The organism is Nonomuraea sp. NPDC049637, from assembly GCF_040675235.1.
Classification (GTDB): domain Bacteria; phylum Actinomycetota; class Actinomycetes; order Streptosporangiales; family Streptosporangiaceae; genus Nonomuraea.
The window spans coordinates 163,660-216,339 of record NZ_JBFAOM010000006.1 but is presented as its reverse complement, the minus strand read 5'-3'; the positions used below and the strand labels follow the sequence as shown (position 1 = coordinate 216,339).

Below are 52,680 nucleotides of genomic sequence, written 5' to 3'. Positions count from 1 at the left end.
ACATCCCCGAAAGCATAGGCACCTCGCCCCAGAACGGCGCACACATTTCAGTGTCCGGCATCAGTGCCATACCTTTCCCACCGCCGCCCCCGGCTCACGCCGGGGCGCGCGAGGGACGGGAGCCCCTCGCGCGCCCGACGGGCTGCAGGGGTCAGCGGCCCTGGTTGGCCACCGCTTCGATGGCGGCCTTGGCGGCCTCCGGGTCGAGGTAGCGCCCGCCCCGCACCTGCGGCTTGAAGTCGGCGTCCAGCTCATAGGCCAGCGGGATCCCCGTGGGGATGTTGAGCCCGGCGATGTCGTCGTCGCTGATGCCGTCGAGGTGCTTGACCAGGGCCCTCAGCGAGTTGCCGTGCGCGGTCACCAGGACCGTGCGCCCGGCGGCCAGGTCGGGGACGATCTCGTCGTACCAGTACGGGAGCATGCGGTCGACGACGTCCTTCAGGCACTCCGTGCGCGGCATGAGCTCCGGCGGCAGGAGGGCGTAACGGGGGTCGCCGGCCTGGGAGTACTCGTCGTCGTCGGCGATGGGCGGCGGCGGCACGTCGTACGAGCGGCGCCAGAGCATGAACTGCTCGTCGCCGAACTCCTCACGCGTCTGGGCCTTGTTCTTGCCCTGCAGGGCCCCGTAGTGGCGTTCGTTCAGCCGCCAGCTGCGCTTGACCGGGAGCCAGAGCAGGTCGGCCTCGCCCAGGGCGAGCTGGGCCGTCTGGATGGCCCTGGTCAGGAGGCTGGTGTGCAGGACGTCGGGCCGCAGACCGGCCTCCTGCAGGAGCCGCCCGCCGCGCCGGGCCTCGTCCTCGCCCTTGGCCGACAGGCTGACGTCCACCCAACCGGTGAACAGGCCCTTCGCGTTCCAGTCGCTCTCACCGTGCCGTAGCAGCACCAAAGTCGCCATGCGGCCAATCCTATGGCCGCCGCCCGCGGCGCCGTCAGGTCACTGCCCGGGGTCGGCGAAGCGGGCGAAAGCCTGCAGGTTGGCCAGGGATTCGCCGCGTTTGGCACGCCATTCCCACTCCCGCCTGATGGAGGAGGCGAAGCCAAGCTCCAGCGCCCGGTCGAACCAGTCGTCGGCGTACGTCAGCACGCAGCCGAGCAGCCGGTCGACCTCCTCCTCGCTGACGGCGGCCAGCGGCACCCGGCCGACGAGGTAGACGTCGCCGACGGGGTCGAGGGAGAAGTGCACGCCGTACATGGCGCCGTTCTTGCCGAGGAGCCAGCGGTAGAACTCCTCGTGGTTCTCGTCCGGCCGGCGGCAGAAGAACGCCTCGACGTGCAGCACCCGCTCGCCGACGATCAGCCAGGTCATCGTGGCGAGCTTGTGCTGTCCGGGCAGCCTGACCAGGAACGCCCCGGGCCGCGGCTCGTCGTAGGTGACGTCCGCGGCCTTGAGCGCGGCTTCGACGACATCGCGCATGGGATACAGCTTAGGAGCGCGCGACGCCGGGCCGGCAAGCCGCTAGAAGTTGAGCGCCACAGGCACCTTGTGCAGATTCGAGACGGCGCCCGCGTACACCTCCATGAGCCGGCCCGCCGTCGCCTGCCAGCCGAATGCGGCCGCGTGCGTACGCGCCCCCCGCGACAACTGCTCACGCCATTCCGGCAGGGTGACCAGGCGGTGCAGGACGCGGGCCCATTCGTCGGGGTCGTGCCCGTCCACCAGCACGCCGGAGACCCCGTCGTCGACGGCGGTGCGCAGCCCGCCCACGGCGGCCGCGGCGACCGGCGTCCCGCAGGCCTGCGACTCCAGGGCCACGAGCCCGAACGACTCGCTGTAGGACGGCACGACGGTCACGTCCGCCGCCCGGTACCAGTCGGCCAGTTCCTCCTGCGGGGCCGGTGGCACGAGCCGGACGACGTCCGAGATGCCCAGCTCACCGGCCAGTTCGGTGAGGATGGACGGCCGGGCCAGCCCGTTGCCCGACGGCCCGCCGACGCAGGCGACGACCAGCCGGCCGCGCAGCGAGGGGTCGTCGATGAGCATGCGCGAGGCCGCGCGCAGCAGCACGTCGGGGGCCTTGAGCGGCTGGATGCGGCCCACGAACAGCAGCACGCGGGCGTCCTGCGGCAGGCCGAGCCGCTGCCGGGCGGCGCCCTGCGAGGCGGGCTGGAAGACGGTGAGGTTGACGCCGGGGTTCACGACGGCCACGCGCTGCCGGGCGGCGCCGTACAGGTCGATGAGCTCGCGGGCCTCGTCGGCGGTGTTGGCCACGAGGCGGTCGGCGATCTCCACGACCTGTTCCTCGCCCACCACGCGGGCCTGCGGCTCCGGCTTGTCGTCCTGGGCGAGCAGCAGGTTCTTGACCTTGGCCATGGTGTGCATGGTGTGCACGAGCGGCACGCCCCAGCGCTCCTTGGCCAGCCAGCCGACCTGCCCGGACAGCCAGTAATGGGAGTGGATGACGTCGTAGTGGCCCGGTTCGTACATGGCCTCGGTGCGCAGCACCTCCGACAGGAAGGCGCACAGCTGCCCGGGCAGGTCCGCGCGGTCCATCTCCTCGTACGGCCCGGCCGTCAGGTGACGTACCAGGACGCCTGGGGCGAGTTCGGCCACGGGCGGCTGGTCGCGGGCGGTGGCCCTGGTGAAGATCTCCACCTCCACGCCGAGTTGCGCCAGTCTCCTGGCCGACTCGACGATGTACACGTTCATCCCACCGGCGTCGCCCGTGCCGGGCTGGTCCAATGGCGATGTGTGCATGCTGATGGTCGCGACCCGGCTGACCCGTCGTCGCCTCACTCGACATCACCTCCAAGCGGAATACAACTATCCGAATTTTTTCGACATTCCCTGCCGCGGTTCGCACCGCGTCCGCCCTGGCAGGATGAGGGGCATGCAGAGAACGGCAGTGGTGACCGGCGCGAGCGGCGGCATCGGCGAGGCGACCGCGCGGCGGCTCGCCGCTGAAGGTTATGTGGTGGTGGCGGGCGCGCGGCGCCGCGACCGGCTGGACAAGCTGGCCGCGGAGGTGCCCTCGATCAGGCCGGTGACGCTCGACGTGACCTCTCAGGAGTCGGTTGACGCGCTGGTGGGCTCGCTCGACCGCTGCGACGTGCTGGTCAACAACGCCGGTGGCGCGCTCGGCATGGAATCGGTCACGGACGCCCTTCTGGACGACTGGCAGCAGATGTACGACACGAACGTACTCGGCTCCCTACGCATGACCCAGGCGCTGATCCCCAAACTCGTGGAGTCGGGCGACGGCGTGCTGGTGATGCTGACCTCGACCGCCGCCCTGGTCTCGTACGAGGGCGGCGGCGGCTACTGCGCGGCCAAGCACGCCCAGTCCGCGATGGCCGAGACCCTCCGCCTGGAGCTGGTCGGGCAGCCGGTCCGGGTGGTCGAGATCGCGCCGGGCATGGTCAGGAGCGAGGGCTTCGCGGTCACCCGCTTCCGCGGCGACGAGGCCGCCGCCGCCCGCGTGTACGAGGGCGTCCCCGACCCGCTGACCTCCGACGACGTGGCCGACGCCATCGCCTGGTGCGTGACGCGCCCGTCGCACGTCAACATCGACCGCCTGGTGATCAGGCCGCGCGCCCAGGCCGCCCAGCACAAGGTGCACCGCGTCAGCGGCGGCTGAGCCGGATGGCCAGACCGGTCGGCGCGATCACCCGCGGCACGACGTGGCACAACCGGCTGCGCCGGGTCGACCGCTGGACGGCCGCCGTGCACGGCCCGGCCCTGCGCGCCGCCGTCCGCCCGCTCGTCGTCGACCTCGGCTACGGCGCCTCGCACACGACCACGCTCGAGCTGTTCACCCGGCTGCGCGCGGTCGCGCCCGACGTCGAGGTGGTCGGCATCGAGATCGACCCGGCCAGGGTGGCCCTGGCCAAGCCGTACGAGCGGGAGGGGCTGAGCTTCGTGCTCGGCGGCTTCGAGCTGCCCGTCCCGCGCCCGCCGACGCTGGTCCGCGCCTTCAACGTGCTGCGCCAGTACGGCGAGGCGGAGGCGTGGCACTACTGGGACGTGCTGTGCGGCAAGCTGGCCCCCGGCGGCGTGCTGGTCGAGGGCACCTGTTCCGAGACCGGGCGGCGGGCGGTCTGGGTGGGCCTGTCCCCCGACGGCCCGCGCACGCTGACGTTCTCCGCCCGGTTCGACGCCTTCGAACGGCCTTCCGACCTGGCCGACCGGCTGCCGAAGACCCTCATCCACCGGAACGTCCCGGGTGAGCGCATCCATGCGTTCCTGCGCGACTTCGACCACGCGTGGGCGGTCAGCGCCCCTTACGGGGTGCACGGGCTGCGGCAGCGCTGGCTGGCGTCCGTGCGGCTGCTGGCCGGGCGGTGGCCGGTGGCGGTGCGCCCGCCGCTCGGCGGCCCAGCCCGATGGCGGCTCGGCGAGCTGACGCTGCCCTGGTCGGCGGTGGACCCGCGCTGACGGGATCCGGGCTGACGGGATCCCGGCTGACGGGATCCGGGCTATCGGGAGACCTGGGCGAGGAACACCTCGTAGGCGGCGGTGTCGAAGAGCACGAACCTGACCTCCTCGACCGACGTCACGGCCGCGCGCACGGCGGCGACGGCGATGCGGGCGGCGTCGTCGAGCGGCCAGCCGTAGACGCCCGTGGAGATCGCGGGGAAGGCCACCGTCCGCGCGCCGAGCTCGTCCGCCACCCGCAGCGACTCCCGGTGGCAGGAGGCCAGCAGCTCGGAGCGGTCCTGCGACCTGGAGTAGACGGGCCCCACGGTGTGGATCACCCAGCGGGCCGGCAGCAGCCCGGCGGTGGTGGCGACGGCCTGTCCGGTCGGCAGGCCCTTGCCGTAGTGCCCGGCGCGCAGCCGTCTGCACTCCTCCAGGATCTCCGGCCCGCCGCGGCGGTGGATGGCGCCGTCGACGCCCCCGCCGCCGAGCAGCGAGGAGTTGGCCGCGTTCACGATCGCGTCGGCCCGCTGCTCGGTGATGTCGCCCTGCACCAACGTGACATTCATCTCACCGAGCCTGCCAGGCGGGCTTCCGCGCCGCCACTTGCCGCTCCCGGATGCCAGCTCGACGCTTTGTAGAGCTACCCTGAAGGACGTGAAGGGTCTTGGCGAGCTTGAGCGCAGCATCATGGACATCCTCTGGGCGGAGCACAACCCGCTGACCGCCCGCGAGGTCGGCAGGCTCATTGCCGATCGCGACCTCGCCCCCACGACGGTGATGACCGTACTCGACCGCCTCACGCGCAAGGGCTTCCTGGAGCGCACCAGGGACGGCCGCGCGTGGCGTTACGAACCGGCCGCGAGCCGTGACGCCTACATCGCCGAGCTTATGCTTGAGGCGTTGGACCTGACGGGCGACCGATCGGCCGCCCTGACCCGCTTCGCCCAGGCCGTGTCGGGCCCGGAGGCGGAGATCCTGCGGAGAGCCCTCACGGAGCTGGAGGAAGAGTGATCACGGCAGCGGTGCTAGCGGCGCTCGCCACGGCGTGCGCGCTCGGCTCCTGGCGTTTCACGACGGCCCGGTGGACCTCCCGTGCCCCGAGGCTCGCCATCATCGTCTGGCAGTCCCTGGGCGTGGCCTGGGGCCTGGCCACCACCGGCGCCATGCTGGCCTACGCGGTCCAGCCCTACAACGTGGGCGTGCTGCCCGGGCTGATCGCCTTCGCCCGCGGCAGGACGCCGGTCGAGGCGTGGGACCCGCTGCACGTCCTGGCCATGATCGCCGGTCTCACGTCGCTGGCGGTGCTGGTCGTGGTGCTGCTGACGGCCGGCGTGCAGGCGTTGCGCGCGCGGCGGCGGCATCGCGTGCTGCTCGCGCTCATCTCCCGCGACGATCCGGGCGTGCCGGGGGTGCGGGTGCTCGACCATCCCAGCGCGGCGGCGTACTGCGTGCCGGGGTTGCGCTCGCAGGTCGTGGTCAGCGCGGGCGCGCTCGAGCTGCTGTCGCAGGACGAGATGGCGGCCGTGCTGGCGCACGAGGCCGCTCACGTGCGCGAGCGGCACGACCTGGTGCTGCTGCCGTTCGCCGCGCTGCGCCGGGCGCTGCCCTGGTCGAAGGTGGTGGCCGACGCGCAGGCGCAGGTGGAGCTGCTGATCGAGATGGCCGCCGACGACCGCGCCCGCCGCTACTGCTCGCCCCGCAGGCTGGCGACGGCGCTGCTGCGGTTCGGTACGGCCGGCGCCATGCCGACCCCGCAGGGCATGCTCGGCGTGCACGCGCACAACGTCATGGCCAGGGTGGACCGCCTGATCAAGCCAGGGCCGGAATTGTCAGCATTTGTCCGGTACGGCTACCTCGCCCTCTCTGTGAGCTTGCTCACCACCACCCCCTTCCTGTGGGTCTACCAGCTCTAACCGCTTGCAGGTGTTAGCCGTTCCGTTTGCAATTGCAAGCACGGGACGGCAGACTGTGGGTATGGCACTACCGAAGGTCGGCTCGATCGGCGAATACATCCGCGAGCAACGGCAACAGGCGAAGATCTCGCTGCGCCAGCTCGCGCAGGCGGCAGGGGTCTCCAACCCCTACCTGAGCCAGATCGAGCGCGGGCTGCGCAAGCCGAGCGCGGAGATTCTCAACCAGATCGCCAAGGGTCTGCGCATCTCCTCGCAGGCGCTCTACGTGCAGGCCGGCCTCATCGAGGACCGGGAGCCGCCGAGCGACGTGATCACCGCGGTCAACGCCGACACGCTGCTCACCGAGCGGCAGCGCCAGGTGCTGATCGACATCTACGAATCGTTCCGCAAGGAGAACCGCACCGAGGGCGAGCAGACCTCCCAGAACGCCCGCCCTCAGCACGACTCCACCGCGGACGACGAGCCATCGCTGCCCGAGGAGTATCTCGCCGCGCTTGAGCCCTACGCGGCCTCCCCCGGCAACGGGACCGTCACCCAGGAAACCAAGGAAGGTTAACCCATGACGCTTGCCACCGAGGTCAAGAAGCTCACCGACTCCAAGCCCTTCTACGCCTTCGCCGGCGCCGGCGACTTCGCCGTCGAGAAGCTGCGCGAGCTGCCCGAGCAGCTGCGTCAGCTCCAGTCCCGCCGCTCGGAGCTGGCCCGGGACCTGCCGGAGAAGACCCGCGCGTACGCCGACAAGGCCGAGGGCTTCGTCCGCGAGTTCCCGGACAAGGCCCGCGAGTACGCCGACCAGCTGAGCAACAAGGCCACCGAGGTCTACGAGGAGTTCGCCACCCGTGGCCGCAAGGTCGTCAGCAAGACGACCGGCGAGGCCGCCCTTGAGCTGGAGGAGGTGTCGGAGGCCGCAGAGCCGCCCGTCGCCGAGCCCGTCAAGAAGACCACGCGTACGCCTCGGGCCAAGGCCTGAGTGAGCGAGCGGGCCCGCCTCCCCGGAGGCGGGCCCGTTTCTGTTCCGGTGCCCGCTTGTCGGGGACGCCTATTAGGCTGGGGCCGATTTCATCGCGGCGTTGGGTGGAGCCAGCAACATGAATATGATCAACGGCGTTTTCAACTTCCTCTTCCTGGTGCTCGCCGCCGTCATCTTCGGCATGTCGGTCTACGCGCTGGTGCACGCGGCGCGCGTGCCGACCAACGCGTTCGTCTCGGCGGGCAAGCTGCAGAAGAAGATCTGGGTGCTCATCCTCGCGCTGGCGACCCTGCTGTCCGGCGGCGGCGCGCTGGGCTACTTCAACGACTTCATGCTGATCGGCGGCTTCCGGTTCATCGGCCTCAACGGGCTCGGCCTGTTCTCCATCCTGGCCGTCATCGCCGCCACGATCTACATCGTCGACGTCAAGCCCGCCGTCAAGGGCATGGGCCGCGGCAACAGCGGCCCCTACGGCCCCTGGTAGGCCGGACCGGCCCCGATCAGGCCAGCTCCGCCGCCAGCCAGGCGGCGATGCGCTCGTGCCCGGCGAACGTGGGATGCACGCCGTCGGGCAGCACCGTCTCCGACGGCCTGCCGGTCACCCATTTCCGGCGCATCGGGTCCAGGAACGGCACGCCCGCGGCGTCCGCCACCTCCGCCAGGGCGTCGCGCACCCGGTAGGCCTTGGCCGGGGTGTCCTCCAGCCAGATCGGGCCGACCATCACGACCTTGGTGACCGGCCAGCGGCGGCGCACCTCGGCGAGCAGGGCGGCCGCGGCCTCGCGCACCTGCCCGGTGCTCCAGCGCTGGTCGTTGTGGCCGCCGGAGATCACCAGCACGTCGGGGGCCGGCCGCCAGGCCAGCTCCTCCTCGAACGACCGCCGGAACGTGCGGCCCACCTTGCCCTCGTTGAGGTAGCCGGTGCCACCCGCGCCGGCGATGACCGGCTGCCAGCCGAGCAGCCGCGCCGACTCCGAGGCGTAGGTCCGCCAGGGCGGCACCGGGCCGGATCCGACCGTGAAGCTGTCGCCCACGAACATCATCACCGGAACCGCCGGACGGACCGGCGGAACGGCCTCCGGCACCCGCTGCGGCGGCGTCCGGGCCACCGCACTCGTACATGCTGAAATTCCAGCAAATATCCCCATTATTGCGATGACCGGGGCGATTCTTCCTCGAAGCGTCAGGCCACGCATAATCACCCCGGGGCACTAGGCTGCCGATATGACCGCCGACCTCCACGGGCGCACGCAGCGGCTCGAACTGTCCGACCAGAGCCTGCGAGATTTCGAAGCCGTCGTGCTGGACGCGACGCCTGAGGGGATCGTGCTGAGCAGGTCGGCATTCTATCCAGGCGGGGGCGGCCAGCCCGCCGATCACGGAGTTCTGGTCTGGCAGGGCGTGGAGACGCGCATCGTCGGGGTGCGCAAAGGCGACGATCTCTACCTGATCCCCGCCGAGGGCGACCCGATCCCGCCCGCCGGCACGGTGGTCGAGGCCGCCGTGGCCGACGCCCGGCGTTCGGCGCTCATGCGTACCCACTCGGGGCTGCACGTGTTGTGCGGCGTGGTGTTCAGGGACTACGGCTGCCTGGTCACCGGCGGCAACATGGACGAGCTGAGCGCCCGCATGGACTTCGACCTGCCCGAGGTGCCGCCCGGCTTCAAGCAGGCCGTCGAGGACGCGTGCAACGCCGAGATCGCCGCCGACCGCCGCATCGACGTGCGCGTGCTGCCGCGGCGGGAGGCGTTCGAGATCCCCGACATCATCCGCACGGCAAGCAACCTGGTGCCCGAGGCCGTCCAGGACGTGCGCATCGTCGACATCGTGGGCCTCGACACGCAGGCCGACGGCGGCACCCACGTGGCCTCGACCAAGCAGATCGGCCGCATCAAGGTGGCCAAGATCGAGAGCAAGGGCCGCGGCTTCCGCCGGCTGCGCATCGCGATCTCCGACTAGCGCCCCTCGACCAGCCCGGCGAGCCCGTCGAGCAGCGCGTCGAGACCGAAGGCGAACAGCCGGTCGAGGTCGAGATCGAACTCGCCGCCCAGCTCCTCGATGACGCCGGTGAAGGCGGTCAGCCGCCCCGACTGCGCCAGCGCCTGGAGCTCCCCCTCCCGGCTGCTCATCCACTCGTCGGCGGTCAGCCCGGTCGCGGCCTGGGCCCGCTGCTCCATCTCGATGTTGGCGGCCAGGCCCTGGACGAAGCTGAACAGCAGGGTGTGCACGTGCATCTTGCCGACCGGGTCGAGGGGCGAGCCCTCCAGCGTGCGCATGACCCACTCGGTGTGGGCGATCAGGCTGGCCGAGGGCAGCGGCCTGGTCAGTGACGTGACCCTGGCCATCCACGGGTGGGTGCGGTAGCCCGCCCACTGCACCCGCGCGGCGGTCTCCAGCCTGGCCCGCCATCCGTCGGGCGGCGGGTCGGGCAGCGGGAACTCCCTGATCACGTGGTCGATCATGAGCATGACCAGGTCGTCCTTGCCGCCGACGTGCCGGTAGAGGGACATGGTGGCCACGCCCAGCCGGCCCGCGACGCCGCGCATGGTCAGCTCGGCGAGCCCGTCGGCGTCGGCGATCTCGACGGCCGCGGCCACGATGCGGTCGCGGGTCAGGTCGTCGCCGGACGGGACGGGGGCCCGCCGCGCCCTGCCGCCGCGGGTCTCGGCCACGATCGTGCCGACGCGCGGCTCGGCGACCACCACGCCGTCCTGGGCCAGGACCGTGAGCGCCTTGGCGGCCGTGGCCAGCGCGACCTCCCAGTCGCGGGCGAGCTGCCTGGTGGAGGGCACCCGGTCGCCGGGGCGGAGCCGGCCGTCGGCGATGCGGCGCCTGATGTCCTCGACGATGCGCGCGTAGGGCGGAGCGGTCATCACTACCCCTTCTCTGTACTAGTACAGATCTTACCAGTGAAACCTTGTGAGCTGCTGTATGTACGACGTACATTCAGCTTCGCGTACAACGTCAACACAAGGAGCGGGTCATGAGAGTTCTGGTTTCAGGAGCGAGCGTCGGCGGTCCCGTCCTGGCTCACTGGCTGCGGCGGCGCGGCTTCGAGGTCACGCTGGTCGAGCGCGCGCCGCGCCCGCGCAAGGGCGGCCAGGCCGTCGACCTGCGCGGCGCCGCCCTGGTCGTGGCCGACCGCATGGGCGTCCTGGAGCAGGTCAGGGCCGCGCGGACGACCATGCGCGGCATGTCCATGGTCGACGGCGACGGCAACGAGATCATGCGCAGCACCGAGGAGACGATCAGCGGCGGCCGGCTCGACAGCCCGGACGTCGAGATCGCCCGCGACGACCTCACCGCGATCGTCGGCGCCGTCACCGACGCCCCCTGCCGCTACGGCGACTCCATCGCCACCCTCGCCCAGGACGCCGGCGGCGTGGACGTGACCTTCGACAGCGGCGTCCGGGACCGCTACGACTACGTGATCGGCACCGACGGCCTGCACTCCAACGTCAGGCGGCTGGCGTTCGGCCCGGAGGAGCGCTTCCTCAAGCACCTCGGCATGTACGTCTCCATCTACACCGCCGACAACTTCCTCGGCCTGGACCACTGGCAGCTCTGGCACCGCGCGGGCGAGGCCGGGTTCGGCCTGTTCAGCGACCGCGAGCCGGCGGTGATGAAGGTGAACATGGGCTTCGCCGCGGGCCCGATCGACTACGACCACCGCGACGTCGAGCAGCAGAAGCGCCTGGTCCAGGAGCACTGCTCGGGGCTGCGCTGGGAGGCGCCCAAGCTGCTGGCGGCCATGTGGCAGGCCGACGACTTCTACTTCGACGCCATGGCCCAGGTCGAGATGGACCGCTGGTCGCAGGGCCGGGTCGCGCTGGTCGGCGACGCCGCCCACTGCCCCTCGCCGCTGTCGGGGCAGGGCACCAGCCTGGCCCTGGTGGGGGCGTACGTGCTGGCCGAGGAGCTGGGCCGGGCCCCCGAGGGGGCGTTCGACCGGTACGAGCGGCGCATGCGGCCCTACGTCGCCCTGAACCAGGCCCTGGCCCTGGAGAACCCGGGCATGGCCGCCGCGCCCGAGAGCGTACGCCGGGCGGCCGACGCCATCACCCTGGATTGACACCCGCAACCGCTACGATGTCCCGCCATGACGGGTTTCAGACTCACGTTGGCCGCCCTGGGAGCCACCGCGCTGACGTTGCTGGCCACCCCCGCCCTGGCGGAGGCCGGGATCACGGACCAGGTGACGATGACGCTCGCCAAGGACGGCACTCTCCACGTGGTCGAGAAGATCACCGGGGCGTCCGGCGGCCTCAAGCGCACCCTGCTCACCAAGACCCGCTACGACGACGACAACGACCGCGTCTACCGGGTCACCGACGTCAAGGGCGGCAAGCTCGACGGCGACGTCCTGACCGTGACCGGCCAGACCGTCGAGTACGACGTCAAGGGCGCGGTGACCACCTCCGGCGGGGCCGAGGAGCTGCGCTGGTTCGCCGTCAGCGGCTGGAACGTCCCCGTCACCAAGGCGACCGTCCAGGTCAGCGGGCCCGGCCAGGTGCAGAACCTGTCGTGCTTCGCCGGCGACCTGACCTCGGCGATCGGCTGCACCTCGGCCTCGATGGACCACAGCGCCACCCGGGCCGAGTTCGAGCAGGACAACCTCGCCGCCGGCCAGGCCCTGACGGTGGTCGTCGGCTTCCCCAAGGGGGCCAGCTCCGGGACGCCCATCCTGGAGCGGCGTTTCTCGCTGGCCTCGGCGTTCACCCTCGACCTGGTCACCGGCGGCGCGCTGGCCGGCCTGCTCGTGCTGCTGCTCGGCGGCGTCGGCCTGCTCTACTGGACGCGCGGCCGGGACGCCCGGGTCGCGGGCCACGAGAAGGGCGGAGTCGATCCCATCCAGAACGGGCACTTCACCCCGCCGGACGGCGTGCGTCCCGGCCAGATCGGCACGCTGGTGGACGAGCAGGCCGACGTGGTCGACGTGACCGCCACCATCGTCGACCTGGCCGTCCGCGGCTACCTGCGGATCGACGAGCAGCCCCGCCAGACCTACGACGCCCCCGACTGGCTGCTGGTGAGGCTGCCGAACGCGCCGGTCAACTCGCTGCTGACGTACGAGCGCGCCCTGTACGACGCGGTCTTCGACGGCCGCGACGCGGTGCTGCTCTCGCAGCTGTCCGGCTCGTTCGCCGGCCATCTGGGCAAGGTGCGCGACGCGCTCTACTCCGACGTGGTCGAGCAGGGCTGGTTCGCCCGCCGTCCCGACACCGAGCGCACCCGGTGGACGACGATCGGCGTCGTGCTGATCGTCCTGGGCCTGCTGGCCACGGTCGGGCTGGCCTGGTTCACCACGTACGGGCTGCTGGGGCTGGCCCTGGTCATCGCGGGCGGCGCGCTGGCCGTCGGCGGCCAGTACATGCCGGCCAAGACCGCCAAGGGTTCGGCCGCGCTCGCGCACACGATGGGCTTCCGCGAGTACCTGTTCTCCGGCGACCTCGGCGAGGTGCCCGAGCAGCACCGGGTGGAGCTGTTCTCGCGCTACCTGCCGTACGCGGTGATCTTCGACGGGGTCGAGCACTGGTCGCGGGTGGTGGCCTCGGTGACCGGCAACGGCCACCAGGCCGACAACCTCTACTGGTACCACGGTCCGGCGGAGTGGGACCTGTCCAAGTTCGCCGGGTCGATGCGCACGTTCACCACGACGACCTCGGGGGCCATCTCCGCCAGCCGCCAGTTCCGCACCCTCTAGACACTCCGGGTGGCGGCGGCTCAGGGCTCACCCCGCTAGCGGATCCGCAGCTCGCCGACCGGCCGGCCGCCGCCCAGCAGCGCCGGCCGGGCCAGCTCGGCCAGCTCGGGCGCGTCCAGGCCGAGCGATCGCAGGGCCGCCACGGTGACGGGCACCCGGGCCCGCTGCGAGCCGTCCTCGATCTTGATCGTGCCGGCTCGGCCGTCCTCGAACGCGAACGCGTCGAACGCCTCCGCGCCCGCCTTCAGCATCAGCCCGGGGATCGCCCGCATGAGCTTGGCCTCGGGCCGGTCGGTGCCGGACGTCCACTCGGGGTGGGCGCGCATGGCGTCGAAGATGCGCCGCTCGAACGAGCCCTCCGCGGCCAGCGGGAAGGCCCTGAACGCCTTGGTCACCCCGAGCATCGAGACGAAGAACAGCGGCGCGCCGCAGCCGTCCACGCCGGAGGCGGCCACCCGCTCGCCGGTCAGGTCCTCGACCGTCGCGCGGATCGCGCGCTGGAGCGGGTGCGCGGGCTCCAGGTACGTCGTGACCGGCCAGTCGTTGAGCACGCAGGTGGCCAGCATGGCGGCGTGCTTGCCGGAGCAGTTCATGTAGACCCGGCCGAACTCGGTCGAGGTGCGCTCGGCCGGGTGGTCCTCCGGACATTGCAGGGCGGATTCGTCCAGGCCCGCTCCGGTCAGGATCTTCCGTACGCCGTCCACGTGGAACGCCTCGCCTGAGTGCGAGGCGCAGGCCAGGGCCAGCAGCTCACCCTCCAGCTGGAGGCCGTTGCGCAGCATGCCGAGCGCCTGCAGCGGCTTCATCGACGATCGCGGCGAGGCCGGCACGTGCACCGCCCCCCGCGTCTCCACCGGGACGCCCTGCGCGTCCACGGTCAGCATGCGGGCCTGATGGGTGGACTCCACGAACCCAGACCGGACAACCTCGACAACAAGCGACATTACGCGCCCCCTTTCGGCATGAGTCTACGAACAGTTCTTTCTGCGCCAGAATGGGATGCCATGCGGGCAGTCGTACAACGAGTGAGCTCGGCCTCCGTCGAGGTCGAGGGGCAGACGGTCGGCGCGATCGACGAACCGGGGCTGCTCGTCCTGGTCGGCGTGACGCACACCGACACCCGGGCCGAGGCCGCCAAGCTCGCCGCCAAGTTGTGGGGCCTGCGCGTGCTGCACGGCGAGAAGTCGTGCTCCGACGTCTCCGCCCCGCTCCTGGTGATCAGCCAGTTCACCCTCTACGGCGACGCGCGCAAGGGCCGGCGCCCCACCTGGCAGGCCGCGGCCCCGGGGCCGGTCGCCGAGCCGCTGGTGCAGGCCGTGGTCGAGGAGCTGAGGGCGCTCGGCGCGCACGTGGAGACCGGCCGCTTCGGCGCCGACATGAAGGTCTCGCTGGTCAACGACGGGCCGATCACGCTCGTCCTCGACATCGACGCCTAGCGGGGTCAGCGGATCCGGCGGCGCAGCGAGGGGTCGATGCTGACGTTGCGGCCGGCGTCCGGCGGCACGACGACCTCCTGGGCGGCGGCCACGCCACCGGCCAGCAGCGGCGCGTCGACCGGGACCGTGCGCTTGACCACGGCCAGCGCGATCGGGCCCAGCTCGTGGTGGCGGGCGGCCGAGCCCACGACGCCGATCTCCTGACTCTCGAAGATCACCGGGTCGCCGTGCGCGGGCAGGGTGTCGACGCTGCCGTCGAGGTGCAGGAACACCAGGCGGCGCGGCGGGTGGCCCAGGTTGTGCACGCGCGCGACCGTCTCCTGGCCGCGGTAGCAGCCCTTGCTCAGGTGGACGGCCGAGCCGATCCAGCCCACCTCGTGCGGGATCGTCTTGTGGTCGGTCTCGAAGCCGAGCCGCGGCCGGTGGGCCTCGATGCGCAGCGCCTCGTACGCCCACAACCCCGCCAGGGGCCGGCCCAGATGATCGGCCAGCTCGGCCCGCGGCACCAGGAAGTCTTCGGTGGCCGTGGAGAGCACCGCCAGGTCGTCGGCCCGCGACACCTCCACGCGCAGCATGAACCGCATGCGGTCGAGATAGTCGACCAGGCTCTGCGCCGTGCCGGGCTCGACGTGCGCCAGCACGCTCTCGCCGTCGTCGACCAGCGTGAGGTGGTGCAGGACGCGGCCCTGGAGGTCGAGGTCGAGCGTCTGGGTCCACTGGCCGGGCGTCAGCGTGTCGAGCTTCTGCGAGGTCAGGTCGTTGAGCCATTTCAGCCGGTCGGCGCCGGAGATGCGGACCACCTCGCGGTTGCTGCGGTCGACGACCGCCTCACCCTTGGCCAGCGCGCGCTGCTCGGCGAACAGGTCGCCATAGTGCGCGGCTACGTCGGCGTCCGGCCCGTCGGCCGCGACGGCGCCGGGGAGATCGAGCAGAGGGCTACGCATGCATCCAAGGCTATCCGCCCCCGCGACGGCGCCCGACGCCGGTGCCGCGGGTCAGCGGCAGTTGCTGCAGCGGCCGAACACCGTCAGGTGATGGACGTCGGCCGCGAACCCCAGCTCCTCGTCGAGCCCCTTCACCAGCCCCTCGGCCAGCTCGGGACGCACCTCGAAGACCTCGTCGCAGCCCCGGCACACCAGGTGGACGTGGTCGGCCTCGGCCGCCAGGTGGTAGGTCGGCGCGCCGTGACCGAGGTGGGTGTGGGTGACCATGCCGAGCTCTTCGAGCAGTTCGAGCGTGCGGTAGACCGTGGAGATGTTGACCCCGCGCGCCGTCTCGCGCACCTTGGTGCAGATCTCCTCGGGCGTGGCGTGCTCCAGATCCTTGACCGCTTCGAGCACGAGCTGCCGCTGCGGGGTGACCCGGTAGCCCTTGGCGCGGAGTTCCTCGTGCCACTGCGTCTCGGTCATGCCCCCGAGTGTAAAGCGCACGATCGCCTGTTCGCGGCCGTCCGATAATTACTTGCCCCCGGCGCTCGCGACCGCATAGCTTCATGAGTACGCGGAAAGGAGGTGGTCCGAATAATGGATAGTCATAGTCGGGCTAGCGAGGTGGTTGTCCGCTAGCGCTGCGGACTGTTGTCTCGTGTCGCAAGCGAATCCGAGGCAACCACCGGGGCCCCTGGCAGCCGGAGGGCGGGATGACGCATCCCGACCATGGTCCATCCGGCCCGTCTGCTCGGCAGGCGGAGTGTTGCCCGGGGCCCTTCTTTGTTTTCTCCCCTCAGTGTCCCCCTCAGTGTTCCCCGTGGGGTTCGATCCCCAGTTCGGCGCAGGCCGCCCGGTAGAGGCGCACGACCGCCTTGCGCACCTGGGCGCGCTCGGTCAGCGTCTCGCCCCAGGGCACGCGCACCCGCTCGCCGCCGTCGACCGTGAACTCCATCGCCTCGGCGTCGACGTCGCTGGTCACCGCCGAGGTGGCCTGCGGCCGGCCGCCGAGCCCGCGCACGATGACCAGGGCGTCGCCGGTGTGGTCGTCGTTCATGTGGCGCTTGATCGCCTCGACGGCGTCGGGGGTGAACGGCGAGGTCATGCTCAGGACACCTTCTTCAGCTCGGCCGACATGTGGTCGGTGAGCGGGTGGCCCACGGCGGCCATCTCGTAGGCCCACATCAGGTTGCCGTTGACCAGGCCGTAAAGGCGGTGGCCCGCGGTGTACTCCTTGGCCGTGGAGGTGCGGGCCACGACGTCGGTGCGCAGCTCGATCTTGTGGAAGACGACCTCGCCGATGTAGATCTCGACGATGCCGGTGGGGTGCGCGAGCACCACCTCGATCTGCCGGTCGGGCTGCGGACGCCAGTAGCCGGACTCGGTGGCCAGCGGCCTGACCCGGTTGCCGTCGTTGTCGAGCAGCCAGGTGCGGCTGACGTAGGTCAGGAACGGCTTGCCGTTGTGGCCGAACTCGATCTCCTGGCCGAAGTTGAAGCTCTCGATCGTCGGATAGCCGCCCACGCCGGCGCCCTCCCAGCGGCCGAGCAGGAACGCGATCTGCTCCAGAGCGGGGTGCACCTCAGGTTCTTCCATGCTCACCAAGCCTAGCGCCGGTGACTAACCTTCTGGATCGGGGAGAGGTCTAGCCGGGGGGAGTCGCGATGCTGGATGCCTGGGCCGTGCCGCCGCACGTCGACGTGCTGTTCGTGGGCGCCCATCCGGACGACGAGTACCAGTCGTTGTCCACGTTCGGGCAGTGGCGCGAACGCCTGGGGCTGACCACCGGCGTCGTGACGATCACCCGCGGCGAGGGCGGCGGCAACGCCGCCGGGCCGGAGAAGGGCGCCGCGCTCGGCCGGATCAGGGAGGCCGAGGAGCGCGAGGCGGTCGCGCACGCGGGCATCCGCGACGTCTTCTACCTGGACAGACCGGACTTCTGGTACACGTTGTCGGCGCCCCTGACCGCCCGCGCGTGGGGTCCGGGCACCCTCCGGCGGCTGGTCGAGACGATCAGGGCGACCAGGCCCTCGACCGTGGTGACGATGGACCCGCGGCCCTTCAACCAGCACGGCGGGCACCAGCTCGCCGCCCGGCTGGCCGTCGAGGCGTTCCGGCTGGCCGCCGACCCCGCCGCGTTCCCCGGGACGGGCGCGCCCTGGCGGGCCACCCGGCTGCTGACCCAGAACTGGGGGCTGCGCGGCCCCGTGGGCCCCGGCTGCGCGACGGCCGGCATGCGCGACCCGGCCACCGGGCTGCCGCAGCTCGGCGTCTGGGCGGGCGCCTGGTCGCCGCGCCACCGCGTCACGTGGGCCCAGCGGGAGCGCGACGCCGAGCGCGCGTACCGCACGCAGGGGTTCGCCGCGCGGCCGGCGAAGGTGACCGGGCCGTTCGGCTGCGACTGGTTCTCGGTCGTCTTCGACGGCGGGCGGCCGGTGCCCGCTCCCGTCGTCGAGCAGGCGGGCCTGCGCCCTCTGTACGCCGAGTTCCGCGACTGGGCACGCGCGACCGGCCTGCCCTGGCTGGCCAATCGGGCACAGCCCGACTATCCCGAGCCGCCCGCCACCACCCTCCCGGTCGCCGGACGCGCCCCCAAGCTCGACGGCCTGGCCTCACCCGGCGAGTACGCGGGCCCCGCCCTGCCCCTCGCCCACTGGGAGGGCGAGCGCTGCCCGGCGGCCGACTGCGCCGCGACCGCCCGGCTGACCCGCCACGGCGCCGACCTCTACGTCCAGGTCGAGGTCACCGACGAGGCGCGCGGCGCCGCCCTCGACGAGTGCGAGCGCCACTGGCGCACCGACGCGGTCGAGATCGCCCTCGACCCGCGCGGCGACTCCGACGACACCTCGACCACGTTCAAGCTGGGCGTCCTGCCCTACACCGCCAAGGGCGGCCCGTGCGCGGCCCGGGACGCCGACGCCCGCCAGGGCCCCGCCCCGCGGGTGGGCGTGGCGTCCGCGGCCCACGACGGCGGGTACGGCGTCGAGGTACGCATCCCGTTCGCGCTGCTGCCCGCCCCGCCCACCGCGCTGAGAGCGAACGTGCTCGTCTACGACTCCGACACCGGGGACAGGACCGGGCAGACGCGCCTGGCCTGGTCGCCGTTCGGCAGCGCCCAGGCCGATCCGTACGTGTGGGGCCGCGTCGGTCGGGGTTAGGGTGACGCCATGGCACGATCTTTGGTGATCAAGGTGACCGCGGGGGCGGACGCCCCTGAGCGGTGCAACCAGGCATTCACGGTGGCGGCGGCCGCGCTCGCGAGCGGCGTGCCGGTCTCCCTCTGGCTGACCGGCGAGTCGTCCTGGTTCGCCCTGCCGGGGCGGGCCAAGGAGTTCTCCCTGCCGCACGCGGCGCCGCTGGCTGACCTGCTGGAAGCCGTCCTGGCGGCCGGCCGGGTGACCCTGTGCACGCAGTGCGCCGCCCGCCGCGACATCACGGTCGACGACGTGATCGAGGGCGTGCGCATCGCCGGCGCGCCGGCCTTCGTGGAGGAGGCGGTCAGCGAAGGCGCCCAGGCCCTGGTCTACTAGGCCCGTCAGCCGGACAGGACGGTGCTCAGCCGCTCCTGGCGCAGGGCCTCGTAGCGGGAGTCGTCGAGCGGCGTCAGCTCGCCCACGCGCCACGACAGCAGCAGGTCGGCCAGGGCCGGGTTGCGCGCCAGGGCCGGGCCGTGCAGGTACGTGCCCACCACGTGGCCCGCGTAGCAGCCCTCGAAGCCGTCGCCGTTGCCGACCCCGGCGACCGTCTTGGACAACGGCCGCACGCCAGGGCCGAGGTGCGTGACGCCCATGTGGTTCTCGAAGCCGGTCAGCGTGGGCAGGTTGAGCGCGGCGTCGACCTCGGCGACCAGCTCGCCCACGGCCCGGGCGGGGCCGCGCGAGCTGGCGATGTCGAGCAGGCCGATGCCGTCGACCGGCTGGCCCTCCTCGCCGCCGAACGTGCTGCCCATGATCTGGTAGCCGGCGCACACGGCCAGCATCGCCGCGCCCCGCGCGATGGCCCGCTGGAGCCCGCCGTCGCGGCGCAGGCGCTGGGCGGCCAGGATCTGCGGACGGTCTTCGCCGCCGCCGATCAGGTAGATGTCGCCGGTCTCCGGCACGGGGTCGGCCGAGCGGACGTAGACGGTCTCGACCTCGATGCCCCGGCGCTGCGCACGCTGCTCCAGGACGAGCACGTTGCCCTGGTCGCCGTAGGTGCTCAGCAGGTCGGGGTAGATCCAGACGATGCTGAGGGCGCTGTCAGACGGCACGTCCGAACTCCGATCGGATCTGCTGGAAGGCGGTGTAGTTGGCGATCACGTCGACCCGGCCGGGCGGCTGCATGGCCAGCGCCTCGGAGAAGGAGCTGCACAACGTGAACGGCACGTCGGCCACGTCGAGCCGGAGCGCGAGGTCGAGCCGCCGCTCACCGGTGACGAAGACCGGACGGCCGCGCAGGATGCGGTAGTCGACGTCCCACAACCACGAGGTGTCGCGGCCGTCGGGGCCCTGCGCGTTGACCGACAGGATGATCGGCAGCTGCGGGTCGGCGACGTCGAAGGCCTCCAGCCAGCCCGCCGGGTTCTTGGCCAGCAGCAGCCGTGCGTGGCGGCCCTCGCGCTCGACCGTGGTGTAGCGGCCGGCCACCGAGGTGACCTCGCGCAGCCGGGGCAGCGCCCGGTCGGCGGGCAGCCCGAACGCCTCGGCCACGGCCAGTGCCATCACCGCGTTGGAGCGGTTGGCCAGGCCGGGGAGCTGGATGTCGAGCAGCCAGCGCTGCCCGCGCGGGTCGATGGCGACGTCGTCGTCGAGCACCCACTGCGGCTCTGGACGATGGAAGGTGCACTCACGGCAGGACCAGTCGGCGTCCTTGCGGTCGAGGGGGCCGCCGCACTCGGGGCAGCACCAGGAGTCCTCCTTCCAGCGCTGCCCGCCGGCGACCCAGGTGACCTTGGCGGCCGTGGAGGCCCCCCAGGTGACGAGGGGGTCGTCGCAGTTGGCGATGACGTGGGTGGGCCTGCCCGACAGCGCCCTGCGCCACTTCTGGGCGAGCAGCCAGATCTCGGCCGCGCGGTCCATCTGGTCGCGGCTGAGGTTCATCAGGCAGACGACGCCGGCGCCGGTGGTGTCGAGCACCTCCGGCAGGTACTTCTCGTCGACCTCCAGCACGCCGTAAGGGGCGCCCTTGTGCTGGGAGAGCGCCGAGACGTGGCCCGCCGGCATGTTGGCGCCGAAGGCGTTGGTGGCGACCTCGCCCATCTCCAGCAGCGCGGAGGTGATCAACCTGGTCGTGGTGGTCTTGCCGTTGGTGGCGCTGACCAGGGCCAGCTTGCGGTCGCGGGCCAGCTTGCGCAGGAGGTCGGGCTCGAGCATCAGGCCCACCCTGCCGCCGATCACCGAGCCGTCACCGCGCCCGGTCATCCGCGAGAGCGTGGCGGCACTGCGTCCCAGGGCGCTGGCGAGCTGAGCCCGCAGAGGAAGCTGGGTCATGCACATGGATCCTAGTCGCCGTTGAGTCCTACTCTGGAGTTGCACACGAAAACGCGGCCCGGTTGGTAGCCCGGGCGAAGCATCACGTATCCGCCCTTCCAGGGATGTCCGGTGTGCCGGAAGCGGCCTGTCCAGGTCGCTTTCCCGGCATGTCTGGTGAAGGGCGGAGAAGATGGTCACGTTGTCGGTCTATTTGGACGGCCCGTTCTGGGTCGGGGTGCTGGAGGTCGCCGAGGGCGGGCGGCTGCGGGCGACCCGGTTCACCCTCGGGTCCGAGCCCACCGATCCCGAGCTGCACGCGTTCCTCATGCGCCATGGCGTTTCGCTGCTGGAGCAGGCCCATGCCGCGCCCGCCGTGGCCGGCGGGGAGCGCGAGCGGCGGGTCAACCCCAAGCGGGCGGCCAAGCTGGCGGCGCGGGCCGCCGCCCAGGTGTCCGTACGGAGCACGGCCGCGCAGGAGGCGATGCGGCTGGAGCTGGAGAGCCGCAAGCAGCAGGCCGCGCAGGGACGGCGGGAGCGGCGGCGCGAGCTGGCCGAGCACAAGCGCGAGGTGGCCCGCCGCAAACGCCTCGAACGCCGCCGCGACCGCTGACCCGCCCCCGGGCGAGCTCCAGGGAGCTCCAGGGTGCAGGGGGCGTCAGGCCGAGGGGGCGTCGACGAAGGCGATCTCCGGGGCGCCCCCGTGGTCGAACGGCAGGACGAACCGCTGCGGCCACGACAGCACCCCCTCCAGCCAGCCCGCGCCCATCGTCTGGCCGACGTGCCTGATCCTGGCCGACGCCTCGATGCCGATCGCCACGTTCGTGATGTCGCGCTGCACGCTCTCGTTCTCGTCGTCGCCCAGGATGACCCGCCAGGCCAGGGCCCGGTTGTGGTCCACCTCCATGGACAGCGGGTGGTGGCGCAGGGCCTTGGCGCGGTGGCCGAGCAGCTCGGCGTGCACCAGGTCGGCCGTGCCGTTGCCGTTGGACTGGCGGAACAGGGCGTACTCCATGGGCGGGGCCGGGCTGCGCAGGTTGGGGGCAGGCTGGCCGTACGGGAAGAGCCGGTCGACCTCGTGCAGCCAGCGCACCTGCGGGATCACCCACGACGCGCCCGGACGATCGCCGCCGGGCTCGGCCCCCGACAGCAGCCGCGCGGCGACCTCGGCGGCCTTCTCGGTGAGCAGCGCCGGGTCGAACCAGCTCCGCAACGACCAGGCCCGCCGCTGGACGGCGCGTTCGACCAGCGTGGCCAGCAGGCACTCGCGGCGGCGGGCGGGCAGCTCGCTCCAGGCGGCCGACAGGGCGCGCGGCACGCCGGGCAGCGGCCGGTTGCTGACGAAGGCGAGCACGACCGTGTCGCACCAGATGCGCAGCCAGGCCCAGTCGGGCCCGTCGGCGAGCACGTCGGCCTCCCTGAGCTCCACCAGGGTGCACGCCTGGCCGGTACGGCACTGCGCCCCGCACGCGGCCGACCTGCGCCCGCGGATGGGCGGCTGGGGGCCCGGCAGCGGCTTCTCCCGCGACTCGCCCAGCGGGACGCGCACCCGCAGCGGCCGGTCCATGCCGTCGGCGAAGACCGCGGCCGAGCCCGGCTGGAGCGAGACGACGTGCCTGGACTGCTCGTCGCTGAGGTTCATGGCCGCGCCGACGAGCTTCCTGTCGTCCTCGGCGGGCAGCCGGTGGACGACCTTCAGCGCGGTGTTCTTCACGACGTCGGAGACCAGCTTGGTCGGGATCTGCTCGGCCACCACGATGCCCTCGCCGTACGCCCTGATCTCGGCGAGCAGGCCGGCCAGCAGCTCGACGGCGTGCGTGGAGGCCCGGCCGTGGCCGCGGTCGCGCAGCAGCCGGTGGGCCTCCTCGATCACGATGACGTGCCGCAGCCCGGCCGACTTCTCCTTCCTGGCCCGCATGCGCAGGTGCTCGACGATCCGGATGATCAGCGTGCCCATGAGGAACGCCTTGTCCTCGTCGTTGGCGACGTCCTCGATGGCCAGGACGACGTTGCGTTCCAGCAGGCCGCCGATGTCGGCCGGGTGGCCGCCCTCGAAGAAGCGCCCGGCCGAGCCGACCCGCAACGACCGCAGCCGGAGCGAGATGAAGCCCTCGACGTCGGCCTGGACCTCGCGGCCGTAGCCGATCTCCTTGATGACGTCCATGGCGTGCTGCTGGAGCTGTTCGAGCGTCGGCACGCTGGGCGGGACGTTCGAGCCGGGCACGGCGCCGCCGGTCACGACGTCCCAGCCGGTGGCCTCGTAGACCCGTTGCAGGGACAGCGACATGATCTGCGGGAACGGCTCCTCGGCGTCGAAGGCGGCCATGAACAGCGCCCGAATCATGTCGATGTGCGCCTGGACGGGGTAGCCGGGCTCGGGTTCGAGCGGGTTGACGCTGAGCGGCACGCCCTCCGGGGCCGAGGGGTTGATCACCGTCACCGGGTCGGCGATGCGGCCGGCCATGGCCGCGTACTCGGACTTGGCCGGCTCGATGGCCAGCCACGGGATGCGCGCCTCGCTGAGCTGCTCCAGCAGGTGCCGGACGGTCTGGGACTTGCCCGAGCCGGTCGCGCCGGTGACGAAGGCGTGCCTGTTGAGCGTGGCCAGGGGCACCCGGAAGCTGCCCACGCCTCTGTCCTGGCCGTCGAGGATCTCGCCCAGCTCCAGCTCGCCGCCGTCGGCCTCGGACGTCACGTCGAAGAAGCCGGAGTCGAGCACGCGTACGCCGGGCACCTCGCGCCTGGGCAGCCCGGCCAGCGCGGCGAGCGCCCCGGCGGTGGCCGCGAAGGGCGCGGCGGCGCCGTCGGCCGGGTCCTGCATGGTGATGGCCAGGGCCTCCGACAGCGCGTAGACCGCGCCGTGCGCGCTGCGCAGCCGGTACGGGTGGTGGCTCATCTCGACCGACCCGACGAGCACGGGCGCGATCTGCCGCAGCTCCTCGGCGGTGGCCCCGCCGGCCAGCACGCGCACGTTCCACAGGCCGGCCTCGCGGAAGGCGTCGAGCTCCTGCATGCGGCGCTCGGCCCGCTCGGCGTCGAACCGGGAGCGCTCGGAGGCGTCGCCGTACTGCCGCAGGACGTTGAGCTGGGTGCGCAGGTGCGCCACCTCGGCGTCGAGCAGGTCGGTCGGCTCGGCCACCACCAGCCAGGCGAACGGCCGCGACATGAGCGTGACCAGCGTCGACTCGAACAGCGTGGGCCGCTTCAGCTCGTCGGGGTCGGACCCGGCGAACTCGCGCCCCCGCCCGCCCAGCGGCGGCGCCTGCCGGCCGGGGCACGGCGTCCAGACCAGGTCGGCGAGGTCGGCCAGGTACTCCTCGTCCAGCTCGATCCCCCGCGCGCCGCCCGGGAACAGCAGCGGCTGGGGCCCGGTCGGCAGGCCGGGCACGTCGGTCGCCCGGCGCGGCTGGCGCGGCGGCGAGAGCGGGCCGGCATTGGTGATCAGTTCGAGCGGCGCGCCGGAACCCCGCGACAGCCACCCGATGACGAACGGCCGGTCACGCTGCGCCGCCGACAACACGGCGGGCAGCACGGTGACGAAATCCCATTCCGCCGACGAGCTTCGCGAGGGTGCGGCGATCGACTGGATCCGATACCAGGGCCCGCTCAGCGAGACACTCGGCTGCATCTTCAATTCCCCCACAGTCGGTTCTCAGTAAAATCCCGCTGATCGTCAGCTCCTCACCACGCCCTTGACCAGGTCATTGCCTGCCCTTGCGCCAGTCAAGGCGTGGCGGTGGTGGCCCGAGGTTGGGTGGCGGCTCCTCGCCCTCGTCCTTCGCCTCCAGGGCCAGCACGGCCTCGCGCACCTCCTCCAGGTCGCCGAGCGTGGTCTTGGGGAAGGTGAGGATGGCCGGGTTGGCGTCGGCCAGCCGCACCCGCCTGCCCTCGGCGGTCGCGTCGGTGACGATCACGGACGTCGTGGGGAGCTGCTGGAGCTGGTGCGGCTCGACCAGGAACTCGCGCGAGCGGTGGAGCACGCGCTCGGTCTCGGAGATCTTGTCGGCCGTCCGGCCCCACTCGGTGGACTCGGTGATGTCCTCGACCAGGTCGGCGTGGCCGTCGCCGCGGTCATGGCGGGCGTCGTCCACCTGGGAGATGGTGGAGGTGTAGCCGCCGTCGAGGCCCGGCAGGGCGTCGCTGATCGTCTCGGTGAGCTGGGCCAGCTCCAGCCGGTGCTCGGTGCCGACATGCTCGCTGGCGACCCGGGCGTCCTCGGCGTTGCCGAGGCGCATGAACGCCACGGCCGCGTGGCCGCGCCCCAGCCGCTCCTTCACGGTGGGGGTCAGGCTCCGGTACGTCAGCACCAGCCCGGTACGCGAGGTCTCGCACGCGTCCATGAGCCGGTCGAGCACGTCGCCGCGGAGCTTGTCGGCGCCCGCCACGATGATCGTGTGGTACCAGGGCCGGTCGGAGGCGGGCGACTGGCGCAGGATGTGGGTGAGCGCGGTGGCCACGTACGTGCCGAGCACCCGGTTGCCGAACACGCCGGCCTGCCGGTCCATGCTCACCACGCGCAGCCGGGCGGGCGGCAGCCGCACCGCCTGGGTGCCGAGCGTCTCCAGCTTGCGCAGCTGCGACTCCAGGGCCCAGGCACGCTCGATCACCACCCGGTCGCTCACGCCGCGGCCGAACAGCGTGCCGATGCGTTCGAGCTGGGTCGCGGTGATCAGGCCGAAGCGCAGGTCGTCCCGCGGGTCGCCGACCTGGGCCAGGGCCCGCAGGGCGGCGGTGACCTGGCTGATGGTGGCGTTCTCGCCGAGCACTTCGAGCACCCGTTCCAGGATGGCGTTGTCGAAGCTGAGGTCGCGGGTGGTGCGGTGCTCCTCGCTCACGCTCACCACGTGGGCCAGCACGTCGGCGAACGCCTCCGGCTTGAGCGTGGCCCCGAGGTCGAGCTTCGGCAGGTCGACCGGCAGCACCCAGACCAGCGGGTCGTCGCCGCCCTTGCGGGCCAGCTCGATCAGGTCTTTGGCGATCGCGCCCTCCGACAGGTCGAGCACGGTCAGGTGGCCGCCGCTGTAGAGCCGGGTGGCGCCGAGCAGGGTGATGAGCGCGGACCAGCCGGGCAGCGTGCCGCCGGCCACGTCGATGCGGTCGATCTCGTCGGGGACGGCGACGGCGTACCAGGTGAGCTGGCGTTCGTGGCGTTCCTTCGACTCCTGCCAGTCGCGGTAGCGCCGGGCGTGCTCCTCCTGGGCGCGGAACAGCTCTTTGTCACGTTCCTGACGTTGCCGGTCGTCCCTGGCCTGCTGTTCGAGCACTCGGTAGCGGACCGCCCGGTCGCCCTGGAGCAGGGCGTAGGTGCAGATGCCGGCCACGCCGCCGGCCGCGACCAGCCCGAGGAGCGCGAACGACCACCCGAGGTAGCCGCTGACCGCGGCCACGAGGATCAGCGCGGACATGGTCAGGCTGATGGCCCGGATGGCGCGTACGGGCCGGTTGAGCATGTCCTCCTGGAGCCGCTCGCGGCGCAGTGCCTCGGCCGCCCGCCGGCCGGACGACTCCGCGTCCGGCGCCGGCTCCTTCTCGGGCGAGGGACGCTTGGGCGGCGGCCCCGGGTCGGGATGCAGCAGGATGTACTGCCACCCCAGGTAGATGCGGTCCGCCTGGAGCTGGGCATGCTCGGGATGCACGTCCGCCACGTGACCCTCCGGCCGCGATATGTCGTTAGTTGCAGGGGCCAGCCCTTTTCCGCTCCGTGACAGCGTATGAGCTTCCACCCCCGTAGCGGCAGGGTTCGCGGCAATTCCCCCCGCCAGAAGGGACCATTGCGGCAGATGGGGCAACCGTGACCTATTACCATCCATACCCATGACGGAACCCTCCGGCGACAGCACGAGGCCGAGACGCCCGGTGGCGGTGCCCATCGTGGCTCTCGTGGCGGTCACGGCCGTCGGCATCACGGCCTTGCTGGGCGGGTTGAACGAGGCCCCCGACAAGGGCCCGGACCTGCTCGGCCAGGGCGCGACGCTCGACCAGGGCCGTTACTCCACGCGCTTCGTCGAGTCGCGGGTCAAGGTCGAGCGGGCCAAGACGCAGTTCGACGAGGACAAGCGGTTCGTGGAGCTGGTCTTCGAGGTCACCAACAAGGGCGACGAGACCTCCAGCGTCGGCCTGCCCCCCGACCCCGCCGAGCCGGACAAGGCGTGGCTCGGCATGTTCTTCGCCGACTCGCTCGTCGCCATCAGCCCCAAGTTCCCGAAGGAGTCGGGGCCCTTCGTCTACGCCCTGGACAAGGGCGACGAGACCCGGCAGCTCCACCCCGGCGTGACCAGCCAGGTGCTCGTCCGGTACCGGCTCGGCGCGACCGAACGTCCTCCGGACAAGATCACGCTCGACGTGGCCACCTTCGAGTACGTCTCCGGTTTCCAGGACGAGCAGCTGCGCTGGAAGATGGTCGCCAAGGAGAAGGACAACAAGTACTACCCCGAGGTGAAGGCCCGCGTGACGCTGCCGGTCAAGGCGGGTGAGGGGGCATGACCGCCACCCAGCCGCGTTCCTCGGCCGTCCCCGAGCGTCCTGAGCGTCCCGGCCGCCGTGCCGGACGCGGGCCGGGCGGCGGCTCCAAGGTGCTCAACGCCTGCGCCGGGCTGCTGCTGGCGGCCGCCGCCGTCGGGCTGCAGACGTTCCACCTTTCCGCCAACGAGGCGAGAGCCAAGGCGACCTACACGGGCGCCAAGGGCGAGGACGTGGACGCCCGGCGGTTCACCGTCCGGCTCGACTCGTTCCTGGCCACCAGGACGATCCAGAACAGCGACCAGACCATCACGACGGACAACCTGTTCCTCGTGGTCAACGCCTCGGCCAAGTCGAGCCTCAAGCCGTACCACCTGGGGCAGCCGCAACTGCTGACCGCGGACGGCAAGAAGTTCCAGGCCACCGACCGCGTGGCGAGCACTCTGACGCTGGCGAACACGTGGGTGCAGCCCGACATCTGGGTCAGCGGGCGGTTCTTCTTCGAGGTTCCTTCATCGGCGCTGCCGGGGGCGCGGGTGATCTTCGGGTTGCCGGCCGAGATGCTGGAGGAGCCGTTCCAGCCGGAGGTCGAGATCGACCTCGGGCTCGACGAGGAGGCCGCGCGCAAGCTCGCGGCCTCGCCGCAGGCCGTCTACTCCACCGTCAAGAAGTGATCGCACTGTGAGCACGAACGAGCGCGACTGGTTCGCCCCCAGGACCGACCACCACCCCGAGGACCCCGCCCCGGCCCCCTCGGCCTTCCCACCTCCCCCACCTCTCCCCGCACCCGCGGACCCGCCGTCACCGCCGTCACCGCAGCCCGGAGCCGGACCGATGCCGCCTGCGCCGCAGCCCGGAGCCGGATCGATACCGCCGTCGCCGCAGGCGCCGCTGCCCGCCAGGCCCCGACGCCGCCGTACGGGCTCGCCGCGCGACCGCGCCACCCCGCCGCCGGCCCGTCCCACGCCGCCTCCCGGCTACGGCCCCGACCCCTCGGGCCCCGCCCTCGCCGGCCACGCGGCTCCCCCGCCCGGCCCCGCGGGGGCGCCTCCCGGTCACGACGCGCGGCCTCCCGGCCGTGGCGGCGCGCAGCAGCCCGGCCCTGGAACGCCGGGCGGACCGGCCGCACCCGCCGGCGCCGGGATGCCCGGCGGCCCCACGGCTACCGGTGGGCCCACGGCTTCCGGCGGCCAGGGGATGCCCGGTGGACCAGGGCGGGGGCGGTTCGTGCATCCGGACCAGCAGGTGTGGCCGCCCGCCCCCCGCGAGTCCTCAGGGCGCAGCACCCAGCCGCTGCCCGCCATCCGGCCCGGCATGGCCATGCCGTCCCCGCAGCGCTCCCCGGCCGCGGCCGCAGCCGCGGCGCCCCCCGCGCAGCAGCCGCCGGCGAGCCCGCAGGACGCCCGCCCGCCCAGGCGCGGCCGGGTGATCCTGGTCGCCGTGGGCGCCGCCGTGGCGTCCGTCGTCGCGATGGGCCTCAACACCTACGACGGCTACCGCTTCTACGACACGACCATCACCGACGGCGTCAAGGTCAACGAGGTCGCCGTCGCCCCCGGCCAGTCGGGCAAGGTCCACCACATCGAGTGGAAGGCGGCCCTGAAGGCCGTCCAGGCCCCCGAGGGCAGCAAGCACGGCCCCGAGGTCACCTGGCTGAAGGTGGACATCACCCAGAAGCTCCTCGACGAGTCCAGCGCCACCATGACCGCCCCGCCGGACCGGGCCAAGCTGGAGGACCGCTCCGGCCGGACCTGGACGGTGGAGTTCACCCCGGGCGACCGCCCGACGGACCGGCTGGAGCTGGGCAAGGAGTACAAGTTCGAGGGCATGGCCATCGTGCCGACGCCGGTCGCGAACGAGGTCGAGCTCTCCTTCAGGGTCAGCGACTACCGCTCCGACACCCCGACGGCGGACTTCTTCAAGCGGGAGAAGGTCGGCAAAGCGGAGGTGGACGCGCTGCGGTTCACACGTCGGTGAGCGGCTCGCCCCTGAGCCGGGCCCGCGTGGCGGCCAGGTCGTACGTGGCCGCCAGCAGCGCCATGGTGAGCACGGTCACGACCAGCCCGCTCACGAACGCCAGGGGCCCCTGCTTGTACGCCCACACCCAGTCGGCCTGCGCGCCGACGAGCGTCACCACGGCGCGCTCGGCGTACTCGGCGCCCACGGTCAGGGCGACGTAGCTCAGGCACATCATGCCGAACAGCGGCGCGCCGCCCTTGGCGATCATCCGCAGGGAGTTGGCCAGCGGCAGCCAGCGGTCCCGGAAGCCGCCGGTGAGCTGGTCGAACGTCCTCTTGGTGAGGTCGTGGCTGTCCTCCAGCCGGTCCACGCCCCGTTCGAGCCGGGTGCCCTTGACCAGGCTGCGGGTCTCGTCGGAGTAGGCGCCGAACACCAGCATCGCCACGGTCAGCCAGGCCAGCGGGACGGCGACGCCGCCGATGAAGAACGGCCAGAAGTCGCTCACCGCGTCCGTGACCGTCTTCCACAGCGGCACGCTCTTCTCCGCCTGCTCCAGCAGGTCGTTGGTGCCGGCGACCACGCTGCGGTGCTCCACCCACTCCGAGCGCAGCCCGGCGATGGCGACGGTGGCGTTCAGGCCGTAGAAGACGAAGGCGAATTCGGAGAAGGCGGCGCCGAAGCCGTACAGCTTGCCCTTGCCCTGCTCCACGAGCTTGGCGAACAGCCACTTCAGGCCGAACAGCACGACCATCGCGCCCAGCGAGACCCGCCAGTCGAGGTCGGTGAGGCCCTTGCCGACGGGGGTCTCCTCGCCGAACCAGGCCGCCGACTGCATGTCGTAGAAGTGGTGGTTCAGGTCCATGCGCTGCAGGGCGCGGGCGTCCTCCACGTGCCAGCCCCACGACAGGTAGAGCACGGCGAAGGCGGGGGCCACCCGGTCCAGCACCCGGAAGAAGCGCTCGTCCTCGACGCCCTCCTCCCTCCTCGCGCGCATCTCCCACAGCGCGCCGCGCAGGGTGTAGAGCATGCCCGTGGTGACCGTCATCGCCGCGAGGACGATCAGGGTCAGGAAGGTGACCGTGCCCACCAGCCGGAGCTGTCGCAGGTCGCCGTAGGCGAGTTCGGTGGCGGCGTACAGCAGGACGAAGCGCACGACCTGGCCCGCCGCGTACCAGAGGATCAGCGGCAGCGCGCATTTCCCCGCGAGGCGCAGCGCGTGCAGGGGCAGCGAGTACGGCGACGGCATCCGCTGAGCCGGCGTAGGCCCAGGTCGGGGCGGCGCCATCACACCTGTCGATCCGGACATCTGCTGAATCGTAGCGGTCCGTACCTTACGCCGCAGCCGCAACCCGTGGACATCCTGTGGCCAGGGTGTTTCCAGGCCACTCCTGAGCAGTGGCGAAGGCGGGAAACGACGATTCGGTCCCCGGGAGGCGGTCACACCGGACGAGCCGTGCGGCACGATGGCGTTATGGACCCGCTGCCCGCCTTCGACCAGGACCCCGCCGTCGTCGGCGACCGGCTGCGACGGCTGCGCCAGGCGCGCGGAGTCTCGCTGTCCGAGCTCGCCAAGCGGGCGGGCATCGGGAAGGCCACGCTGTCCGGCGTCGAGACCGGCACCCGCAACCCCACGCTGGAGACGCTCTGGGCGATCACCGCGCAGCTCGGCGTGCCCATCGGGGCGATACTCGACTCGCCGCCCGAGCCGCGGACCATGCGCGGCACCGCCATCGAGGCCGACCTGCTGGAGGTCTTCGAGGACGACAGCGTCACCTACGAGCTCTACCGCGTCCGCGTGCCCCCGGGCGTCACGCAGACCTCGCCCGCCCACCACAAGGGGGTGAGCGAGCACGTCACGGTCTTCACCGGCACGCTCAGCGCCGGCCCGATCCACGAGCCGCTCACGGCCGGGCCGGGCGACCACATCTCCTGGCTCGCCGACGTCCCCCACGGCTACCGCGCGCACGGCCCCGACGTCGTGCGCGCCACCCTCCTGATGCGTTACCCGGCCAAGCCGCCCGCCTGAGCCGGCCGGCAGGTGCGGCACGGCCGGTAGCCGGCCGCCCTGGCCTGGGCGACGCTGCGGAAGCCGTGCCGGTGCGCGGGGGTGATCCGGCGGGCGTTGTGGCAGGTCGGGAAGCACACCACGCCGGTGGTGTCGCTGGCCAGGTAGAACACCCGCTCCCCGGCGAGGGCGCGCACCCGGTCCAGGTCGACGCCCTCGGCCAGCAGCAGCCGTTCCTTGGCCACCCGGCCGAACACGTAGTCGCCGGTCACGCCGTCGGACCTGACGACCCGGTGGCACGGCACGAGCAGCGGCACCGGGTTGGCGCCGAGCGCCGTCCCCACCGCGCGTACGGCCCGCGGACGCCCGATCTGCTCGGCCACCCACGAGTACGGCCTGACCTCGCCCCTCGGGATCGTCCTGACCGCGTCGAGCACGTCACGCTGGAAGCCGCTGACGCCGCGCAGGTCCAGCGGCACCTTGCCGAGACGGCCGGTGCGCAGCGCGGGCACCAGCCCCGCGGGCGGCCGGTCGGCGGCCAGCAGCGGCCGGCCGAAGCGTTTCCTGAACGAGGCGGCGAAGTCGTCGCCGGTGTGCACGTACGCCACGCCCTGGTCGGTGAAGGCCACCCGCAGCTCGCCGATCGGCGCGGGCACGCTCACCCAGCGGGCGGCGATCCGGTCGAGCAGTCCGGCGGGCGCGTCGGTGGCCAGCGCGGCCAGCCCGGCCAGCAGTGAATCGTCGTTCATCGGGCACCTCCCAGTTCGCGCAGCCGCCGCAGCCCTCGCGACACGTGCGACTTGACCGTGCCCTGCGGAATCCTGAGCACGGTGGCGATCTCGCTGACCGGCAGGTCGACGACGTGCCTGAGCACCACGGCGGCCCGCTGTTCGTCGGGCAGCAGGCCGAGCAGCTCCGACAGCTCGTCGCCGGTCTCCCTGCGGACCGCCGCCTCCTCGACGTCCTGGGCGGGGTCGGGCTCGTCGACGGGCTCGTCACGCAGGTCGGGTGGCGGTTTGCGGGATTTCGCCCTGGCGCAGTTGCGCCAGATGTTCATGAGGATCGTCATCAGCCAGGCCCGCGGCTGCAGCGCGGCCAGGCGGTCGGGCTCGTAGCCCGCCAGTGCCCGGTACGCCCGCAGGAACGCCTCGGCGGTGAGGTCCTCGGCGTCGGCCCAGCGCCCGCTCAGCCGCAGCGCGGTCGAGAAGACCAGGCCGCGGTGGGCGGCGTACAGTTCGGCGAAGCCCTCGTCGAGGTCGTCGAGGAGCGCCTTGCGCACCGGGTCGAGACAGTCGGTTCCACTCACGCCCTCTACAACACCGCAGCGCCGGGTTTCGTTGCGCTCGCCCGGAACGGGAACGGGGCCCGTGACCGGTGTGGACACGGGCCCCGTCTCGGCGCTGTCTGGGCTCAGACGGCGACCGCGAGCTGGGAGACCTCACCCAGCCTGGCCTCCACCTGAACGTCGCGGGTGACGCCGCCGCCGGCGATGATGCGGACGGTCCAGTCGCCGGGCGCGGCGAAGAAGCGGAAGACGCCGTCGTCGGAGACGACGACCTCACCGGTGAACTCGCCGGAGTGGTCGAGCAGCCGCGCGTAGGCGGTGGTGGCGCCCGTCACCACGCCCTGGATGACGGCCTGGTTGGACAGATCGATCCCGGCCGGCAGCGCGATGGTCTGCTCCGGCGCTCCGCAACCCTGTGCAGCGGTCATCAGCGGGCCTCCCCCAGCTCGATCGGCACGCCCACGAGCGAGCCGTATTCCGTCCACGAACCGTCGTAGTTCTTCACGTTGCCCTGGTCGAGGAGCTCGTGCAGCACGAACCAGGTGTGCGCCGAGCGCTCGCCGATGCGGCAGTAGGCGATGGTGTCCTTGCCGAAGTCGACGCCGGCCTCGCCGTAGAGGGCGCGCAGCGCGTCGTCGGACTTGAAGGTGCCGTCGTCGTTCGCGGCCTTGGACCACGGGATGTTGCGGGCGGTGGGCACGTGGCCGCCGCGCTGCGCCTGCTCCTGCGGGAGGTGGGCCGGGGCGAGCAGCTTGCCGGTGAACTCGTCGGGCGAGCGCACGTCGACCAGGTTGAGCTTGCCGATCGCGGCGACCACGTCGTCGCGGAAGGCGCGGATCGCGGTGTCCTGCTCCTGGGCGACGTACTGGGTCTTGGCGCGCTCGGGCACGTCGCGGACCAGCTCGCGGGAGTCGAGCTCCCACTTCTTGCGCCCGCCGTCGAGCAGCTTGACGTCCTGGTGGCCGTAGAGCTTGAAGTACCAGTAGGCGTAGGCGGCGAACCAGTTGTTGTTGCCGCCGTAGAGCACGACGGTGTCATCGTTGGAAATGCCGCGGTCCGACAGCAGAGCCTCGAAACCGGTCTTGTCCACGAAGTCGCGGCGGACCGGGTCCTGCAGGTCCTGCCGCCAGTCGACCTTCACGGCGCCACGGATGTGGCCCTTGTCGTAGGCGCTGACGTCTTCGTCGACCTCGACGAGTACGACGTTGGGCGTGTCGAGGTTGGCCTCGACCCAGTCGGCGTCCACCAGGGCGGCGGAGCGGCTCATTGGGAAACCTCCATTTTGGCGGCGGGCAGTAGACGGCGAATGAGCAGGTACGTTTCGCAGCCGAGGCAGAATCCGAAGGCTGCGTTGAGGAAGGCGGCGAGGAGAGCCGCGGCCGTGGCCCCGAGGGCCAGCGGTGTGATCCCGGCGGCGAACCCGGCCAGCCCCGCGACCGCGAAGAGCAGCCCCACCCCCTGCGCGAACCGCGGCGGGCGGGCGTCTTCGGTCTCCTTCGGCGCGCTCCTGACGAGCGCCTTGAAGAGCATCGTGTACGGCGAGCGGCGCGCGACTCCCAGCGCGAAGACCACCGCCTGGACGGCGAGCAGCCACGCGCTCCCCGTCACGAGGACGAGAGCGAGGACCAAGGTGGTGACGGCCGCGCCGAAGCGCAGCGCTCTGGGATCAGCACGCATCGCAGGATGCTCCTGAAGGGGTCGATTGGGGCGGACCAGATGTCCGCGGTGACCGTCCTCAGGCAGCGCGACAGAGCGCGGTGGCCACGCGGCAGAAATCAACCGCGCGCCGCTTCGTGAGCAGCTCTGTCGACGGGTTCATAGCGACGACCCTACTCGTCGTCTCGCCATCTGTCACATCTCGTCCGAGTTCTGAGACAGTTCGTGAGACGGCCGTGACTCCCCGGAGGGGATCGCGGCTGCCAGCGCGGCCAGCACGTCAGCCTTCCGTGGCTGGCCAGAGGCCTTTTTGACCACATTGCCTGACGGATCCAGCACAAACACAGTGGGCGTGCGCATGACGTCGAATCGCCTTACCAGATCGAGCCGGGACTCGGCGTCGATCTCCACGTGCGCCACCCCGGGCACGAGCGCGCTCACGTCGGCCAGCACCCGCCTGGTCGCCCGGCAGGGCTGGCAGAACGCGGTCGAGAACTGCACCAGCGTGGCCCGCTCGCCCATGGCGGCGCCCAGCATGTCCGCGGTCAGCCGTTCCCCGGCCGCCGCGCGCACCCGTCCGTCGCGGCGCAGACGAACCACCCCGATCACCGTGCCGAGCGCCAGCGTCGCCAGCGCGATCCACAGACCCGTCACCTCAGGGCCAACCACGGGCGGCCGCGATTACTTCCTGGCCGGGCCGGCGACGTTCACCAGGACGCGTCCCCGCCGGTCGACGACCTCGAAGCGGTCGATGCGCCGCATGGGCACCGGCGTCGCCATCTGGAAGACGGTCTCCTCCCGGTAGCTCGCGCGGCTGACGGTCCAGCTCCCGGCGACCTCGCGCCGCCCCCTGTCGTCGTAGACGGCCAGGCTGCAGGCGGTGCCGACCGGCACGTTCCGCACGGTCACCAGCAGCTCGGTGCGCCCGTCGCCGGGCAGGGCGTAGACCGTGGCGTAGTAGTCCCTGGCCCGGTTCTCGCCCTTGAACGCCCGGCCGTCGCCGGTGGTGCTCAGGGCCGTGGTGGGCATCGCGCTCGGCGACGGGACGGCCTTCCTGAGCTGGGCGTCGGGCGCGGCGTCGCTGGCGACGAAGCCCTCGGTCTCCGGCGACTTCGCGGCCGCGGAGGACTGGGGGGCGGCCGCGGGCGCGGCCGCGGTCTGCTGCGTGACGTCCTGCCGGGTGACGCTCCAGACCGTGCCGCCGACGGCGATCACCGCGACGGAGGCGGCCACGGCCAGCATGACCCGGCCGCGCCGGTGGCGCCTGGCGCGGGCGTTGAGCAGCCGGTCGAGCACCTGGCGCGGCGGGCTGGCCACCAGCTCGACGTCGCGCTCGGACACCTTGCCGAGGAAGGCGGCGACGCCTTCGAGTTCGAGCAGCTCGGCACCGCAGCTCTCGCAGGTGGCCAGGTGGTTGTCGATCTCCAGCGCCTCGTCGGGTTCGAGCGCGCCCAAGGCGTGCGCGCCCATGGCGATGCGCACTTCTTCGCAGGTCATCACGGCGCCAGCCCCCGCTCTTCGAGCGCCAGCTTGAGCGCGCGCAGCGCGTAGTAGGTGCGCGACTTGACCGTGCCCGGCGGTATGCCCAGCGTCGCCGACGCCTCCTTCACCGATCGCCCCCGGTAGTAGACCTCCAGCAGCACCTCGCGGTGCTCGGGCCGCAGCGCGGCCAGCGCCTCGGCCACGGCCCACGACTCGACCGCCCGTTCCAGCTCGTCGTCGGCAGGCAGCACCGCGAGGGCCTCGTCGCCGGTCTCCTGCGGCCTGGCCTTCTTGGCGCGGTGCTGGTCGACCACGAGGTTACGCGCCACCGTGAACAGCCAGGCCCGGATGGGACGGCCGGAGAGCGCGTCGGGGTGCCGCCAGGCCCGCAGCAGCGTCTCCTGCACCACGTCCTCCGCACGTCCGGAATCACCGGTGAGTCGCAGCACGTACCCGTAGAGTGGACCGGCGTGCTCGTCGAAGAGGGTGCGTACGAGCTCCTCGTCCGCGGTGCCTGCTGCGCTCACGCCCTCATCACGTACGGGGGGCCGCAGCGGTTCAGGCTCATCCACGGATCGGCACGTCAGACGCTTCGGCCGAGAACTCCAATCCGTCGGCCACGTTCTTGACCCCGGTGATCTTCACGTCGAAGGGCAGGCCGCCCTTGAACGGGATCGTGTAGGTGACGAAGCGGGCGAGCTGGTCGGGCACGCCCTGGATCTTCTCCGCCTGGAGCCTGATGGCGCCGTCGGCCACGTCGACCCGCATCTCGGCGGTGAACTGCACCTTCTGCACCCCCACCGTCACCTCTCCCGACGCCACGAGCCGCCGCCCGTTGCCGCTGATCTTGATGCCCCGGGGCGCGTACTTGTCGATCGTGGCCCGGGTGAGCACGCCGCTCACGGTGACCCGCCCAGCCCGGACGTCGGCACGGTTCTGCAGCACGTCGGACAGCGGGGCGGTCACGTCGTAGGCGACGCCGCGCAGGTTCTTCACCGGCACGCCTCCGTAGGTGAGGGTGCCGAGATCGAACCGTACCTCGGGATAGTGCCCCGAGACGGCCTGAGTGAGAAACGGGATGCCCTCGATCGTCACCTTGGGGGTGCCGCTGAGGTCGGTGGCGGCGGCGATCCGGTTGGACAGGTCACGCTCCACCCCGGCGACGGCGACGCGGTCGACCACGACGAAGAGGACGACCAGCACGATCAGAAAGATGATCAGCTTGCGCATGGGGCTCCCTGTCGTCGGCGGGGGTGTCGAGCCTATCGATCCGGCGGTCTCCTTCCCCGCCGGAGCCGTCGATCACCCGCCGGCGAAGGGCGGCAGCACCTCCACCGTGACGCCCTCGCCGAGCACCACCGTGTCGTGGGCGCGCCGGCCCACGGGGGCGCCGTCCACGAGGAACGACGAACGGCCGACCACCCGGGCGAGCTCGGCCCTGTTCTGTGTGATTTTGGTCATCAGTTCCTCAAGAGTCGCCGCCTCGAACGACTCTTCCGCGACTCCGGCGGCCTCCTTGGCCGCCGCCCAATAACGTACTTTTCCTGTGGCCACGCGTTGCCTCACAATCGCCTTCGCTCTATTGTGCGACGCCCTTAACACGCCTGTTTCAAAGGGCCCGCTGTTCATCTGGTGGACGCGCAATGGACGCGACTAAGCCGTGGGATATCCTCGCGTACAGGACCTGGGCGACGTCGCCTCCGGGTCCTTGTGTGTTAGAGGAGGCCGTGATGAGCAACCTGCTGCTGCTGACCAACGCCCTCGAGCCGTCCTCCGAGGTGCTGCCGGCGCTGGGGTTGCTGCTCCACTCCGTCCGTGTCTCGCCGGCCGAGGCGTCGGTGCTCATCGACACGCCGCCCGCCGACGCCGTCGTCGTGGACGCGCGTAAGGAGCTCGTGCAGGCCAAGAGCCTGTGCCGGTTGATCCGCACCACGGGCATCGACTGCCCGCTGCTGGTGGTGGTGACCGAGGGCGGCCTGGCCGCGATGACCGCCGAGTGGGGGGTCGACGACGTGCTGCTGGAGACCGCCGGGCCCGCCGAGGTGGAGGCGCGGCTGCGCATGGCGACCGGGCGCAGGTCGCAGGCCGCCGCCGAGGACGTCCCCGACGAGATCCGCAGCGGCGACCTGTCGATCGACGAGGCCACCTACACCGCGCGGCTGCGCGGGAACGTGCTCGACCTGACGTTCAAGGAGTTCGAGCTGCTGAAGTACCTGGCCCAGCATCCCGGCCGGGTCTTCACCCGCGCCCAGCTCCTGCAGGAGGTCTGGGGCTACGACTACTTCGGCGGCACTCGGACGGTCGACGTGCACGTCCGGCGGCTGCGCGCCAAGCTGGGCACCGAGAACGAGTCGCTGATCGGGACCGTCCGCAACGTCGGCTACCGGTTCGTGCCCGATCGCAGCGATTCGGCGCACGTGTGATCCGTTGACCCGTGTTCGCCTGATGTGACACTTTGTCGTTGGGACTGTTTCCAACCTGTCATGTCGAGGACACCGCCGTCCCCAAGATTGGTGGTGGTGGCGGCGTGGGTCTGTTCAGGTCACTCGTGGACGAGGGCGCGAGCCTTCGCCTCTTCCGCCGCGGCGAGCTGATCTGCTCTCCGGTCCGGCCGGTCAACCGCGTCCACCTGATCGACCACGGGTACGCCCGCGAGCACGTCCCCGGCGGCGACCGGGAGGTCGTGCACGACCTGCGCGGCCCCGGCGACCTGGTGGGCGAGCTGGCCTTCTGGAGCCCCGGCGAGCGCGTCAAGGTGGACGCCCTGACCGAGGTCCGGGCCTGGCCCATCGACCTGCGGCGGTTACGCGAGCACGCCTCGGCGGGCCCGGCAGTGGCGACCGCGCTCGTCCAGGAGCTGTTCGCCAGGAACCTGGCGGCCCGCAGGCACGAGGCGCTGGCCCGGGCCCCGGTCGCCGCCCGTCTGGCCGTGTGGCTGCTGCACCTGGACGAGCGGTACGAGCTGGCCTCCCCCACCGCGCCCCCGCTGTCCATGGAGACGCTGGCCGACCTCGTGGGCAGCGCGCCCGACGTCGTGCAGCGGCAGCTCACGCAGTGGGTCAGGCGCGGCTGGCTGGTGCGGCCGGGGTACCGGAGGCTGCGGATCGCCGACGCGGTGGCGCTGCGCGAGGCCGCGGGGGCCTGGGAGCACCTGTCCGAGCCGTGGCGCGGCCGGGTGACGCCGTTCCTCACGCGGCCGGGCGCGCAGGCCGGGCCGCTGCCGGTCGGCGAGCTGCCGAAGCCGCGCCAGCTGCCCGCCGACGTGTCCGACTTCACCGGCCGCCAGCAGAGCCTCGACCTGCTCACGGCCTGGCTGGACCGGCCGCGGCGGACGAACACCATGGTCGTGCAGGGCCTGACCGGCGTGGGCAAGACCGCGCTGGTGACGCACTGGGGCCACCTGCACGCCGACCGGTTCCCCGACGGCCAGATCATGATCGACCTGCGCGGCCACTCGCCGACCCAGCCGCCGATGAGCTCGGCGGAGGCGCTCGGGCAGATCCTGCGCTCGCTCGGCGTCGGCGAGCACATGCCGGCCTCCGACGAGGCCGAGCTGATGCTGCTCTACCGCAGCAGGATCGCCGGGCGCAGGCTGCTGCTCGTCCTGGACAACGCGGCCGACCCGGCCCAGGTGCGGGCGCTGCTGCCGGGCGGCAAGGACTGCGTGGTGCTGGTGACCAGCAGGACGCGGATGGCGCCGCTGCGCGCCACCGGGCACGCCGACCTCATGGACCTGTCGGTGCTCGACCCGGGCAACGCGGTGGCGCTGCTGGTGTCGGTGCTCGGCGAGGGCTCGCCGCGGGCCGCCGACCGGGACGCGCTGGCCGAGCTGGCCCGGGTGTGCTCGTACCATCCGTACGCGTTGCGGATCTCGGCGGCCAAGCTGGCCGAGGATCCGGGGCTGAGCGTGCGGGCGCGGGCGGCGGAGCTGCGTACGCCGGACCGGCCGCTGGCCGGGGACCCGGAGGAGGCGTTCAGGTCGGCGCTGGACCTGGCGTACGAGTCGCTGAGCCCCGCCCAGCGGCGGGCCTTCCGGCACGTCGGGCTGCTTCCCGGACGGGACTTCGCGCCGGAGGTGCTGGCGGCGGCGCTGGGCGTGCCGGTGGGCGAGGCGGTCGCGGCGGTCGAGGGGCTGCACCGGGCGTACCTGGTCGAGCCGCTGCCCGGGTCGCGGTACCGGGTGCACGACCTGGTCAAGTGGCAGGCCAGGGAACTCGGCCGGCACGCCGAGGCGGGGGTGCGCGAGGCCAGGGTGCGGCTGCTCGACCACTACCTGGCGGTCGCGACGGGGCCGGACACGCCGCGCGAGTGGTTCGAGGCCGAGCGGCGGTCGCTGGTCTCAGCGGTGCGGCTGGCCGAGGAGAGCGGCGCGTACGGGATGGCCTGGCAGCTCGCCGAGGCGGTGTTCGAGCCGTTCAGAAGGCTGCGGTACTACGAGAACAACCTGGAGGTGCAGCAGGCCGGGCTGACCTCGGCCATCCAGGTGGGAAACCGGCGGGCCGTCGCGCTCATGCGCAGCCATCTCGGCTCGATCCACCGCGACATCGGGCCGTCCACGCTGGCGGCCAGATTCATCGGCGAGGCGCTGGCCGACTTCACCTCGCTGGGCGACCGCGCGGGGCTGGCCCGCGCGCTCAACGACCTGGCCGAGGTGCACGGCATCGCGGGCAACAGGGACGCGGCGCTGCGCCGCGCGGGCGAGGCGCTGGAGGTGTACCAGGAGATCGGCGACCTGGCCGGCGTGGCGACGTGCCTGCACACGCTCGCCCTGCTGCACCTGTCGCGGGAACGGCACGACCTGGCGCTGCGGTACGCCGGCCAGGCGCTGCGGGTGCGGGAGGAGCTGGGCGACCGCAGGGGCACCGCGCAGAGCCTGATCGTCTCGGCCCGGGTCCGGCAGAGCCTGGGCGAGCCGGACGCGGCGCTGTCGGAGGGCCTGGAGGCGTTGTCGATCTGCCACGAGCTGGGCGACGAGCACGCCGAGGCCGAGACGCTGCTCTGCCTGGCCGAGATCTACGACCGGCTCCGGCTGCAGCAGGACGCCCGCCGCGACGCCGAACGCGCCCTGGCCGGGTACACGGCCACCGGCGACCAGCACGGCTGCGGACGGGCGTTGTGCGCCCTGGGCCGCATCGCGCGCAACGGCTCGCGCTACGACGAGGCGCTGGCCTGCTACGAGCAGGCGCTGGCGGTGCAGGTCGAGCTCCACCACGAGCAGGGCAAGGCCGAGACGCTCGGCGACATCGGGCTGGTGCACTGGCGGCTGTCGGACTACCTGCGCGCCGACGACTACCTGAACCAGGCGCTCGGGATCAGCCGGGTGATCCGCGACGAGCCCGTCGAGGCCCGCATGCTCAACCGGCTGGCCCGGGTGCGCCGCCGCCAGGGCCAGCCGCAGGTGGCCTTCGTGTACGCGCTGGAGGCCCTGGACCTGGTCCAGGGGCTGGGCAACCGGCGGGCCGAGGCCGACGTGCAGGAGACGCTGGCGTACACGTACCTGTCGCTGGGGTGGCACGAGCAGGCGCTGCGGGCAGCGCGGGCCTCGCTGGCGCTCAGGGAGGAGACGGGCGACAACAGGGCCAGCGCGCTGCTGTCGATCGCGCAGGCCCTGCACACGGGCGGCGAGCCCGCGGCGGCCCTGGAGTACGCCAGGCAGACCGCCGAGCTGCAGAACGAGACCGGCACCAGGGACCGGTGGGGGGCGGCGCTCACGACGCTGGCCATGGTGCTGCTCGACCTGGACCGGGCCGAGGAGGCGCTGGTGCACGCCAAGCAGGCCAGGGACGTGCACCTGGAGTGCGGGACGCGGCGCGACCTGGGGTGCGCGCTGAGGGCGCTCGGCCTGATCACCGCCAGGCTCGGGGACCGCGCGGCGGCGGTGGCCCATCTGGCCGAGGCGGTGCGCACGCTGGACGAGGTGGGGGACGTCTTCGAGGGCCGGCGGGCGGCGCAGGAGCTGCGGGAGCTCTCCTGAAAAGCCGCTAAAAGTCGGGAAATCTCGGAAGTGAGGTCGCAGATCTTCTCCGCGCCTTCTCGTTAGCTGGTGCCACCAGCGACGACACGGAGGTGATCCGGATGCTCAAGCACCACATGCGCCGAGACCTGCAGTCACTCAAGCGACAGGCGCGCAGGGATCGGCGGGTCACGCTCGGCCTGCTGGCCGGGGTGCTGGCGGCCTGGACCCGTCAGCTCTCGCCGGGTGACCCGCCGGCCGGGCCGGGGGTGCTGGTCGCCCTCTCGGTCGGGCTGCTCACCGCGTCGGGGGCGGCCTGGCTGATGGCGGCCTACTTCGCGGCACGGGCGGTCAGGCCGCGGTCCGAACCGGTGGAGGTGCTGGTCTGGGTGGCGCGGGTGAGCAGGAGCAAGGAGTGGGCGTTCTGCTCGCTGGCCGCGTACGTGGCCTGGCACCTGCTCCAGTTCGTCACCGCGCTGCTCCTGGCCTGAACGGGGGCACGGCGGCGGACGACCTCGGCGAGGGTGTCGTCGGCCCGGTCGGGCCGGCGTCAGGGGAAGGCGGGGGTCAGTGGCGGGGGCAGGGGCGGGGTCAGGGGAAGGCGGACTGGTGGGGGCCGGTGTCGGGGTCGAACTCGTGGCGGATCCTGGCGCAGTCGTCGAGCAGGGCGCCGTACAGGGGCCACAGGGGGCCCTTGGGCGGGGAGCCGGCCAGCTCGGCGGCCAGGTGGCGCTGCTGGTGCTCGCCCTCGCGCAGGGCCGCGCACAGGTTCGCCATGTCCCTGGACGCGGCCTTGCCCACCTGGATCAGGCCGAAGTCACGGAAGATGCGCGACAGCGCGCGCAGCTCGCCGGCCAGGGGTTCGGGCAGGTCGGCGGCCTTCTCGCCGGGCAGGCCGCGGGCGCCGGCGATCAGGTCCACCAGCCCGCGCGCGATGCTCCTGAGCTGGTGCCCGGCGTGGTCGAGGCAGGTCGCGGCCTCGGCCGACTGGCGCAGGCGCCGGTCGTAGCGGCGCCGCCGGCGGAAGGTCAGGCGCAGGGACTCGGCCGCCTGGTCGGCGGTGTCCTTGGTCTCCTCCAGGCGCTGGGACAGCTCGCGGGCGCGGTCGAGCCAGTCGCGGGCCATGTCCTCGGTCCAGTGGCCGCTCAGCCCGTCGGCCATGTCCTGGGCCAGGTCGGCCAGCTCGGCCGACATGTCGCACAACTGCCTGGCGGCGTGCTCGACGAAGCGCGGCGGCAGGATGAGCAGGTTCGCCGCGATGCCGATGGCCGCGCCGAGCAGGACGTCGGCCAGGCGCGCGAAGCCGTACGTGCGGCCGAGCGAGAGCACCAGCAGGGCGGTGATCGGGATCTGCACGTTCTGGGCCGGCAGGTTGAGCAGCCGGGTCAGCACGAGCCCGGCCGCCACCAGCACGCCCAGCGTCAGCGCGTTGACGCCCATCAGCCAGATCAGCCCCGACGCCGCCGCCACCCCCACCACGACCGCCCCGACCTGCTGGAACCCGCGTACGACCGTGCTGTAGGCGGTCGCCGAGACCGTGAGCAGCACCCCGATCGGCACCAGCACGGGCAGCGGCACCTTCAGCGCGAACGTGGCGAGCCACCACCCGAACACGCAGGCCAGCGTCACCTTGACCGTCTGGGCGAACGCCTCCCGTTCGGCCCTCAGCCACTCCCGGAACCCCTGGGCGCGCAGGCGCGCGAGCCCGGCCGCCGCGCCCGAGACGATCCGCCCGAGCGGCGCGCCGGCGCTCTGCTGCTTGCGCCCCGGCTCTTTGTTCATACTCCCAGGTCAATGCCCATTCGAGCGGTGGATAGAGGTCGCCGTGCCTGGGTAGCGGCAAGGTTGTGGCGCAGCGGGGCAGCGCGCCCGTCGGAGGTGAAGCATGACCGGCGACCTGGTCGTCCCTGACGCCGCCCGGGGGGTGGTGGTGTTCGCGCACGGCAGCGGCAGCGGCCGGCTCAGCCCGCGCAACCGTTACGTGGCCGAGGTGCTGAACAGGGCCGGCCTGGCGACGTTGCTGTTCGACCTGCTCACGCCCGAGGAGGAGGCCGACCGGGCCAACGTGTTCGACATCGGGCTGCTGGCCGGGCGGCTGCTGGAGCGTACGGAGGAGCTGCGCGGGCACGAGGAGGCGGCGGGGCTGCCGATCGGCTACTTCGGCGCGAGCACGGGCGCGGCGGCGGCCCTGTGGGCGGCGGCCGAGCCGGACAACCGGATCGCGGCGATCGTCTCCCGCGGCGGGCGGCCGGACCTGGCCGGGAAGCGGCTGGCCGCGGTACGCGCGCCCACGCTGCTCATCGTCGGCGGCCGGGACCCGATCGTGATCGACTTGAACGAGGAGGCGCAGCGGCATCTGAGCGCCGAGCACCGCCTGACCGTCGTGCCCGGCGCCACCCACCTGTTCGAGGAGCCGGGCGCGCTGGAGAGCGTCGCCGAACACGCCCGCGACTGGTTCACCACGTACTTCAGCGCGCCGTGATCGGTGCGGCCTTCAACGGCCCCTGATCGGGCCGCTCTCAACGGCCCGTGATCGGTGCGGCGCCCTTCGCCTCGGCGAGCAGGCGCGCGTAGACCTCGGGGTCGGTGGTCTCGCAGCCCAGGCGGTGGCCGGTCAGCTCGCCGTGGTCGTCGCTCGACCCGGTCACTTCGAGGCCGAGCCCGGCGGCGAGGCGGCGCAGGCGGGCGCGGGCCTCGTCGTCGTGGTCGAGGTGGTCGGCCTCCACGCCGAAGAGCCCGGCCGCGGCCAGCTCGGCGATCCACTCGTCGGGCACCGCCTCGCCACGCCGGACCGCCTTCGGATGGGCCAGCACGGGCACCCCGCCGGCCGACCGCACAAGGCGGACCGCGCGTACGGGGTCGAGGGCGTAGCGGGTGACGTGCGCGCGGCCGCCCGCGCCGATCCACTCGGGCGTGAACGCCTCCTCCGGCGCGGCCACGGCCCCCGCGGCGACCATGGCGCGGGCGATGTGCGGCCGTCCGACCGGGCTGTCGCCGGCCACCGCGGACACCTGCTCCCAGGTGATCGGCACGCCCAGCTCGACCAGCCGCTCGACGGTCAGCCTGCCGCGTTCTTCGCGGGCCTGGCGGATGCGTTCGCACTCGGCCAGCAGCTCGGGGTCGGCGGGGTCGAAGAGGTAGGCGAGCAGGTGGATGCTCTGCCCGGCCCGCCGGCACGACAGCTCCATGCCCGGCACCAGCGTCAGGCCCTCGGGCAGCGCCTCGGCGGCCGCCCGGTGGCCGGCGACGGTGTCGTGGTCGGTCAGCGCGAGCACGTCGAGGCCGCGCTCGCGGGCGCGGCGCACCACGTCGGCCGGCGGCTGCGTGCCGTCGGAGGCGGTGCTGTGGCTGTGCAGGTCGATGCGCATCGCTCGATGGTAGGCGGTCACACCTGCACGGTCGCGAGGATGCGGCCGTCCAGGGTCTCGATGGTGAAGTGGTTGAGGTCGTCCTGGGTGAGGCTGGTGCCGCCGTGCAGCAGCAGGGGGTCGGGGGCGCCCGGGACGCCGTACCCCTTGTCGGGCACGCCCCAGCTCGCCACGGTCTCCGAGCGGCCGTCGTCGCCGAAGGCCACCAGCCGGCACTTCAGCGGCCCCTTGACGCCCTTGAGCTCCAGCGCCACGTGGGTGCCCCAGCCCTTGTCCTCGACGCCCACCACCCCGGACACGCCGGTCGCGGGGTCGTTGACCGGGTAGGTGCGGCCGGTCATGAGCAGGGCGCGGGCGGGGCTGTGCACGCTGTCGGGGTCGGGGCCCGAGGTCGCCGCGTTGACGGCGAGGAAGACGCCGGTCGCGACGAGGAAGCACGCGGCGGCCGACATGAGCCCCCGGTGGAGGGCACGGCGGCGGCGCTCCACGGCGGCCCGGCGCACCAGCAGCGACTCGACCGGCGACTCCAGCTCCGACTCGACCGGCCCGGCGCGCAGGTCGTCGGGGTCGACGCCGCGCATCAGCTCCCCCATCGCCGCGAACGCGCCGACCTCGCCGGCGCAGCTCGGGCAGCCGTGCAGGTGGCGTTCGAAGGCGTTGCGCTCGTCGTCGTCCAGCAGGCCCAGCGCGTACGCCGCCACGTCCTCGTGGTGCACTTCGTTCACGGGAGCCCCACCCCCCTTTCCTCCAATGCGACGCGTAACGCCCGCATCGCGTAGTACACGCGGGACTTCACCGTGCCCACGGGCACGCCGATCGTCTCCGCGGCCTCCTGCAGCGTACGATCGCGCAGGAAGGTCTCCGTGAGCACCTGGCGGTGCGCCGGCGACAACGAGAGCATGGCGTCGGTCACCACGATCTCGCGCAGCAGGCGGTCGTCCTCGGCGGCCACGGCGTTCGCCCGTTCCGGGACCTCCTCCACGGTGTCGAGGGGACGCGTGCCGGCCCGGCGCCGGTCGTCGATCACGACCCGGCGGGCCACGGTGGCCAGCCAGGGCATCAACGAGCCGTTGTCGGTCCGCAGGTCCCCGAGGTTGCGCCAGGCGCGTACCAGCGTCTCCTGGACGACGTCCTCCGCCCAGCGCCGGTCGCCGCCCGTCAGCCGCACGGCGAAGGCCATCAGCGGGGACCCGTATTCGCGGTACAGGGCCCGCACCATGGCCTCGTCGGTCACACGATGATTCACGCGGCGACTCCTCGCGCTGCGTACATCATGAAATGTCGCCCGGATAACTACTGATATTGAATTATTGCCCTAGCACGGGCGAGGAACAAGATACGGGATTTGCATCAATCGCCCCACCTGTTCATTCAACGATAAAAGCTGATCATTCACCCGATGACGCCCGCCCGTGCCGCCCCGCCGCTCGCGACCGCGCCTCCGGACGTGCTTCCGTACGTGCCTCCGGACGCGCCGGCTCGTGCGGGCCGGCCCACGCCTCGGCCTCGCGCAGCAGGTCGCGCACCGAGGCGTGCCGGGCCGAGGCCGCGTGCCCGAGCAGGACGCGTACCAGCTCGATGGCCGTCGGCCGGGCGGCCGGGTCCGGCCGGCGGCACCGGTCGACCAGGCCGCGCAGCACGGGCGGCAACCGATCGAGGCCCGCGCCGCCCCTAACGTGCCCGGCGTGCCCGGCCGCGGCGAAGACGATCACGTCGGCCCACTCGCGCACGTCGGCCGGCGGGAGGTCGCTGCTCCTCGGGCCGGGCGCGAACGACGCCTCGCCGAGCGGCCCGACCAGCACGTTGTGCGGCCCGAGCCGCAGCCCCGCGATCCCGGTCAGATGCAGCCTGGCCATGGTGGCGGCCGTGCCCAGCGCGAGCCGGTGCAACGCCTCCCCCTCGTACGGCCCCGCCGCCGCGACCACGTCGGCCAGCGGCTCGCCCATCCCCAGGTAGTCGCGCGGCCGCAGGGCCAGCCCGCCACCCCATCCCTGACTGTCCATCGCCGTCCTCCGGCTCGGTGCTCGTCGTCAGGGTGTACGCCGTCCCCCGCGGCCCGGGTTCAACGGCTCCCATGCGGAAAACTCATGGAACGGCCGTGAAGAACTCGTAGCTGTGGCCGTTCGGGTCGCGCACGTAGACGCCCCTGCCGCCGCCCAGGTCGTTGGTCCGCCGGTCCCAGCCGTTCCAGGGGCCCGAGCCGTACTCGACGTCCGGGTCGGCGGCGAGCCGGGCCAGGAGCGCGTCGAAGGCGTCGTCGTCCAGCAGGAAGGCGTAGTGGCCGGGCACGTCCTGGTCCTGGAGGCGGTGCGCAGCTCCCCCGGCGAGGCGGACGTCGCCACCGTGGCCCACCAGCTCGGCCTCGACCACTCGGGCGCCAGCCGCATGGTCAGGGACGCCGTCGCCGCCGGCCATCTCGTCCGCGAGACCAGCGAGCACGACCGCCGCCGGGCCGCGCTGCGGGTCACCGGCAGCGGCGAGGCCCTGCTGGCCGCCGCCCGGCAATGGCAGCGGCACGTCTTCGACGACCTGACCGCGTCCTGGGACGAGCCGGACCGGCGGCGGTTCGGCGCCTACCTCGGCCGCCTGGCCGACGACGTGGGCGCCTGACATTTCGGTCGCGGATTTAGAGCGGATTTAGATGAGATCAGCTCATGTTCGGTCTTGCCGGGACCCTTCCGGCGGTGGATGCTTGCGGCGACCCCGGTACCGCAGCCTGGGAGGTGGTCCCGTGTTCCACCGTCTCATCCGCCGGGCGGCCGCAGCCGTCCTTCTCCTGACCGGCGCGCTGGTCGCGCCGTCCGTCCCGACCGCCGCCGCGCACGCCGCCGCCGTGAGCGGCTTCGTGGACGGCCACAGCCACCTGTTCTCCTACGAGACGTTCGGCGGCATGCTCATGTGCGGCAAGCCGTTCGACCCCGACGGCATCGAGCACGCGCTGACCGACTGCCCCGACCACTACCCGAACGGCGAGCTGGCCTGGTACGAGAACTTCACCAGGACCGGCAAGCCCACCGGCACCCACGACCCGGTGGGCTGGCCCACCTTCCGCGACTGGCCGGCCCACGACTCGCTGACCCACCAGCAGGCGTACTACACCTGGGTCGAGCGCGCCTGGCGCGGCGGGCTCCGGGTGCTGGTCAACGACCTGGTGGCCAACCGGCAGCTGTGCGCGATCTACCCGCTGAAGAAGTACTCCTGCGACGAGATGACGTCCATCCGCCTGCAGGCCCAGCGGGCCCGCGAGCTGCAGGACCACATCGACGCCGAGTCGGGCGGCCCCGGACGCGGCTGGTTCCGCCTCGTGAACGACCCCGCGGAGGCCAGGAGCGTGGCCGCGGCCGGCAAGCTGACCGTCGTCCTCGGGATCGAGACGTCGGAGCCGTTCGGCTGCCGGCAGATCCTCGGCATCCCGCAGTGCACGAAGTCCCAGATCGACCGGGGCCTGGACGAGATGTACGCGCTCGGCGTGCGCAGCATGTTCGTCTGCCACAAGTACGACAACGCGCTGTGCGGCGTGCGCTTCGACTCCGGCACCCAGGGCGCGATCGTCAACGTCGGCAACCTGCTGTCCACCGGCTCGTTCTGGCAGGCCCGCACCTGCACCGGCCCCGAGCACGACAACACCATCGACCCGGCCGGCGTGCTGCCCGACCAGATCGCGCGGCTGCTGCCGCCGGGCGTCTCGCTGCCGCTGTATCCGCCGGCGCCCCACTGCAACACCCGGGGGCTGACCTCGCTCGGCACGTACATGGTCCAGGGGCTGATCCGGCGCGGCATGATGGTGGAGATCGACCACATGAGCGTGAAGGCCGCGGCCCAGACGCTCGGCCTGCTGGAGGCGGCCCGCTACCCCGGCGTGATCTCCTCCCACAGCTGGGCCGACCCGGGCTTCTTCGGCCGCATCTACGCCCTCGGCGGCATGATCACCCAGTACGGCCACAACTCCCCGGACTTCGTCGCGGAGTGGCGGCGCACCGCGCCGCTGCGGCAGCAGTACAACGTGCCCGGATACGGCTACGGCCTGGACGTCAACGGCATGGGCCGCCTGCCCGCCCCGCGCGCGGGCAACGCCGCGAACCCGGTGACGTACCCGTTCACGTCCTTCGACGGGAGCGTGCGCCTCGACCGCCAGCGCACCGGGCAGCGGGTCTGGGACGTCAACGTCGACGGCGTGGCCAACTACGGCCTGGTCCCCGACTGGATCGAGGACATGCGCCTGCTCGCCGGTCAGGACATCGTCCGTGACCTGGCGGGCGGCGCGGAATCGTACCTGCGGACCTGGGAGGCGACCGCCGCGCGGCGACTGCCGTGAGGCGGGCGTCCCCGTCGTTCACGCGACCGGCTGGACGGACCGCGAGGTCCGCCGGCCGGTGGCGAGGTTGAGCAGCAGCGAGCCAGCGGTCAGCGCCACGCCGAACCACACGACGCTGGTGACGCCGACGTTGTCGGCGAACAGCCCGCCGAAGAGCGCGCCGAGCGCGATGGAGGTGTTGTACGCCATCGTGTTGAGCGACATGGCCGCCTCGAAGGTCTCCGGCGCGGCGGCGAGCGTCATGTTGACCTGGGCGAGCTGCACCACCCCGAACGACAGCCCCCAGACGACCAGCGCCACGATCGCCCCCGTGGCGCTGCCGCCGATCGCGAGCAGCAGCAGCATGGCCGCCACCAGCCCCGCGGCGCCGACGACGAAGCTGCCCCGCAGGCTGCGGCTCACGGTGTGCCCGGCGACGAAGTTGCCGATCGCGCCGGCGACCCCGAACACCATCAGCACCCCGGTCACCAGCAGCGGCGAGGCGCCCGCGTTGGCCTCCAGGAAGGGCCGGACGAAGGTGTAGGCCCCGAAGTGGCCGAGCACGAACAGCACCACCGTGAACAGCACCATGCGCAGCGGCACGTTCCGCAGCGGGAGCCCGAACACCTCGCGCACCGAGACGGCGTTCGCCGACGGCAGCGACGGGATCGCGAAGGCGACCGCCAGGAACACCAGCCCGCTCAGCCCGCTCCAGATGAGGAACGTGGTGCGCCAGTCGGTGAGGCTCTCCAGGAAGGTGCCGAGCGGGATGCCGACCACGGTGGCGATCGAGATGCCGGACATCACGATGGCGGCGGCCCGGTTGGCGTGCCGTTCCTCGACCAGCCGCATCGCCATGCTCACGCCGATGGCCCAGAACACGCCGCTGGCGAAGCCCAGCAGGAGCCGCGTCGTCAGGATCACGCCGTAGTTCGGCGCGATGCCGGTCACCAGGTTGCCCAGGGCCAGCACCGCCAGCAGGACCGACAACAACACCCGCCGGTTGACCCGCCGCGACCAGGCCACGATGAACGGCACGCCCAGCCCGGCCGACACGCCCTGCAACGTCACCATCAACCCGGCCGCGCCCACGGAGATGCCCAGATCCTCGCTGAGCGGGGTCAGCAGTCCCACCGGCATCAACTCGGTCGTGAGAAAGACGAAAAGGCTGGCCGTGATCGCGGCGACCCCCGCCCACGCCCGGAAGGCGGAGCGCGTCGCCTGCGGAGAAAGAGTTTGCGTCATGCGACCAGCCTGCCGACACTCCATCGATGAGTCCAACACATAGTTTTCATCACGATCGATCGTCTGACACGATTGATCCATGGAGCTTCAGCAGCTGCGGTACGTCCTCGCCGTCGCCGAGACCAGCAACTTCACCCGCGCCGCCGAGCGCTGCCGGGTCGTGCAGTCGGCGCTCAGCCACCAGATCGCCGCCCTGGAGCGGGAGCTGGGGGCCCGGCTGTTCGAGCGCACCAGCCGCCGGGTGCGGCTGACCACGGCCGGGGAGGCGTTCCTGCCCGCGGCCCGCGACTGCCTGGAGGCCGCCGACCGGGCGCGCACCGACGTCGCGGCGGCCAGCGGGGAGATCCGCGGGCGGCTCGCGGTCGGCTCGATCCCCACGGTCTCCGCCGTGGACCTGCCGGTCGTGCTGAAGGAGTTCCGCCGCCGGCACCCGCGGGTGCGCATCACGCTGGTCTCCGCCGGCAGCGAAGACCTGATCGAACGCGTCCGGCGGGGCGAGACGGACGTCGCCTTCCTCGGCCTGCCGACCCGCGCGGAGCCGAAGGCCGTCCAGAGCCGCCCGCTGGCCAGGGGCGAACTGGTCGCCGTCGTCGCGCCGGACCACCCACTCGCGGGTGGCGAGAGCGACCTGCGCGGCCTCGCCGACGAGCCGTTCATCGACTTCCGCGCCGGTCACGCCGGGCGCATCCAGTCGGACGTGGCGTTCGCGGCGGCCGGCGTCCACCGCGAGGTCGCCTTCGAGGTCACCTCCGCCGAGTTCATGGTCGACCTGGTCCGGCACGGCCTCGGCGTGGGCCTGCTCCCCGCCGCGTACGCCCCCCGCTTTCCGAACCTCGGCCTCGTCCGCCTCCGCGACGCCCCGGCCCGGGTGGAGCACCTGATCTGGGGCGCCCACCCGTCCGCGGCGGCCGCGGCGTTCCTCGGCCTGATCGGCCCGCCGGCCGACGGTGGCGGGAGCGGGGTCAGCCGCGCAGCAGCGGCTGGCCGGGGAGCTTGACCTTGGTCTTCATCAGGCTGGGCGCGCCGTTGCCGCCGATGTTGACGAAGTAGAGCGCCCTGCCGTCGAAGGCCAGGCTGGCCGGGCTGTCCAGCTTGTCGGCCAGCACCTCCACGCCGCCGCCGGTGCGCACGATGCTGAGGGTGTTGCCCGTGTAGCTCGGCACGTAGAGCTGTCCGCGCACGTCGAAGGCCACGCCGTCGGCGCCGGCCAGCTTGGCGTCCTTGACGTACACGGTCGGCACGCCGGCCTTGCCGCCCTTGCCGTACGGGACGCGGACGATCTGTCCTTCGTCGGACACGGCCACGTAGAACGCGCCCGAACGCCAGGCGATGCCGTTCGCCCCGGTGCCGTCCGAGCCGACGAACAGGGACGACTTGGCCCAGACCGCCGCCTTGCCGTCGGTCACGCGGTAGACGACGCTGTTCGTGGTGTCTGTGACGTAGAGCGCGCGGTCGGGGCCGAAGGCCAGGCCGTTGGCGAAGCCGATCGGCAGCGCGGCGTAGAGCTTGGCCTCGCCGTAGGGGGTGATCCGCCAGATGCCGTTGGTGGCGGCTGCACCGGAGTTGAGCGCGGCGTAGACGTTGCCCTGGCGGTCGGTGGCCAGGCCGTTCAGCTTGCCCTCACCGATGGGCAGGGCGGCCAGCAGGCTGTCGGTGCCGGTGGTGTCGACCTTCCTGATCTCGCCCTTGGTCAGCAGGCCGACGTAGATCGTGCCGTCCGGGGCGACGGTGACGCCCTCGGTGAGGTCGCCGTACGGCTGCACGACGATCGGGCGCAGCGCGGCGGCCTGGGCCGGCGTGGCGACCAGCGTCAGCAGCGCGGCGGTGGAGAGGAAGAGGGGGATGCGCTTCATGGCTGTGATCCTGTCGCCGCAAGATCGCCGTGACGTCACCGCCACTTCCGCGAATCATCATGTGATCGGCACGCCCTGCGAGCCTGCGGTGCTCTCCTGATGGTCGGTGAGGTCGCGCAGGCGCCGGATCGGCGAGGCCAGCAGCACCAGCGGCGCACAGACGGCCGCGACGACGAAGACGAACAGGGTGGCCCGCGCGCCGAGCAGCCCGGCGATCACCCCCGCGACCAGCCCGCCGACCGGGATCGCGCCCCAGGAGACGAAACGGACCGTGGCCATCACCCGGGACAGCAGCTCGGGCGGGCTGGCGAGCTGCCGGTACGTCCTGGTCAGCACGCTGAGCACCACGACGCCGCCGGCGAACACCA

At 72.3% G+C, this 52,680-nt stretch carries 61 protein-coding genes (1 of these 61 only partly in view); 25 read left to right on the top strand and 36 right to left on the bottom strand.

Going from position 1 to position 52,680, the window contains the following annotated elements:
• Positions 1–151: 151 nt before the first annotated feature.
• The 3 genes from AB0J71_RS11550 to mshA are packed head-to-tail and all read right to left on the bottom strand — an operon-like array spanning position 152 to position 2,734.
• Positions 152–895, bottom strand: a complete 744-nt coding sequence (locus AB0J71_RS11550) for a phosphoglyceromutase (RefSeq protein WP_352319700.1) — start codon at positions 893–895, stop codon at positions 152–154.
• A gap of 39 nt (positions 896–934) precedes the next feature.
• Entirely contained in the window at positions 935–1,414 is a 480-nt protein-coding gene (locus AB0J71_RS11545; RefSeq protein ID WP_352319702.1) for a YbjN domain-containing protein, read from the bottom strand.
• 42 nt (positions 1,415–1,456) lie between these two features.
• On the bottom strand, positions 1,457–2,734 hold the full coding sequence (gene mshA, locus AB0J71_RS11540) for a D-inositol-3-phosphate glycosyltransferase (protein WP_364413905.1): 1,278 nt from the start codon (positions 2,732–2,734) through the stop codon (positions 1,457–1,459).
• A gap of 94 nt (positions 2,735–2,828) precedes the next feature.
• Here mshA and AB0J71_RS11535 point away from each other — a divergent pair, with 94 nt between their 5' ends.
• On the top strand, positions 2,829–3,575 hold the full coding sequence (locus AB0J71_RS11535) for an SDR family NAD(P)-dependent oxidoreductase (RefSeq protein ID WP_364413903.1): 747 nt from the start codon (positions 2,829–2,831) through the stop codon (positions 3,573–3,575).
• 5 nt (positions 3,576–3,580) lie between these two features.
• Complete coding sequence (locus AB0J71_RS11530; RefSeq protein ID WP_364413901.1) at positions 3,581–4,372, top strand: class I SAM-dependent methyltransferase; 792 nt, start codon at positions 3,581–3,583, stop codon at positions 4,370–4,372.
• Between the two features lie 41 nt (positions 4,373–4,413).
• On the opposite strand, the gene AB0J71_RS11525 is transcribed toward AB0J71_RS11530, so the two are convergent.
• Positions 4,414–4,923, bottom strand: a complete 510-nt coding sequence (locus AB0J71_RS11525; protein ID WP_352319709.1) for an O-acetyl-ADP-ribose deacetylase — start codon at positions 4,921–4,923, stop codon at positions 4,414–4,416.
• Between the two features lie 88 nt (positions 4,924–5,011).
• On the opposite strand from AB0J71_RS11525, the gene AB0J71_RS11520 reads away from it, so the two are divergent.
• The 5 genes from AB0J71_RS11520 (at position 5,012) to AB0J71_RS11500 (ending at position 7,724) form a co-directional block, all read left to right on the top strand.
• Positions 5,012–5,368, top strand: coding sequence for a BlaI/MecI/CopY family transcriptional regulator (locus AB0J71_RS11520; protein ID WP_352319711.1), 357 nt, complete (start codon positions 5,012–5,014; stop codon positions 5,366–5,368).
• Entirely contained in the window at positions 5,365–6,270 is a 906-nt protein-coding gene (locus AB0J71_RS11515; protein ID WP_352319713.1) for a M56 family metallopeptidase, read from the top strand. Before AB0J71_RS11520 ends, AB0J71_RS11515 begins: the two co-directional genes overlap by 4 nt.
• A 61-nt stretch (positions 6,271–6,331) precedes the next feature.
• The gene (locus AB0J71_RS11510; protein WP_352319715.1) at positions 6,332–6,826 is read left to right on the top strand and encodes a helix-turn-helix domain-containing protein; all 495 of its coding nucleotides are present in this window, start codon (positions 6,332–6,334) and stop codon (positions 6,824–6,826) included.
• A 3-nt stretch (positions 6,827–6,829) separates the two neighbouring features.
• Positions 6,830–7,240, top strand: a complete 411-nt coding sequence (locus tag AB0J71_RS11505) for a hypothetical protein (RefSeq protein WP_352319717.1) — start codon at positions 6,830–6,832, stop codon at positions 7,238–7,240.
• Positions 7,241–7,364: 124 nt separating this feature from the next.
• Positions 7,365–7,724, top strand: coding sequence for a DUF2516 family protein (locus tag AB0J71_RS11500; RefSeq protein ID WP_352319719.1), 360 nt, complete (start codon positions 7,365–7,367; stop codon positions 7,722–7,724).
• Positions 7,725–7,740: 16 nt separating this feature from the next.
• On the opposite strand, the gene AB0J71_RS11495 is transcribed toward AB0J71_RS11500, so the two are convergent.
• Entirely contained in the window at positions 7,741–8,349 is a 609-nt protein-coding gene (locus tag AB0J71_RS11495) for an SGNH/GDSL hydrolase family protein (protein ID WP_352319721.1), read from the bottom strand.
• Between the two features lie 115 nt (positions 8,350–8,464).
• Between AB0J71_RS11495 and AB0J71_RS11490 the strand changes: the two genes are divergently transcribed.
• Complete coding sequence (locus AB0J71_RS11490; RefSeq protein WP_352319723.1) at positions 8,465–9,199, top strand: alanyl-tRNA editing protein; 735 nt, start codon at positions 8,465–8,467, stop codon at positions 9,197–9,199.
• Here the strand turns inward: AB0J71_RS11490 and AB0J71_RS11485 are convergent.
• Positions 9,196–10,113, bottom strand: a complete 918-nt coding sequence (locus tag AB0J71_RS11485) for a GntR family transcriptional regulator (protein ID WP_352319725.1) — start codon at positions 10,111–10,113, stop codon at positions 9,196–9,198. The genes AB0J71_RS11490 and AB0J71_RS11485 overlap by 4 nt on opposite strands.
• 110 nt (positions 10,114–10,223) lie before the next feature.
• On the opposite strand from AB0J71_RS11485, the gene AB0J71_RS11480 reads away from it, so the two are divergent.
• The gene (locus tag AB0J71_RS11480) at positions 10,224–11,312 is read left to right on the top strand and encodes an FAD-dependent monooxygenase (RefSeq protein WP_364413899.1); all 1,089 of its coding nucleotides are present in this window, start codon (positions 10,224–10,226) and stop codon (positions 11,310–11,312) included.
• 27 nt (positions 11,313–11,339) lie between these two features.
• Positions 11,340–12,944, top strand: a complete 1,605-nt coding sequence (locus AB0J71_RS11475) for a DUF2207 domain-containing protein (RefSeq protein ID WP_364413897.1) — start codon at positions 11,340–11,342, stop codon at positions 12,942–12,944.
• A gap of 35 nt (positions 12,945–12,979) precedes the next feature.
• On the opposite strand, the gene AB0J71_RS11470 is transcribed toward AB0J71_RS11475, so the two are convergent.
• Positions 12,980–13,888, bottom strand: coding sequence for an asparaginase (locus tag AB0J71_RS11470; RefSeq protein WP_364413895.1), 909 nt, complete (start codon positions 13,886–13,888; stop codon positions 12,980–12,982).
• Between the two features lie 60 nt (positions 13,889–13,948).
• On the opposite strand from AB0J71_RS11470, the gene dtd reads away from it, so the two are divergent.
• Positions 13,949–14,380, top strand: a complete 432-nt coding sequence (gene dtd, locus AB0J71_RS11465) for a D-aminoacyl-tRNA deacylase (RefSeq protein ID WP_364413893.1) — start codon at positions 13,949–13,951, stop codon at positions 14,378–14,380.
• Positions 14,381–14,385: 5 nt separating this feature from the next.
• On the opposite strand, the gene AB0J71_RS11460 is transcribed toward dtd, so the two are convergent.
• From AB0J71_RS11460 to AB0J71_RS11445, 4 genes are all read right to left on the bottom strand, one after another.
• The gene (locus tag AB0J71_RS11460; RefSeq protein WP_352319734.1) at positions 14,386–15,324 is read right to left on the bottom strand and encodes a folate-binding protein; all 939 of its coding nucleotides are present in this window, start codon (positions 15,322–15,324) and stop codon (positions 14,386–14,388) included.
• A gap of 51 nt (positions 15,325–15,375) precedes the next feature.
• Positions 15,376–15,789, bottom strand: a complete 414-nt coding sequence (locus tag AB0J71_RS11455; protein ID WP_352319736.1) for a Fur family transcriptional regulator — start codon at positions 15,787–15,789, stop codon at positions 15,376–15,378.
• 325 nt (positions 15,790–16,114) lie between these two features.
• Positions 16,115–16,411, bottom strand: a complete 297-nt coding sequence (locus AB0J71_RS11450) for a DUF2470 domain-containing protein (protein WP_352319738.1) — start codon at positions 16,409–16,411, stop codon at positions 16,115–16,117.
• 2 nt (positions 16,412–16,413) lie between these two features.
• Positions 16,414–16,902, bottom strand: a complete 489-nt coding sequence (locus tag AB0J71_RS11445; RefSeq protein WP_352319740.1) for an FABP family protein — start codon at positions 16,900–16,902, stop codon at positions 16,414–16,416.
• 68 nt (positions 16,903–16,970) lie between these two features.
• Between AB0J71_RS11445 and AB0J71_RS11440 the strand changes: the two genes are divergently transcribed.
• Positions 16,971–18,464, top strand: coding sequence for a sugar-binding protein (locus tag AB0J71_RS11440; protein WP_364413891.1), 1,494 nt, complete (start codon positions 16,971–16,973; stop codon positions 18,462–18,464).
• 9 nt (positions 18,465–18,473) lie between these two features.
• On the top strand, positions 18,474–18,836 hold the full coding sequence (locus AB0J71_RS11435; RefSeq protein WP_352319743.1) for a DsrE family protein: 363 nt from the start codon (positions 18,474–18,476) through the stop codon (positions 18,834–18,836).
• A gap of 5 nt (positions 18,837–18,841) precedes the next feature.
• On the opposite strand, the gene AB0J71_RS11430 is transcribed toward AB0J71_RS11435, so the two are convergent.
• Positions 18,842–19,555 carry a glutamine amidotransferase gene (locus AB0J71_RS11430; protein ID WP_352319745.1) on the bottom strand — a complete coding sequence of 238 codons (714 nt, stop codon included), beginning with the start codon at positions 19,553–19,555 and terminating at the stop codon, positions 18,842–18,844.
• Positions 19,545–20,774, bottom strand: a complete 1,230-nt coding sequence (locus tag AB0J71_RS11425) for a MurT ligase domain-containing protein (protein WP_352319747.1) — start codon at positions 20,772–20,774, stop codon at positions 19,545–19,547. Before AB0J71_RS11425 ends, AB0J71_RS11430 begins: the two co-directional genes overlap by 11 nt.
• Positions 20,775–20,955: 181 nt before the next feature.
• On the opposite strand from AB0J71_RS11425, the gene AB0J71_RS11420 reads away from it, so the two are divergent.
• Positions 20,956–21,366, top strand: a complete 411-nt coding sequence (locus AB0J71_RS11420; RefSeq protein WP_364413889.1) for a YjdF family protein — start codon at positions 20,956–20,958, stop codon at positions 21,364–21,366.
• Between the two features lie 45 nt (positions 21,367–21,411).
• On the opposite strand, the gene AB0J71_RS11415 is transcribed toward AB0J71_RS11420, so the two are convergent.
• Together AB0J71_RS11415 and AB0J71_RS11410 are read right to left on the bottom strand one after the other, a co-directional pair.
• The gene (locus AB0J71_RS11415; protein WP_352319751.1) at positions 21,412–24,381 is read right to left on the bottom strand and encodes an ATP-binding protein; all 2,970 of its coding nucleotides are present in this window, start codon (positions 24,379–24,381) and stop codon (positions 21,412–21,414) included.
• A 73-nt stretch (positions 24,382–24,454) separates the two neighbouring features.
• Positions 24,455–26,398, bottom strand: coding sequence for a hypothetical protein (locus AB0J71_RS11410; protein ID WP_364388308.1), 1,944 nt, complete (start codon positions 26,396–26,398; stop codon positions 24,455–24,457).
• 169 nt (positions 26,399–26,567) lie between these two features.
• Here AB0J71_RS11410 and AB0J71_RS11405 point away from each other — a divergent pair, with 169 nt between their 5' ends.
• The 3 genes from AB0J71_RS11405 to AB0J71_RS11395 all read left to right on the top strand — a co-directional run bounded on the left by AB0J71_RS11405 (position 26,568) and on the right by AB0J71_RS11395 (position 29,189).
• Complete coding sequence (locus tag AB0J71_RS11405) at positions 26,568–27,236, top strand: hypothetical protein (protein WP_352319755.1); 669 nt, start codon at positions 26,568–26,570, stop codon at positions 27,234–27,236.
• Positions 27,233–27,886, top strand: coding sequence for a hypothetical protein (locus AB0J71_RS11400; protein WP_352319757.1), 654 nt, complete (start codon positions 27,233–27,235; stop codon positions 27,884–27,886). Before AB0J71_RS11405 ends, AB0J71_RS11400 begins: the two co-directional genes overlap by 4 nt.
• Before the next feature lie 553 nt (positions 27,887–28,439).
• Positions 28,440–29,189, top strand: a complete 750-nt coding sequence (locus tag AB0J71_RS11395) for a hypothetical protein (protein WP_364413887.1) — start codon at positions 28,440–28,442, stop codon at positions 29,187–29,189.
• Here AB0J71_RS11395 and AB0J71_RS11390 read toward each other — a convergent pair.
• The gene (locus tag AB0J71_RS11390; RefSeq protein WP_364413885.1) at positions 29,176–30,417 is read right to left on the bottom strand and encodes a hypothetical protein; all 1,242 of its coding nucleotides are present in this window, start codon (positions 30,415–30,417) and stop codon (positions 29,176–29,178) included. The two genes, AB0J71_RS11395 and AB0J71_RS11390, sit on opposite strands and share 14 nt — an antisense overlap.
• 225 nt (positions 30,418–30,642) lie before the next feature.
• On the opposite strand from AB0J71_RS11390, the gene AB0J71_RS11385 reads away from it, so the two are divergent.
• Complete coding sequence (locus AB0J71_RS11385; protein ID WP_352319763.1) at positions 30,643–31,197, top strand: XRE family transcriptional regulator; 555 nt, start codon at positions 30,643–30,645, stop codon at positions 31,195–31,197.
• Here the strand turns inward: AB0J71_RS11385 and AB0J71_RS11380 are convergent.
• From AB0J71_RS11380 to AB0J71_RS11330, 11 genes are all read right to left on the bottom strand, one after another.
• On the bottom strand, positions 31,173–31,925 hold the full coding sequence (locus tag AB0J71_RS11380) for a methylated-DNA--[protein]-cysteine S-methyltransferase (RefSeq protein WP_352319765.1): 753 nt from the start codon (positions 31,923–31,925) through the stop codon (positions 31,173–31,175). The two genes, AB0J71_RS11385 and AB0J71_RS11380, sit on opposite strands and share 25 nt — an antisense overlap.
• Positions 31,922–32,482, bottom strand: a complete 561-nt coding sequence (locus tag AB0J71_RS11375) for a sigma-70 family RNA polymerase sigma factor (protein WP_352319767.1) — start codon at positions 32,480–32,482, stop codon at positions 31,922–31,924. Before AB0J71_RS11375 ends, AB0J71_RS11380 begins: the two co-directional genes overlap by 4 nt.
• Before the next feature lie 104 nt (positions 32,483–32,586).
• Positions 32,587–32,889: a DUF1416 domain-containing protein gene (locus tag AB0J71_RS11370; RefSeq protein WP_352319769.1), complete on the bottom strand. Its 303-nt coding sequence runs from the start codon at positions 32,887–32,889 to the stop codon at positions 32,587–32,589.
• Positions 32,889–33,728 carry a sulfurtransferase gene (locus tag AB0J71_RS11365; protein ID WP_352319771.1) on the bottom strand — a complete coding sequence of 280 codons (840 nt, stop codon included), beginning with the start codon at positions 33,726–33,728 and terminating at the stop codon, positions 32,889–32,891. Before AB0J71_RS11365 ends, AB0J71_RS11370 begins: the two co-directional genes overlap by 1 nt.
• Entirely contained in the window at positions 33,725–34,138 is a 414-nt protein-coding gene (locus tag AB0J71_RS11360; protein WP_352319773.1) for a DUF4395 domain-containing protein, read from the bottom strand. The genes AB0J71_RS11365 and AB0J71_RS11360 overlap by 4 nt, the downstream gene beginning before the upstream one ends.
• A gap of 58 nt (positions 34,139–34,196) precedes the next feature.
• Complete coding sequence (locus AB0J71_RS11355) at positions 34,197–34,280, bottom strand: putative leader peptide (protein ID WP_350668905.1); 84 nt, start codon at positions 34,278–34,280, stop codon at positions 34,197–34,199.
• A 32-nt stretch (positions 34,281–34,312) separates the two neighbouring features.
• Complete coding sequence (locus tag AB0J71_RS11350) at positions 34,313–34,654, bottom strand: thioredoxin family protein (protein WP_352319846.1); 342 nt, start codon at positions 34,652–34,654, stop codon at positions 34,313–34,315.
• Positions 34,655–34,798: 144 nt separating this feature from the next.
• Positions 34,799–35,614 carry a zf-HC2 domain-containing protein gene (locus tag AB0J71_RS11345; RefSeq protein ID WP_352319774.1) on the bottom strand — a complete coding sequence of 272 codons (816 nt, stop codon included), beginning with the start codon at positions 35,612–35,614 and terminating at the stop codon, positions 34,799–34,801.
• Positions 35,614–36,126: a sigma-70 family RNA polymerase sigma factor gene (locus AB0J71_RS11340; protein WP_125643242.1), complete on the bottom strand. Its 513-nt coding sequence runs from the start codon at positions 36,124–36,126 to the stop codon at positions 35,614–35,616. Before AB0J71_RS11340 ends, AB0J71_RS11345 begins: the two co-directional genes overlap by 1 nt.
• A gap of 37 nt (positions 36,127–36,163) precedes the next feature.
• Positions 36,164–36,829, bottom strand: a complete 666-nt coding sequence (locus tag AB0J71_RS11335; protein WP_352319776.1) for a DUF2993 domain-containing protein — start codon at positions 36,827–36,829, stop codon at positions 36,164–36,166.
• A 72-nt stretch (positions 36,830–36,901) separates the two neighbouring features.
• Positions 36,902–37,153, bottom strand: coding sequence for a MoaD/ThiS family protein (locus AB0J71_RS11330; protein WP_352319778.1), 252 nt, complete (start codon positions 37,151–37,153; stop codon positions 36,902–36,904).
• 176 nt (positions 37,154–37,329) lie between these two features.
• Here AB0J71_RS11330 and AB0J71_RS11325 point away from each other — a divergent pair, with 176 nt between their 5' ends.
• The 3 genes from AB0J71_RS11325 to AB0J71_RS11315 all read left to right on the top strand — a co-directional run bounded on the left by AB0J71_RS11325 (position 37,330) and on the right by AB0J71_RS11315 (position 42,043).
• Complete coding sequence (locus tag AB0J71_RS11325) at positions 37,330–38,022, top strand: response regulator transcription factor (protein WP_352319780.1); 693 nt, start codon at positions 37,330–37,332, stop codon at positions 38,020–38,022.
• 104 nt (positions 38,023–38,126) lie between these two features.
• Positions 38,127–41,573 carry a tetratricopeptide repeat protein gene (locus tag AB0J71_RS11320; protein WP_364413883.1) on the top strand — a complete coding sequence of 1,149 codons (3,447 nt, stop codon included), beginning with the start codon at positions 38,127–38,129 and terminating at the stop codon, positions 41,571–41,573.
• A 101-nt stretch (positions 41,574–41,674) separates the two neighbouring features.
• A complete protein-coding gene (locus AB0J71_RS11315; RefSeq protein ID WP_352319784.1) occupies positions 41,675–42,043 on the top strand; it encodes a hypothetical protein in 369 nt (122 codons plus the stop codon).
• Positions 42,044–42,143: 100 nt separating this feature from the next.
• Here the strand turns inward: AB0J71_RS11315 and AB0J71_RS11310 are convergent, their stop codons facing one another.
• Complete coding sequence (locus AB0J71_RS11310) at positions 42,144–43,334, bottom strand: aromatic acid exporter family protein (protein ID WP_352319786.1); 1,191 nt, start codon at positions 43,332–43,334, stop codon at positions 42,144–42,146.
• Positions 43,335–43,437: 103 nt separating this feature from the next.
• Here AB0J71_RS11310 and AB0J71_RS11305 point away from each other — a divergent pair, with 103 nt between their 5' ends.
• A complete protein-coding gene (locus tag AB0J71_RS11305) occupies positions 43,438–44,034 on the top strand; it encodes an alpha/beta family hydrolase (protein ID WP_352319787.1) in 597 nt (198 codons plus the stop codon).
• A gap of 37 nt (positions 44,035–44,071) precedes the next feature.
• On the opposite strand, the gene AB0J71_RS11300 is transcribed toward AB0J71_RS11305, so the two are convergent.
• The 5 genes from AB0J71_RS11300 to AB0J71_RS11280 all read right to left on the bottom strand — a co-directional run bounded on the left by AB0J71_RS11300 (position 44,072) and on the right by AB0J71_RS11280 (position 47,209).
• Complete coding sequence (locus AB0J71_RS11300; protein ID WP_364413881.1) at positions 44,072–44,920, bottom strand: PHP domain-containing protein; 849 nt, start codon at positions 44,918–44,920, stop codon at positions 44,072–44,074.
• 17 nt (positions 44,921–44,937) lie between these two features.
• Positions 44,938–45,645, bottom strand: a complete 708-nt coding sequence (locus tag AB0J71_RS11295; RefSeq protein ID WP_364413879.1) for a zf-HC2 domain-containing protein — start codon at positions 45,643–45,645, stop codon at positions 44,938–44,940.
• Entirely contained in the window at positions 45,642–46,136 is a 495-nt protein-coding gene (locus tag AB0J71_RS11290) for a sigma-70 family RNA polymerase sigma factor (RefSeq protein WP_352319848.1), read from the bottom strand. Before AB0J71_RS11290 ends, AB0J71_RS11295 begins: the two co-directional genes overlap by 4 nt.
• A gap of 172 nt (positions 46,137–46,308) precedes the next feature.
• Positions 46,309–46,923: a hypothetical protein gene (locus AB0J71_RS11285; protein ID WP_364413877.1), complete on the bottom strand. Its 615-nt coding sequence runs from the start codon at positions 46,921–46,923 to the stop codon at positions 46,309–46,311.
• Between the two features lie 82 nt (positions 46,924–47,005).
• Positions 47,006–47,209, bottom strand: coding sequence for a hypothetical protein (locus AB0J71_RS11280; protein ID WP_352319795.1), 204 nt, complete (start codon positions 47,207–47,209; stop codon positions 47,006–47,008).
• On the opposite strand from AB0J71_RS11280, the gene AB0J71_RS11275 reads away from it, so the two are divergent.
• Positions 47,198–47,530: a MarR family winged helix-turn-helix transcriptional regulator gene (locus AB0J71_RS11275; protein ID WP_352319797.1), complete on the top strand. Its 333-nt coding sequence runs from the start codon at positions 47,198–47,200 to the stop codon at positions 47,528–47,530. The two genes, AB0J71_RS11280 and AB0J71_RS11275, sit on opposite strands and share 12 nt — an antisense overlap.
• Before the next feature lie 121 nt (positions 47,531–47,651).
• On the top strand, positions 47,652–49,235 hold the full coding sequence (locus AB0J71_RS11270; protein ID WP_364413875.1) for a Coagulation factor 5/8 type domain-containing protein: 1,584 nt from the start codon (positions 47,652–47,654) through the stop codon (positions 49,233–49,235).
• A gap of 18 nt (positions 49,236–49,253) precedes the next feature.
• Here the strand turns inward: AB0J71_RS11270 and AB0J71_RS11265 are convergent, their stop codons facing one another.
• Positions 49,254–50,459 carry an MFS transporter gene (locus AB0J71_RS11265; RefSeq protein ID WP_352319801.1) on the bottom strand — a complete coding sequence of 402 codons (1,206 nt, stop codon included), beginning with the start codon at positions 50,457–50,459 and terminating at the stop codon, positions 49,254–49,256.
• Positions 50,460–50,538: 79 nt separating this feature from the next.
• Between AB0J71_RS11265 and AB0J71_RS11260 the strand changes: the two genes are divergently transcribed.
• Positions 50,539–51,456 (top strand): LysR substrate-binding domain-containing protein, encoded by a 918-nt coding sequence (locus AB0J71_RS11260; RefSeq protein ID WP_364413873.1) that lies wholly within the window; start codon positions 50,539–50,541, stop codon positions 51,454–51,456.
• On the opposite strand, the gene AB0J71_RS11255 is transcribed toward AB0J71_RS11260, so the two are convergent.
• The gene (locus AB0J71_RS11255; RefSeq protein ID WP_352319805.1) at positions 51,422–52,312 is read right to left on the bottom strand and encodes a hypothetical protein; all 891 of its coding nucleotides are present in this window, start codon (positions 52,310–52,312) and stop codon (positions 51,422–51,424) included. The genes AB0J71_RS11260 and AB0J71_RS11255 overlap by 35 nt on opposite strands.
• A 57-nt stretch (positions 52,313–52,369) precedes the next feature.
• Positions 52,370–52,680: the end of an MFS transporter gene (locus AB0J71_RS11250; protein ID WP_364413871.1), read on the bottom strand. It continues 955 nt past the right edge of the window; 311 of the gene's 1,266 nt are visible here — the last part of the coding sequence; its start codon lies beyond the right edge, outside the window; it ends in the stop codon at positions 52,370–52,372.

Excerpts from the sequence above, each read along its gene's own strand:
- AB0J71_RS11325 (WP_352319780.1), top strand. The coding sequence starts at position 37,330 with ATGAGCAACCTGCTGCTGCTGACCAACGCCCTCGAGCCGTCCTCCGAG.
- AB0J71_RS11365 (WP_352319771.1), bottom strand. The coding sequence starts at position 33,728 with ATGAGCCGCTCCGCCGCCCTGGTGGACGCCGACTGGGTCGAGGCCAAC.
- AB0J71_RS11385 (WP_352319763.1), top strand. The coding sequence starts at position 30,643 with ATGGACCCGCTGCCCGCCTTCGACCAGGACCCCGCCGTCGTCGGCGAC.
- AB0J71_RS11305 (WP_352319787.1), top strand. The coding sequence starts at position 43,438 with ATGACCGGCGACCTGGTCGTCCCTGACGCCGCCCGGGGGGTGGTGGTG.
- AB0J71_RS11405 (WP_352319755.1), top strand. The coding sequence starts at position 26,568 with ATGACGGAACCCTCCGGCGACAGCACGAGGCCGAGACGCCCGGTGGCG.
- AB0J71_RS11310 (WP_352319786.1), bottom strand. The coding sequence starts at position 43,334 with ATGAACAAAGAGCCGGGGCGCAAGCAGCAGAGCGCCGGCGCGCCGCTC.
- AB0J71_RS11535 (WP_364413903.1), top strand. The coding sequence starts at position 2,829 with ATGCAGAGAACGGCAGTGGTGACCGGCGCGAGCGGCGGCATCGGCGAG.
- AB0J71_RS11500 (WP_352319719.1), top strand. The coding sequence starts at position 7,365 with ATGATCAACGGCGTTTTCAACTTCCTCTTCCTGGTGCTCGCCGCCGTC.
- AB0J71_RS11445 (WP_352319740.1), bottom strand. The coding sequence starts at position 16,902 with ATGGAAGAACCTGAGGTGCACCCCGCTCTGGAGCAGATCGCGTTCCTG.
- AB0J71_RS11450 (WP_352319738.1), bottom strand. The coding sequence starts at position 16,411 with ATGACCTCGCCGTTCACCCCCGACGCCGTCGAGGCGATCAAGCGCCAC.
- AB0J71_RS11485 (WP_352319725.1), bottom strand. The coding sequence starts at position 10,113 with ATGACCGCTCCGCCCTACGCGCGCATCGTCGAGGACATCAGGCGCCGC.
- AB0J71_RS11440 (WP_364413891.1), top strand. The coding sequence starts at position 16,971 with ATGCTGGATGCCTGGGCCGTGCCGCCGCACGTCGACGTGCTGTTCGTG.
- AB0J71_RS11510 (WP_352319715.1), top strand. The coding sequence starts at position 6,332 with ATGGCACTACCGAAGGTCGGCTCGATCGGCGAATACATCCGCGAGCAA.
- AB0J71_RS11530 (WP_364413901.1), top strand. The coding sequence starts at position 3,581 with ATGGCCAGACCGGTCGGCGCGATCACCCGCGGCACGACGTGGCACAAC.
- AB0J71_RS11525 (WP_352319709.1), bottom strand. The coding sequence starts at position 4,923 with ATGAATGTCACGTTGGTGCAGGGCGACATCACCGAGCAGCGGGCCGAC.
- AB0J71_RS11285 (WP_364413877.1), bottom strand. The coding sequence starts at position 46,923 with ATGGACAGTCAGGGATGGGGTGGCGGGCTGGCCCTGCGGCCGCGCGAC.
- AB0J71_RS11505 (WP_352319717.1), top strand. The coding sequence starts at position 6,830 with ATGACGCTTGCCACCGAGGTCAAGAAGCTCACCGACTCCAAGCCCTTC.
- AB0J71_RS11480 (WP_364413899.1), top strand. The coding sequence starts at position 10,224 with ATGAGAGTTCTGGTTTCAGGAGCGAGCGTCGGCGGTCCCGTCCTGGCT.
- AB0J71_RS11335 (WP_352319776.1), bottom strand. The coding sequence starts at position 36,829 with ATGCGCAAGCTGATCATCTTTCTGATCGTGCTGGTCGTCCTCTTCGTC.
- AB0J71_RS11455 (WP_352319736.1), bottom strand. The coding sequence starts at position 15,789 with ATGACCGAGACGCAGTGGCACGAGGAACTCCGCGCCAAGGGCTACCGG.
- AB0J71_RS11370 (WP_352319769.1), bottom strand. The coding sequence starts at position 32,889 with ATGACCGCTGCACAGGGTTGCGGAGCGCCGGAGCAGACCATCGCGCTG.
- dtd (WP_364413893.1), top strand. The coding sequence starts at position 13,949 with ATGCGGGCAGTCGTACAACGAGTGAGCTCGGCCTCCGTCGAGGTCGAG.
- AB0J71_RS11350 (WP_352319846.1), bottom strand. The coding sequence starts at position 34,654 with ATGCTGGGCGCCGCCATGGGCGAGCGGGCCACGCTGGTGCAGTTCTCG.
- AB0J71_RS11425 (WP_352319747.1), bottom strand. The coding sequence starts at position 20,774 with ATGACCCAGCTTCCTCTGCGGGCTCAGCTCGCCAGCGCCCTGGGACGC.
- AB0J71_RS11470 (WP_364413895.1), bottom strand. The coding sequence starts at position 13,888 with ATGTCGCTTGTTGTCGAGGTTGTCCGGTCTGGGTTCGTGGAGTCCACC.
- AB0J71_RS11300 (WP_364413881.1), bottom strand. The coding sequence starts at position 44,920 with ATGCGCATCGACCTGCACAGCCACAGCACCGCCTCCGACGGCACGCAG.
- AB0J71_RS11360 (WP_352319773.1), bottom strand. The coding sequence starts at position 34,138 with ATGCGTGCTGATCCCAGAGCGCTGCGCTTCGGCGCGGCCGTCACCACC.
- AB0J71_RS11260 (WP_364413873.1), top strand. The coding sequence starts at position 50,539 with ATGGAGCTTCAGCAGCTGCGGTACGTCCTCGCCGTCGCCGAGACCAGC.
- AB0J71_RS11475 (WP_364413897.1), top strand. The coding sequence starts at position 11,340 with ATGACGGGTTTCAGACTCACGTTGGCCGCCCTGGGAGCCACCGCGCTG.
- AB0J71_RS11460 (WP_352319734.1), bottom strand. The coding sequence starts at position 15,324 with ATGCGTAGCCCTCTGCTCGATCTCCCCGGCGCCGTCGCGGCCGACGGG.
- AB0J71_RS11490 (WP_352319723.1), top strand. The coding sequence starts at position 8,465 with ATGACCGCCGACCTCCACGGGCGCACGCAGCGGCTCGAACTGTCCGAC.
- AB0J71_RS11355 (WP_350668905.1), bottom strand. The coding sequence starts at position 34,280 with ATGAACCCGTCGACAGAGCTGCTCACGAAGCGGCGCGCGGTTGATTTC.
- AB0J71_RS11550 (WP_352319700.1), bottom strand. The coding sequence starts at position 895 with ATGGCGACTTTGGTGCTGCTACGGCACGGTGAGAGCGACTGGAACGCG.
- AB0J71_RS11265 (WP_352319801.1), bottom strand. The coding sequence starts at position 50,459 with ATGACGCAAACTCTTTCTCCGCAGGCGACGCGCTCCGCCTTCCGGGCG.
- AB0J71_RS11380 (WP_352319765.1), bottom strand. The coding sequence starts at position 31,925 with ATGAACGACGATTCACTGCTGGCCGGGCTGGCCGCGCTGGCCACCGAC.
- AB0J71_RS11400 (WP_352319757.1), top strand. The coding sequence starts at position 27,233 with ATGACCGCCACCCAGCCGCGTTCCTCGGCCGTCCCCGAGCGTCCTGAG.
- AB0J71_RS11545 (WP_352319702.1), bottom strand. The coding sequence starts at position 1,414 with ATGCGCGATGTCGTCGAAGCCGCGCTCAAGGCCGCGGACGTCACCTAC.
- AB0J71_RS11315 (WP_352319784.1), top strand. The coding sequence starts at position 41,675 with ATGCTCAAGCACCACATGCGCCGAGACCTGCAGTCACTCAAGCGACAG.
- AB0J71_RS11390 (WP_364413885.1), bottom strand. The coding sequence starts at position 30,417 with ATGCCGTCGCCGTACTCGCTGCCCCTGCACGCGCTGCGCCTCGCGGGG.
- AB0J71_RS11255 (WP_352319805.1), bottom strand. The coding sequence starts at position 52,312 with ATGAAGCGCATCCCCCTCTTCCTCTCCACCGCCGCGCTGCTGACGCTG.
- AB0J71_RS11345 (WP_352319774.1), bottom strand. The coding sequence starts at position 35,614 with ATGACCTGCGAAGAAGTGCGCATCGCCATGGGCGCGCACGCCTTGGGC.
- AB0J71_RS11415 (WP_352319751.1), bottom strand. The coding sequence starts at position 24,381 with ATGCAGCCGAGTGTCTCGCTGAGCGGGCCCTGGTATCGGATCCAGTCG.
- AB0J71_RS11435 (WP_352319743.1), top strand. The coding sequence starts at position 18,474 with ATGGCACGATCTTTGGTGATCAAGGTGACCGCGGGGGCGGACGCCCCT.